At 43.8% G+C, this 57671-nt stretch carries 34 protein-coding genes and 1 riboswitch (2 of these 35 cut by a window edge); of the genes, 4 read left to right on the top strand and 30 right to left on the bottom strand.

Features of this window, described 5'->3' with window-relative positions:
• The 12 genes from HXT58_RS01220 to HXT58_RS01165 form a co-directional block, all read right to left on the bottom strand.
• On the bottom strand, window positions 1-1399 hold the 5' portion of the coding sequence (locus HXT58_RS01220) for a DEAD/DEAH box helicase (protein WP_112928787.1). It extends 530 nt beyond the left edge of the window; only the first 1399 of its 1929 coding nucleotides appear in the window; it begins with the start codon at window positions 1397-1399; the stop codon falls past the left edge of the window.
• Window positions 1400-1692: 293 nt separating this feature from the next.
• The gene (ettA, locus tag HXT58_RS01215; RefSeq protein ID WP_174163703.1) at window positions 1693-3369 is read right to left on the bottom strand and encodes an energy-dependent translational throttle protein EttA; all 1677 of its coding nucleotides are present in this window, start codon (window positions 3367-3369) and stop codon (window positions 1693-1695) included.
• A gap of 153 nt (window positions 3370-3522) precedes the next feature.
• Complete coding sequence (locus HXT58_RS01210) at window positions 3523-4026, bottom strand: DUF3180 domain-containing protein (RefSeq protein ID WP_032835493.1); 504 nt, start codon at window positions 4024-4026, stop codon at window positions 3523-3525.
• Window positions 4026-5261, bottom strand: a complete 1236-nt coding sequence (locus tag HXT58_RS01205; protein WP_032842550.1) for a hypothetical protein — start codon at window positions 5259-5261, stop codon at window positions 4026-4028. Before HXT58_RS01205 ends, HXT58_RS01210 begins: the two co-directional genes overlap by 1 nt.
• Window positions 5262-5535: 274 nt before the next feature.
• Window positions 5536-7845 carry an ATP-dependent zinc metalloprotease FtsH gene (gene ftsH, locus HXT58_RS01200; protein WP_101886118.1) on the bottom strand — a complete coding sequence of 770 codons (2310 nt, stop codon included), beginning with the start codon at window positions 7843-7845 and terminating at the stop codon, window positions 5536-5538.
• A gap of 61 nt (window positions 7846-7906) precedes the next feature.
• Window positions 7907-8461, bottom strand: a complete 555-nt coding sequence (gene hpt, locus HXT58_RS01195) for a hypoxanthine phosphoribosyltransferase (RefSeq protein WP_101886119.1) — start codon at window positions 8459-8461, stop codon at window positions 7907-7909.
• The gene (gene tilS / locus HXT58_RS01190) at window positions 8436-9554 is read right to left on the bottom strand and encodes a tRNA lysidine(34) synthetase TilS (protein ID WP_174163697.1); all 1119 of its coding nucleotides are present in this window, start codon (window positions 9552-9554) and stop codon (window positions 8436-8438) included. The genes hpt and tilS overlap by 26 nt, the downstream gene beginning before the upstream one ends.
• Window positions 9555-9600: 46 nt before the next feature.
• Complete coding sequence (locus HXT58_RS01185) at window positions 9601-11391, bottom strand: D-alanyl-D-alanine carboxypeptidase (RefSeq protein ID WP_174163694.1); 1791 nt, start codon at window positions 11389-11391, stop codon at window positions 9601-9603.
• Window positions 11392-11465: 74 nt separating this feature from the next.
• Window positions 11466-13118 carry a hypothetical protein gene (locus tag HXT58_RS01180; RefSeq protein WP_174163691.1) on the bottom strand — a complete coding sequence of 551 codons (1653 nt, stop codon included), beginning with the start codon at window positions 13116-13118 and terminating at the stop codon, window positions 11466-11468.
• A 14-nt stretch (window positions 13119-13132) separates the two neighbouring features.
• Window positions 13133-14047 carry an ABC transporter ATP-binding protein gene (locus HXT58_RS01175; RefSeq protein WP_004107305.1) on the bottom strand — a complete coding sequence of 305 codons (915 nt, stop codon included), beginning with the start codon at window positions 14045-14047 and terminating at the stop codon, window positions 13133-13135.
• Window positions 14048-14201: 154 nt separating this feature from the next.
• Window positions 14202-15428 carry a glycosyltransferase family 2 protein gene (locus HXT58_RS01170; RefSeq protein WP_032835541.1) on the bottom strand — a complete coding sequence of 409 codons (1227 nt, stop codon included), beginning with the start codon at window positions 15426-15428 and terminating at the stop codon, window positions 14202-14204.
• On the bottom strand, window positions 15425-17014 hold the full coding sequence (locus tag HXT58_RS01165) for an AI-2E family transporter (RefSeq protein ID WP_004107301.1): 1590 nt from the start codon (window positions 17012-17014) through the stop codon (window positions 15425-15427). The genes HXT58_RS01170 and HXT58_RS01165 overlap by 4 nt, the downstream gene beginning before the upstream one ends.
• Window positions 17015-17204: 190 nt before the next feature.
• Here HXT58_RS01165 and glnA point away from each other — a divergent pair, with 190 nt between their 5' ends.
• A complete protein-coding gene (gene glnA / locus HXT58_RS01160) occupies window positions 17205-18641 on the top strand; it encodes a type I glutamate--ammonia ligase (RefSeq protein WP_004107300.1) in 1437 nt (478 codons plus the stop codon).
• 70 nt (window positions 18642-18711) lie between these two features.
• On the opposite strand, the gene HXT58_RS01155 is transcribed toward glnA, so the two are convergent.
• From HXT58_RS01155 to HXT58_RS01090, 14 genes are all read right to left on the bottom strand, one after another.
• The gene (locus HXT58_RS01155; protein WP_004107298.1) at window positions 18712-19353 is read right to left on the bottom strand and encodes an ABC transporter ATP-binding protein; all 642 of its coding nucleotides are present in this window, start codon (window positions 19351-19353) and stop codon (window positions 18712-18714) included.
• 105 nt (window positions 19354-19458) lie between these two features.
• Window positions 19459-20778, bottom strand: coding sequence for an ABC transporter permease (locus tag HXT58_RS01150; RefSeq protein WP_415705985.1), 1320 nt, complete (start codon window positions 20776-20778; stop codon window positions 19459-19461).
• Between the two features lie 74 nt (window positions 20779-20852).
• Window positions 20853-22223, bottom strand: coding sequence for an ABC transporter permease (locus HXT58_RS01145; protein ID WP_415705983.1), 1371 nt, complete (start codon window positions 22221-22223; stop codon window positions 20853-20855).
• A gap of 229 nt (window positions 22224-22452) precedes the next feature.
• A complete protein-coding gene (locus HXT58_RS01140) occupies window positions 22453-23847 on the bottom strand; it encodes a zinc ribbon domain-containing protein (RefSeq protein ID WP_116442812.1) in 1395 nt (464 codons plus the stop codon).
• 75 nt (window positions 23848-23922) lie between these two features.
• Entirely contained in the window at window positions 23923-25134 is a 1212-nt protein-coding gene (locus tag HXT58_RS01135) for a hypothetical protein (RefSeq protein ID WP_415705982.1), read from the bottom strand.
• Between the two features lie 264 nt (window positions 25135-25398).
• Window positions 25399-26052, bottom strand: coding sequence for a peptide deformylase (locus HXT58_RS01130; protein ID WP_004107289.1), 654 nt, complete (start codon window positions 26050-26052; stop codon window positions 25399-25401).
• 176 nt (window positions 26053-26228) lie between these two features.
• Window positions 26229-27656 (bottom strand): phosphoglucosamine mutase, encoded by a 1428-nt coding sequence (glmM, locus tag HXT58_RS01125; protein ID WP_415705980.1) that lies wholly within the window; start codon window positions 27654-27656, stop codon window positions 26229-26231.
• A gap of 586 nt (window positions 27657-28242) precedes the next feature.
• Window positions 28243-30858, bottom strand: coding sequence for an aminopeptidase N (gene pepN, locus HXT58_RS01120; RefSeq protein WP_410299564.1), 2616 nt, complete (start codon window positions 30856-30858; stop codon window positions 28243-28245).
• Window positions 30859-30964: 106 nt separating this feature from the next.
• Window positions 30965-32992: a ribonuclease J gene (locus HXT58_RS01115; RefSeq protein WP_004118687.1), complete on the bottom strand. Its 2028-nt coding sequence runs from the start codon at window positions 32990-32992 to the stop codon at window positions 30965-30967.
• A gap of 154 nt (window positions 32993-33146) precedes the next feature.
• Complete coding sequence (locus tag HXT58_RS01110; RefSeq protein ID WP_004107275.1) at window positions 33147-34541, bottom strand: MFS transporter; 1395 nt, start codon at window positions 34539-34541, stop codon at window positions 33147-33149.
• Between the two features lie 60 nt (window positions 34542-34601).
• Window positions 34602-35288, bottom strand: coding sequence for a GNAT family N-acetyltransferase (locus HXT58_RS01105; RefSeq protein WP_004107272.1), 687 nt, complete (start codon window positions 35286-35288; stop codon window positions 34602-34604).
• A gap of 181 nt (window positions 35289-35469) precedes the next feature.
• Complete coding sequence (locus HXT58_RS01100; protein WP_415705978.1) at window positions 35470-39687, bottom strand: ATP-dependent DNA helicase; 4218 nt, start codon at window positions 39685-39687, stop codon at window positions 35470-35472.
• Window positions 39688-39689: 2 nt separating this feature from the next.
• Window positions 39690-44414, bottom strand: a complete 4725-nt coding sequence (locus tag HXT58_RS01095) for a PD-(D/E)XK nuclease family protein (protein WP_421775641.1) — start codon at window positions 44412-44414, stop codon at window positions 39690-39692.
• Between the two features lie 43 nt (window positions 44415-44457).
• Window positions 44458-45255, bottom strand: coding sequence for a hypothetical protein (locus HXT58_RS01090; RefSeq protein ID WP_415705974.1), 798 nt, complete (start codon window positions 45253-45255; stop codon window positions 44458-44460).
• Window positions 45256-45450: 195 nt separating this feature from the next.
• Window positions 45451-45562, top strand: a riboswitch (TPP riboswitch).
• Here HXT58_RS01090 and thiM point away from each other — a divergent pair.
• Window positions 45552-47129 carry a hydroxyethylthiazole kinase gene (gene thiM / locus HXT58_RS01085; RefSeq protein ID WP_410295792.1) on the top strand — a complete coding sequence of 526 codons (1578 nt, stop codon included), beginning with the start codon at window positions 45552-45554 and terminating at the stop codon, window positions 47127-47129. It overlaps the preceding riboswitch by 11 nt.
• A gap of 109 nt (window positions 47130-47238) precedes the next feature.
• Here the strand turns inward: thiM and thiD are convergent, their stop codons facing one another.
• The 4 genes from thiD to rpoB all read right to left on the bottom strand — a co-directional run bounded on the left by thiD (window position 47239) and on the right by rpoB (window position 56480).
• Window positions 47239-48159, bottom strand: a complete 921-nt coding sequence (gene thiD, locus HXT58_RS01080) for a bifunctional hydroxymethylpyrimidine kinase/phosphomethylpyrimidine kinase (protein WP_415705972.1) — start codon at window positions 48157-48159, stop codon at window positions 47239-47241.
• A gap of 460 nt (window positions 48160-48619) precedes the next feature.
• The gene (locus HXT58_RS01075; protein WP_415706278.1) at window positions 48620-48799 is read right to left on the bottom strand and encodes a hypothetical protein; all 180 of its coding nucleotides are present in this window, start codon (window positions 48797-48799) and stop codon (window positions 48620-48622) included.
• 43 nt (window positions 48800-48842) lie between these two features.
• Complete coding sequence (locus tag HXT58_RS01070; RefSeq protein WP_004118670.1) at window positions 48843-52862, bottom strand: DNA-directed RNA polymerase subunit beta'; 4020 nt, start codon at window positions 52860-52862, stop codon at window positions 48843-48845.
• A gap of 69 nt (window positions 52863-52931) precedes the next feature.
• Window positions 52932-56480, bottom strand: a complete 3549-nt coding sequence (gene rpoB / locus HXT58_RS01065) for a DNA-directed RNA polymerase subunit beta (protein WP_032835542.1) — start codon at window positions 56478-56480, stop codon at window positions 52932-52934.
• Between the two features lie 311 nt (window positions 56481-56791).
• On the opposite strand from rpoB, the gene HXT58_RS01060 reads away from it, so the two are divergent.
• Entirely contained in the window at window positions 56792-57493 is a 702-nt protein-coding gene (locus HXT58_RS01060) for a tRNA (cytidine(34)-2'-O)-methyltransferase (RefSeq protein ID WP_082851860.1), read from the top strand.
• A gap of 33 nt (window positions 57494-57526) precedes the next feature.
• Window positions 57527-57671 carry the 5' portion of an A/G-specific adenine glycosylase gene (locus HXT58_RS01055; protein WP_101886129.1) on the top strand. The gene runs 851 nt beyond the window's last position, so the window shows 145 of its 996 coding nt (coding positions 1-145); its start codon is at window positions 57527-57529; its stop codon lies off the right edge, out of view.

Raw genomic sequence — 57671 nt, 5'->3', positions numbered from 1 at the left:
CCAAATGACGATCTCGCTGATTCTGCGACAAATTACCTTGCAAATCGACTGCAGGAATACCTTGCTGCACAAATTTTTTCGCCATATTCTTCGCTTGATATTTCGTGCGCGTAAAGAATATAGAACGTTTCTTTCCGGAAGCAAGCTTTCGCAAAACTTCGTACTTATCCCCTGCTGACACAGCAAAAATATGATGCGTCATAGTATCAACTTGGCAATCAGCATCATCCACAGCATGGACGACAGCATTTGGAAGGAAACGCTCAACTAATGTAGAAACTTGCCTATCAAGCGTTGCAGAAAACAGCATGCGTTGACCATCTGGCGCAACTTGCTCAAGAAGTCTAGTAACAGCAGGAAGGAATCCCATATCCGCCATTTCGTCTGCTTCGTCGAGCACGCTAACCATTACTTTTTCAAGCGTAAGCGCTCCCTGACGCAACAAATCTTCCAAACGACCAGGGCAAGCAAGCACAATCTGCGCGCCCTGCTTAAGCTGCGATACTTGGCGTTGGTATCTCACGCCTCCATACACTGTCACAGTGCGCATGCCATAAGCTGCAGCAAGCGGCGCTATTACGTCATCAATTTGATGCACAAGTTCACGAGTTGGAGCAAGAATTATTGCTCTAGGAGCAGGAATATCGCTAGACTCGCGTGACTTACGGTTTTTATCAGAATGAATTAAATCAACAAAATTCTCAGCTAAACGTGCAACAAGTGGAATAGAAAATGCTAATGTTTTACCGCTTCCTGTGCGACCTCGCCCTAGGATATTCGCGCCTTGTAAAGAATCGGGAAGCGTTGCTTGTTGAATTGGGAATGCAGTGGTTTTCCCATCCGCACGCAACACCTCTACTAAAGGCTCTGGAACGCCAAGTTGCGCAAAAGTTACATCGTCACGGTAATTTTCACGAGATTCAATGGCAGAGTCTGGAATAATTGTTGCGTTATGAGAATCTTGCTTTTGCTTTTTCGAAGTAGGGTGCAAAGATATTGCAGAATTTTGTTTTGTATTATGAGATTTTGCACTATTATGCTTAGCAACATTATTTTTATCAATATTATGCTTAGCAAAATCTTGTTCAGCATCCGCAATAGCTACTTCTTCATAACGCAAGGCTTTTTCGCGCGTCTTTTGACGAGCTTTTTCTGCTTTGCGATTGCGCTCCCTGCGTGAATTGAACTCGTGATTAGAACCATAATTTTTATGGCTCCCCTGATACTCAAAAGGATTGCGTTTTTCAGCTGATTTCCTAGTATTTTTGGCGCTTTTAGGCTTTTTTGTTTTATAACTATTTTTATTATTCGTATTGTTTATACTATTCGTATTTTTATCATTCTTGGTATTCTTCGCGCCTCGCTTTTGAGCGAACGCAGCATGATGAGTATGCGGCACAATAGCCTTTCGTAAAATATGTGTGTTCAAAACTTAAATTTCAAAACGTGAACTAATCGAGCCTAGCACACGCCTGGCACAATAACGGCAAATGTTGTCAAAAAGCGCCAAGACGCTCGCACCATAAGTGCTCGCTTCTGAGCTTGCATGGAAAGTCCAGTGGACTTTCCATGCAAGCTCACGCTCCGAGTTGCTTTCGCGCACTACGCTCCAAGCGCGAAAGCAGGTCGTCGCGCAAACGCCGTAAAAATCACCGGCAAATGTTTCTGCCAATAAATGAAAACAAAACTCAACTAGCGAGTGAGCTTACGGTGCAAGCGATGCGGACGAGCAGCTTCCTCACCCAAGCGCGCAATCTTATTTTCTTCGTAAGCTTGGAAGTTACCTTCGAACCAGTACCATTTTGCAGGATTCTCGTCGTCGCCTTCCCAAGCAAGAATATGCGTTGCAACTCTGTCGAGGAACCAACGATCGTGTGAAACCACAACAGCGCAGCCTGGGAAATCAAGTAAAGCGTTTTCCAAGCTTTCCAAAGTCTCAACATCCAAATCGTTAGTAGGCTCATCGAGGAGCAGCAAGTTTCCACCCTGCTTAAGAGTCAAAGCCAAGTTCAAACGGTTACGTTCACCGCCAGAAAGCACTCCCGTAAGTTTCTGCTGATCCGAACCTTTAAATCCAAAGCTTGCAACATATGCGCGAGTAGGAATTTCAACGCCTGCAACCTCAATAAAATCGAGTCCGCCTGAAACAGCTTCCCACAAGTTCTTATTAGGATCCAATCCTGCACGATTCTGATCCACGTAAGAAATCTTCACAGTGTCTCCAACAATCAGCTCGCCACCAGAAAGAGGCTCCAAGCCCACAATCGTCTTGAACAGCGTAGATTTACCAACGCCGTTTGGACCAATCACGCCAACAATACCGTTACGAGGCAAAGTAAACGACAAGTCGTCGATTAGCACACGGTCGCCAAAAGCCTTGTGAATATGCTTTGCTTCCAAAACTTGCGAGCCCAAACGTGGACCTGCTGGAATTTGAATTTCAGAGAAATCAAGCTTCTTGGAATTACGTGCCTCTTGCTCCATTTGGTCGTAACGTTCCAAACGAGCCTTGTTCTTAGCCTGACGCGCCTTCGGCGAGCTGCGCACCCAATCAAGCTCATTTTTCAAACGCTTAGCAAGCTTAGCATCCTTGGCACCCTGGATTTCCATACGCTTTGCTTTAGTTTCCAAATACGTTGAGTAATTGCCCTTATATGGATAAAGCTGACCACGGTCAACTTCGCAAATCCACTCTGCAACATTATCCATAAAGTAGCGATCGTGCGTAACCGCAATGACAGCACCCTCGTACTTGTGCAAGAACTGTTCAAGCCACAAAATAGATTCCGCATCCAAATGGTTAGTAGGCTCGTCCAAAAGTAGCAAATCTGGAGCTTCAAGAAGAAGCTTACACAATGCCACTCGACGCCTTTCACCACCAGAGCACACAGAAACAGGAGAATCCGGGTCTGGGCATTGCAAAGCGTCCATAGCTTGCTCAAGCTGCGAATCCAAATCCCAACCGTTTGCAGCGTCAATTTCAGTCTGAAGCTTACCCATTTCTTCCATTAACGCATCAAAATCAGCGTCTGGATTAGCCATTTCTTCGCCGATTTGGTTAAAACGCGCCACTTTTTGCGCAATCTCACCAAAAGCCATCTTAATGTTTTCGCCAACCGTCTTAGTGTCATCAAGAGGTGGTTCCTGCTGCAAAATACCTACCGTATAGCCAGGAGTCAAAGAAGCTTCACCGTTGGTCACATTTTCCAAACCGGCCATAATTTTCAGCAGCGTCGACTTACCCATGCCGTTCGGACCCACAACACCAATTTTTGCGCCCGGAAGGAAGCTTAAAGTAACATCGTCGAGAATTACACGATCTCCATACGATTTACGCGCCTTAATCATCTGATAGACAAATTCAGCCAAAGTAATATACCATCCTTACAAACGTTGAAATTCCAGCGTTTGTTGCAACTTGCGTCAAAAGCGTTTAATACTTTTACCTACTTAATTCAAGCAAGATGCAACTTACATAAAACTACGCAAACTAATAGCTAGTAAATACGAGCCTAGCAAATACTAGCATGTTGCTGGCGTACGATTTGACTTATTGACAGACTCAGAATCATCTTCAGGCGGAATCTGGCAGAGCCACTCGCCTAAAATGCCAACAACCATATCAATAAAGCACACCAAGCCAGCAATAGAGCATTCACGCACAACAGAGTTATACAGAATTATCTCACTGTGTGGCAAACTCATTAACAATTGCCCAACATACCAGCCAGACAAAATAGCACCTGCCATTCCCAATGCCTTCGACAGCATAAGAGCCGCAACAGCAAATTGAGAACTTACATGCTTCTTATTCTTATCTTTGTTGTTGGCAACACTTTGATGAGTTTGCAATGCCATAACAAAAGTTATTAAGCCAGCAATCACCATAATTGCAACAACAACCCACGGAGCTCCTGCTAACGACATAGCACTAGACTCTGTTGACGACACTAGAAATGCGCCCAGCACAAAGCCAAACAGTAACCCTAGTACCAGATACCACCAAGGTGTGCGATACGCTTTCATTAACAACCATCCCCTATAAGCCATTGCTCTGAGTATACCCCAACAGTTTGAGCATCAAAAGCAAACGCTAATGAGTACGAAACTGAGTTATCGTCCAAAGCAGCATCCGACTCTATCTGCATCCACGGCATAAGTTCAGGCGCCTTAGGGTCAACCGTCACCATTTCCGCTAGTTGTTGTGGCAATTTTTCTGCATCAACAGTTCTTGTGTCAGCAGCAGAAGCACCATATGAACGCGTACCCAACACTCGCACAGTCACTTTATCTTTATACAAAGTAGCAACAGCGCGAAGCAAGCGAAGCAGCTCATACTCGTCACCACCCGAAGACAGAATAAATACAGCCGCGTAATAATCAGCATCAAGCATATTGGCAACATATAATGCCGATACACCGTCAACGCGAGATTCTCTATCCTGCTCGAGCATTGCAACTATTCTCAGCATAGCAGAACGCGTGTCTTGTTTCGCGACACCCTTCATAGAAATCACTGCAGTTGTTTGTAACGGAGTTGGACATATGCGGAACAAAGGAGACTTAGTTTCTCTTTTAACAAGCTCATTGCCATAATTGACACTTTTAGATTCATCGCCACAAGAGCACTGTGAATCTCCATTATTTTCATAATCATCTGCGAAAGAATTTGCAATATCAACAGCAGCTTTAGCAGCTGCAACAGCGTCTTCATCTTCTTTGCGTTGCTTTTCTTTTCTATCTTCCTCAATAAGAGAACGGTAGTAATCTGCTATTTCGCCTTCCTCAAGATCGTCAACCGATACGCTTCCACTGCGAACAGCAACATGCGCAAGAGACTCAGGAACTACACGCCGTTCCGAATAATTTAACTCTTCTCTAGAAACGCTATTCAAAGTAACACAAACATCGTCAACAGTGCTTTTCATGCCGTAATATTCGCTTCTTAAAGCAGCATGAACAGTAATATCAGCCTCACTAATTTGCCAAGTGTGCATAGCAGAATTTAAAACAGATTTAGCAATAAGTTCTAAAGCTATAGCAGGATGCTCCTCAATCTCGCTATCTTTTTCGCAACGTTTAAGCATAAAAGCAAGACGCTCAGCAATTTGAGGAATATCTATTGCGTTAGTCTCATCTCCGTCTAATGCATTACTCAAATTAACTTTTAAAACAGCATCTATGTAAATAGAAGAATATAATCCAATGACTATTGAGTCACCGCTTGGGCGAATACCCTTCAAACTTATGGTCGTATTCATAATTTCATCTTCTACTCTCTAATAAAAACAATTTAAAATTTCAATTATTCGTTTATTTATCTTTTATTACTCTTACCTATAATACGCAAAACTAATATTTTGATATATTGTACTCGATATAAATCAACATGCGTAATTTTTTGCATATAGCACTAATTTTTATTATTAAATTCTTAGAAAAATAAAAATAAACGCTGACAGCAATAAATTATATTGTTATCAGCGTTTATTAATAACTTTATTTTATCTGCTTTTTAGCACTGCATTTACACTATTAAGCACCAAATTGAGTACCGTCATTTTGATTAGTAGGCGGATTAACAGGTGGTTTAACAGTTCCAATAACAGTTCGAGGAGCAGGTGCAGGAGTTTGAATAGACGTATCAACAGGCATCTGATCAGACTGCTGGTTTTGTGAAGTTGCATTATTGGAAGATTCAGAAAGTTCAGAAGCTTCAGTCTGCTCATTCTTACCTTCAACGTTGCGCTTCAAACTTTCTGGAATTTCAACAGGGGGAAGATCAGAATCTGGTCTTCTATCGTCCGAAAGCCAAAGAGTACGCTCAGGAGCCTTACGAATCTTACTGAAGATTTCCTTAAGTTCCTTCTCGTTAAGAGTTTCCTTAGCGAGCAACTGACGAACCAGCTCATCCAATACGTCACGATTATTGTTAATAATCTCCCACGCTTCAGTATGAGCAGTTTCGATAAGCTTATGAACTTCTTCATCGATTACTTCAGCAGTACGATTCGAGAACTTGCGAGGTTGCAAAGAATCGAGTGAACCAGAAGAATCTTCGTCAGTATCCATCCACTTAACAGCTCCAAGCTTTGCTGAGAAACCATATTCAACAACCATCTTACGAGCAATGGCAGTAGCTTTCTCAATGTCGTTAGAAGCACCAGTTGTTGGATCGTGGAACACAACTTCCTCGGCTGTGCGTCCACCCATAGCATATGCCATTTGATCCAGCAATTCGTTGCGAGACTGCGAGTAACGGTCGCTTGTTGGCATCACAGCAGTGTATCCAAGTGCGTGACCTCGCGGCAAAATCGTTACTTTAGTAACAGGATCCGTGTGGTGCAGCGCAGCAGCAACAAGAGCATGACCGCCCTCATGGTAAGCAGTGTTACGCAATTCATCCAAAGCCATGCCCTTAGACTTACGTCGAGGTCCTGCTTGAACACGATCAATTGCCTCATCAATAGCGCGATTATCGATATATTGAGCACCAGATCGAGCGCAAAGCAACGCAGCTTCGTTAAGCACGTTAGCTAAGTCTGCACCAGTAAAACCAGGAGTGCGCACAGCAACCATATGAAGATCAACATCCGGCACAAAAGGCTTACCCTTAGCGTGAACCTTCAAAATTGCCTCGCGACCTTCCAAATCAGGAGCCTCAACAGCCACCTGACGGTCAAAACGACCAGGACGAAGAAGTGCGGAATCAAGCACATCTGGACGGTTTGTTGCAGCAATAATAATCAAATTAGTATCGTTGTCGAAACCATCCATCTCAACAAGCAACTGATTAAGTGTCTGCTCGCGCTCATCATGACCGCCAGTCATGCCACTTCCGCGGCGACGACCAACAGCATCAATCTCATCGATAAAGATGATTGCAGGAGCATTCTTCTTAGCTTCGTCAAAAAGTTCACGAACGCGAGACGCGCCCAAGCCTACGAACATTTCCACGAAGTCAGAGCCAGCCATTGCATAGAACGGCACACCAGCTTCGCCTGCAATAGCACGAGCCAACAAAGTCTTACCAGTTCCTGGAGGACCATAAAGCAGCACACCGCGCGGAATACGAGCACCCAAAGCCTTGTAGCGCGAAGGGTCCTTCAAGAAGTCTTTAATTTCTTCAACTTCTTCAACAGCAGCTTGTTCGCCAGCAACGTCAGCAAACTTAGTTTTAGGAGTCTGACCTTCGAGTAGCTTGCCACGGCCACGTCCGCCGCCCATGCCAAGCATACTTCCGCCGGCACCGCCTATTCTGCTAAACATGAACCAAATCATGCCAAGGAAGAACAATATCGGAACAAGCGAAGTAATCAAATACGAAATAATGCTAGATGACTGTAAGCTAGCAGTCCAGCCGTTAGAAGGCTTCGCCTTTTCGACTTCTTGTACAATTGACCTACCTTGTGCATACGCGTAGTAGAATTGCACATCCTTGCCAAAGTCACGATTTTGCTTACTTCGTTTATCGAACTTCTTAAACGGACTATCAAGCGTAAGCTTAACTAACTGTTTATTGTCAATAATTTCCACATAACTTGCTTTATGAGATCGCACTAACTCAATACCATCCTGAGTATCGATAGTTTGCGATCCGTTATGAACAAACATTTGGAATCCGACAACTGAAAGCAACACAAGAAGCACAATCCACGTCCATGGCGACTGCCAGAAGGAACGACGATTGTTATGGTTGTTCTCGTTATTTTTATTATTCTTGCCCTGCTGACCGTTGTTTCGCTGATTCCTAGGGTTGCGTGGATTTAAAAACGGATTATTTCCGTTATTTCCACGCCCAGGACCGCCCATTGGGCCTTGCGGTGTCATAGGAGAAGCGCCCATGTAATAAGGCTCCTTTCAAACTCCTCAATTTATATAAAAATTCTGAATAGAATCTATAAAATCAAGCACCATACACTGATGGCTTTAATACCGCAATACTATTGAGGTTGCGGTAGCGTTCGTCGTAGTCCATTCCGAAACCAACGACAAATGCATCAGGAATTTCAAAGCCCGAGTAGTCGATTTGTACGTCTACTTCGCGACGTGCAGGCTTACTGAGCAATGCAAAAACTTTTACACTTGCAGCACCACGACCTTTTAGCTCATCTACAAGCCAAGCTAGCGTGCGACCGGAATCAACAATGTCTTCTACAATAAGCACATCTCGACCGCGCACATCAGTACTTAAATCTTCGCGGACAGTAATTTGTCCGCTAGTTTGAGTGCCACTGCCGTAACTAGACAAGCTCATAAAGTCCATTGATGCGTTAATGCTTAATTCTTGCGAAAATACAGCAAGAGTATTTACAGCACCTTTTAGAACTGCAACAAGCAAAACATTACGGTTTTTGTAATCTTCACTTACTTGTTTAGCAACTTCACGAATACGCTTCATAAGGTCTTCGTGGCTAATTAATTCATAGTCGATGTCATCTCGTATATCTGCAATTTGCATGTTCACTATCTTTGCATAAGCGAATGACGATATTGCGCGAGAGCCGAGTCGCTTCATAATAATTTGGCAGCGAAAAAGGCTTCTGGCCATGCCATTTTGTACATAGTTCGTCCACTGCAGATATGTGACTTGACGAGAAACGCAGACCAAGCTCACTTAACGCACGCACTATAATTCGTCTACGAATTGATGGATGATATTGCGCTAATTTATCAGCTTTTAACCTAACAGTTTTCGCATTTTTATCAAATTCCATCACTTGTGAACTAACTTCGTCAACTTGAGAATTAATATAGTCAAGATCGTCTCTAGCTATTTCAGCTCCGCGAGAAAGCAAAGTAACCATATTCGCATTAAAAAATCGCGAAATATAAGGCATTAACGTGTGTCTAACTCGAGATCTCAATGGATAATTTTCTGAAAGTTCCTCATTTTGCGAAATATCGTCACCATTTGTAGGATCATCCCACCATGAAATACCTAGATCCTCGCAAATACCAGTAGTATCTTCTCTAGTAAGCTTAATAAGAGGCCTTGCAAAAAGCACGTTTTGACGCAATGTCACTGCTTTCATGCCAGCAACTGCTTCTAAACCTGCAGAATCTTTTAACCCCATCATTACAGTTTCTGCTTGATCATTTGCAGTGTGAGCTAGAAGCACGGCTGCAGCTTGCTGCTTTTTAGCAACCTCAATAATTGCTTGATACCTAGCATTTCTTGCAGCAGACTCTTCGCCTTCTCCAGAATCTTCGACGTTCACAGATTGAATATACACGTACTTTTCGTCTATTCCAGATTGCAAACAATGCTTAGCAGCAATATTAGCAATTTCAGTTGAGTGCGGCTGCAAATGGTGATCTACTATTACAACACCGCAACGAATACCTCTACTTGCGCACACAATCACGCTCAATGCTGTAAGTGCAAGAGAATCTCTACCTCCAGAGCACGCAATAAGAACCAGAGGAGCATCAACATCTGTCGCGTGATTGCCGTGTTCGGAAAAACGCGCGTCTTGAGCACACAACGAAAGTTCGTCAAAACAATGCTTGATTGCGCCAATTCCTGCGCGTATACGAGAAGAATACACCATAGCTTCTAGTGTAACGCGCCAATAACGCTAAATTGCAACTCATAAATCATAGTTTTGGCAATTCTGCCATAAACTTATTAATCGCTACGAATGCTCCCCAAATATCAGCTGGCTGGTTCGCAACAACAGCGAAAGTTAGCACTCCACCACTTTTCCTAGATACATTACCAACCATAGAAGTAACTTCACTTAAAGAACCAGTCTTTACGCGAAGCATGCCGGCAGAAGATTCATCCGCTAAACGCTTTCTTGCTGTTCCAACTAAACCAGGAAGAGACAATCCTTCAGCAGCTGCAGCACCTCCAGAATCGGCTTTAATATTAAGCACTTGTACTTGAGCTAGCGTTGTTGCGCGCAACCTTGATTTTGGAGACAAGCCTGAGCAATCAGACATATGCAAACCACGTATATCGATATTGAGCTTGCGTAATCCTTCTTTTACTGCCTGAACTGCACCCTCCGGAGAATTGGATTTGTGAGTTGCAAGCGCAGTCAAACGACCAAACTCTTCCGCCAATGTATTGTCTGAAATACGAAGCGTATATGCCATTATTTCGTTTAAAGGTGCAGAAGAAACTTGTGCAATTAAACGCGAATTAGATGATATTAACGATTTAGTTTCGCTTACTGGTATTACAAAATTTTCAGATTGTGCAGATTTATTTTCATTTTCAGAATCTTTGTTATTTTCAGAAGAATCATCTGCAGACGAGTCTGAACCGGAATTTTTTTCGTCAGAAGTGGTTTTATTAGAATAATTACTTATAACTATTCCCTGTTTGCTTAATAATTTAGCAAAAACACGACCGACACTTAAAGCAGGATGAGGATCAGAAAGCGGAAAATCTGTCATAGCATCAGCGTCAACACCTTGCACTGAAAGGTCACGCTGACGAGCATCATCTATAGCCAAAGATGACGTTTGAGCATAAAAGCGTCGTTCAACATCTGTTTCATAAATCAAATCAGGAGCACGTTTTGCGCCAAACAATGAGTCATCAACAGCTAAAGAAACTGTGCGAATATTTTCAAGTTTCAAAGCGTTGGCTGTTCTTCTCGCTAATGTCGTTAAGCCTGCTCTGCCATTAACATGGTTCCAATCGTTTTCTCCAACGCCAAGAAGCATGTCACCATTGCCGCGAAGCACAAGCTTTCTAGCATTCGCACTAGAAGCTCGTTCTGGTTCACCGCCTGTTTTAGGCAACAAAAATACTTGAGTATCAAGAGTTGAACCCATGTCAAGAGTGCGAGAAGCCACGCTAGCAGTTAAAGTTTTAAGCGTTGATGCTGGCTCTCTTAAGGCATTTGGCTCATGTGAAGCAACTACTCGCCCATTAGCATCCATAATTACTGCTGAAGTGCTGCTACTCATAGAAGCATCGGAAACCAACTCGTCAATAAGTTTTTGAGCTTGCGAATGATTTATTTCTTTACCATAAGTCACGCCTTTAGCTAGTGAATTAACTCGCAAAAGTGATTTAGGAGAAGAAACAGTTACAGCATAATGTTGTTTTCGTAACGTCAAAGGACCGGGAAGAATATCGTATACGTCAAGCAAAAAATAAGTAAAAATAATTGCTGCACTAACTATAACTGCTATAAATGCAATAAGTAATCGCCAACGAGAAGGATATTGGCTTCTTAAAACCATAGCAGCGTATTTACTTTTCTTCTGTGTGCTACTTGGTTTAGATTCACCACTTGCTTTAGGCTCGATACTTGGTTTAGGTTTAATACTTGGTTTAGGTTTAATACTTTTGTTGGGTTCGCCGCTTTGCGTTGGCGTGCTCGCATTAGGAGTATTTAAGGCATCGTTTGAGCCTTTACTACTTTCCATGCGAGCACACCTTTAAATCGATTGCAAATACCGCGCTTAACTATACATTGCGCTTGCAACAAAGCGTGCATAAGTTACGCAGTAATCGACGCAAATCTGCGCAAGTTTTCTACAATGCGAATCATGCGCTTATCCATCACTTTGCCGCCAAGAATTACGCCAACAACCAACACAACAAATCCGTTTACTACGAACAGAATGCATGCAATCCACAAAAGATTCGTGTTAATAGCCAAAAACGTCATAGCTGCAGCAATAGACGGAATCATGCATACTGCAGAAAGAAGCGAAAAACCTATTGGAGCAAAAGATCTAGCGCCTGCAGAACCTTGCGGCCTAGAAAATGGCTTTTCGATTGACGCTACAGGGTACATTGCTATGCACGAAGAAATTAAGCCAATGCCTATGGTCGCAAAAGCTACTCCGATTGGAGAAAGAGTTTGGAACATAACTGCATTCACATTTTGCTGAACATTTGCTACGAAGAAAAGGAAAACGTAAACCCCTATTCCAAGAATTGCAAAGTACACAGCGCAAATCACGGACCAAACTATTGCGTGCGCTAAGCGATCGCACACTCCTTTTACACCAATAATCGCGTGCATAGTAAAAGCTGTGCCATCGTATGCAATATTGTTTCCAACAACCATTCCCATAAGCATCGCAGCATACATAAGCCAGCTAGAAACGCCTATGTCCTGTGCTATAGAACCAAATCCTTTAGCATTAAAACTAGTTCCTCCTGCAACTACCAGAATAAAAAGCGGCGCAATAAGCAAAAATAGTTGGCGCATATCTCTTCTCATAACGCTAATAATTCGCGCAACAATCGCACCAACTACGTTGTCTGGAACTGCAGCAAACAAGCCAATTCCTTTAGTTTTAACAACTGTTTTTTGCTCACCGCGAAGTAGCTTCGGCTCTAATTTTGCGCAAAATACAGAGATTGCAAAGCAAGCAGCAATTGTTAGTACACAAATAAAGAAGCGAATAACAAGCGCAAGCCAATTGCCATTGATGGCATCAAGAGGCAAAGCCATAGCAGCACTTAATGGAGTAAAAGCGGACGCAGAGCAAAAACCTAAGCCAAACACAATTCCTCTTGGACTTTTGTTACCAATATTCACAGTGGAAACAAAAATCATATACGCTACGAAAATAGCAAAGTAAAAAATGTTTCTTGAACGCTTGTTTATTAAAATAGTGTCCAAAAGCTCAATAAGCATTTTGCTTAAAGACACGATTGTTGCAACGTAAAGCGGAGCTGCAATTACGCTTACTAAAACCGGCACAATTCCAAAGTTTCTGTACGCTAAAGACCACAAAGCAAGCGCGATTGTACAGCTTATAGAAAACGCTCCAAAAAGGGAGCCAAGAAGCATACCAGCTTGCTGCTTTACGTAAGGAATGCCGTAAAGCGCAAAACTACGCGACTTTAGTGTTGTGTCACTGCCGAACATAAACAGGTTTATAAACAGCGTAAAAATTGACACAATCGACGCAACCATTATTGGAGCGAACTGAAATTCCTGCCAATTTTTAGTATCTGCAAGCATTCCTGGATTAAGATACTTTCCTGCTTGCCAGCCCGCAAAACCAAGAGCACATATAATTGCAAGTCCAAAAACAATGACTATACCAAAGCCGATTTTTTGCCAAATCGACTTTCGCATAACAGAAAAAGTAAGCGCCCAGCGAAGGCGAACCATGGTAAAAATCATAGACATTACGGCCATCCTTATTAGGCGTTGAGATTAGCAGACTTGGTAGAAGCAACAGCAGCGTTATCAGACTTGCCGCCGTTAAGCCAATCAATGCGCGCAGCCGCGTGACGTCCGCCAACAAGCTCCATAAAGCGATCTTCAAGATCTTTGCCCTGAGCCACCTCTTCAAGAGTGCCAGAAGCTGCAACATGACCTTCGTTAATAATCGCCACGTGCGAGCACATTTTTTCAACCAATTCCATAACGTGCGAAGAAATAATAACCGTACCGCCAGTAGAAACATACTCGGCGAGAATATCCTTCAAATTTGCGCTAGAAACAGGGTCCACTGCCTCAAAAGGCTCATCGAGCACAAGTACGCGAGGGCTATGGATCATAGCTGTTGCAAGGCAAATCTTCTTAGTCATACCAGTTGAATAGTCAGAAACCATGGTGTTTGCAGCTTCTGTTAAGTCGAAAGCAGAAAGCAAGTCGTTCGCGCGCTTTACGGATTCCGCGCGACTCATATCGCGAAGCATGCCAGCGTAAGTTAAAAGCTGCAAACCAGTAATTGTCTTAAAAATCTCATCTGCTTGAGGCATTAAACCGATTGCGCGCTTAGCACTATTTACATCGCTCCAAACGTCATTGCCAAAGATCGAAGCTGAGCCAGCATCCGGCATAAGCAAGCCCGTAAGCATTTTAATCGTAGTGGTTTTGCCGGCACCGTTCGGACCTACCAATCCGTAGAAAGAGCCTGCTGGAATGCTCAACGAAAGATTATCTACAGCAACTTTCTTGCCAAAAGTCTTAACAAATCCGCGAATAGAAACCGCTGGAACATCTGCATTGCTATCGCTAGCATCACTCGAATAAGTGTTTGCGCCAAAAACCGGAACGCTGCTAGCAAAAGCATTTCCGGACGGATATTCAGACGGAATAGAATCTACCATAAGAACCTCGCAGTATACAGATAAACGCACGCATCGCGCCACAATGCTACGCAAGCAAGCGTTTACATAGAGGTTTCTATTATCTCATACTCGCAATCTTTGCGCAATCGCACCCCTCCCCTTGCTCCGCACACACCACACTAAACACAAGCACTCAGCGACCGGTATGCTGAATCGGCTTCCACTCGCTCTTTGAGAAAATAGCTTGGAACGCAATAGGCACGTACGAAAGCATAAAAATCGGGAAGCTAAGAGCGTACGCAAACAGCTCCTTATTCGTGGCCCCAAGCTTATCGTGTTCAACCAAAATAGTGAGTGACACAAATATCATCATACCTAAAACGCTTGTAACAGTAGTGGTAATGAAATTAATCATTGAAGAGATTTGACTCATCCATGTTACAAATCCAAATGCAGCAAAAATAAAACCAAGTATTATTCTTGCAACAGCTAAAACCATAAACGGGAAAAGCATAAGCGTAAAATCAACCGACGAAAAATCTCTTTCGCGAATACCATGTCGAATAAGAGCTGCTCCATAGTAACGAAATACCTGCAAGAATCCCTTGCTCCAACGAAGGCGCTGCCTCCAGCTCTGCCTAAACGACACAGGCTGTTCGTCATATAATACTGCAGAACCGCAATATCCAACTTTGTCTCCGTGAAGAATAGCGTCCATAGTAAATTCAAGATCCTCAGTAAGAAGATGGAATTTCCATCCGCTATTTCTGTGCATAATCTCACGCGAGAACATGAATCCAGTTCCACCAGCATGGCAACTTGAACCGAATAGCATTCGCGAGTTGTTAGTAAATCGCGATTCTCGAATAAACCAAAGTGCAGAGCCAGAAGAAACCCAATTATCTGAAAGATTCACGGAATTACGGTAGCTAGTTAAAATTTGATATCCTGCGTGGAAACCTTTATTCATTTCCTCAAAATAATGCGGATCAAGTTTATTGTCTGCATCGAAAACAAAGTACGCGTCATAAACTTTATCCGCACCAATTTTCATAATATGATCGAGGAGATAGCTGAGCGCATAACCTTTACCAATATGCTCTTTATCAAAACGTTCAATTACGTTGCATCCGCAATTGCGACCAACTTGCGCAGTAGAATCAGTGCAATTATCTGCAACAAGCCAAATATCAATAAAATCTTGTCTATATGTTTGAGTTTGAATGCAATGAATAAGATTACCTATAACAGCTTCCTCATTGCGCGCAGAAATAAGCACAGCATAATGCTTATCCATTGGCGCTTCAGGAAAAACAATAGGCTTAGCGAATAAAGATGCAACGGCACAAACACCTTGATACACAACACCGCTTATGCCAATAAGTATTACTAGTACATCAAATATTGATAGAAGAATCATCGCTTCCATCCGCTCCGTGGATTATTTTTTACGTTACTTTTACTATTTTTTGTATTTTTTGTATTGTTTACTATTTTAGACTCGCCTACTTGCAATTTTGCTTTAGGAGAATCCTTATTTTCAGAATCTACTTTACGCTTTGCAATATCTTTATTTACGGCATCTAATATTTCGCGCGAAATTGGCATTGTTGCCAATACATCAGTTTGATCAGAATCGTTAGAGGAAACTTTGCTACTATTCGCATCGTCAGAATCTGACACATAAGCTTGCTTATACCAATATAAAATATCCTCGTTCAGAGAAATGCGAGAGCTTGTGCCTTTCATTACACGATGAACACTTTCACTCATTGGATTCATGAACTTACGGCCAATCGCCTCAACGCAACGAACAATAATAGAAGTGTGATCAGGGTGAGGATCGTTCATAAGCGGAGAAGAAACTAAACTATATTGCTTCGTGCATACTCTAAAAATTGCTTGCAAACTTGCAGTCACAGGCAAAGCCAAAAATGCTCCAAGAGCACCAAATACAGCGCCCATTACAAGAACTGAAATAAAAGCTACTGCAGGATTCAGATCCATAGTCTTTTCGGAAATCTTCGGCGAAATAACCATGTTCTCAATTTGCTGATAAATCGTAATAAAAATTAATGTTGCAACAGCCGCACCAAAACCATTGGAACCCCACGCAACCAAGATAGGCAAAGCTCCACCCAAATAGCCACCAATTGTAGGCACAAACTGCGAAACAATTCCGCAGAATAAGGATAGCGGAAGCCAATACGGTATATTCATCACAATAAGGAAAATTGCGGTACCCACTGCGTTAATCGCTGCCAAAATAATTCGCGAAAATAAGAAGCTCGAAATCTGCTCTTGAACAACTGACCAAATAAATAGGAAACGACGCTGAGCTTGCGGATTCATCCAACGGCACATGCTACGACGCATAGCCGGACCTGCTGCAGAAATGTAATACGTAACCATAATAATGGTAAGCAAATCAAGCAGAACAGTCATCAATCCCCATGTTGTGTTAAGTGCTTGGCCAGCAAAATCAACAACCCAAGATGTTTGCACATGCTTCAAAATTTCCATGCCAAGCTGCTCAATATTAGGCATTTTAAAACCGGTATAGTGAAGCACAAAATTTGCAAATTGATTGTATAAATCAGGCAAGCCCATAACCATTGAAACAACCTGCTGAGCAAATAAATTACCAAACAAAGCAAGTAGCAAGCTAATTACAACAAGCAAGCCCGTTAGCGTAAAGCCAGAAGCAACTCCTCGCCTCCAACCATGCTTAATTAACCGAACAACAAGCGGTTCCATTGCGAGCGCAATAAAAATAGAAATCACAACATCGAAAACAATGAATGAAATGCTATTCCAAGCGAACCATAGGAAGATGGACACAAAAGTAACAATTGCAACGTAAATAAGTGCACGACCTAGCCAATCTGGCGGCCTTCTATCATCGCCTTTGGCTGGGAAAAGTGAAGCTAAATCTAGCTTATTTTCACTTTCCTTAATATGCTCATGCATCTTATGTTCATGCATTTCTTGCTCTTGGTAATTCATAGGTACTATTGTAACTGCGCGAACTGATGAATGCGAATTAGCGGCATGTAGTATTAATTATTCGCATCTACGCAACTACACGTAACATTATGTAACACAAACGTAACGAGATATTCGAGTCGCTGAAATCCAAAATGGCATTCATAGTCATAAACTCGTTACTGGGTTTTTTAAGAAAGGAATGGTGGCCATGACCACTTTGCAAACTAAAGAAGATGCCGCAGCCCTTATTGAAAAGGAAGGCATTGAATACGTATCCGTACGATTTACTGATTTAATTGGCGTTCAGCAGCACTTTACTGTTCCTGCTGACGAGTTCTTGCACAGTGCTTTCACTGATGGAATGGCGTTCGATGGTTCTTCAATGCAAGGCTTCCAGGCTATTAACGAATCAGATATGAAGCTTATTCCAGATGTTGACACTGCTTATATTGACCCATTCCGTAAGCATAAGACTCTGAATGTTGCTTTCTCTATTGTTGACCCTGTAACAGATGAGCCATATTCTAGGGATCCTCGTCAGGTCGCTATTAAAGCAGAGTCCTATTTGAAGTCCACTGGCATTGCTGACACTGCAAGCTTTGCTCCTGAAGCTGAGTTCTTCATTTTTGATAAGGTGCGTTTTGCTAACGACATGCAACGCTCCTTCTATGAGGTTGATTCTAACGAAGCTCCTTGGAATTCCGGAATTGACACTGAGGATGACGGCAGCAACAATATTGGTTTTAAGAACCGCGTAAAGCACGGCTACTTCCCTGTGCCACCAGTAGATCACAATCAGGATTTGCGCGATGACATGGTTTGCAATTTACAAAAGGTCGGCTTGATTCTTGAGCGTTCTCACCACGAAGTCGGCGGTGCAGGTCAGCAGGAAATCAACTACCGTTACAATACGCTTGTTCATGCTGGCGACGATTTGATGAAGTACAAGTATGTGGTTCATGAAACTGCTGCTTTAGCTGGTAAGGCTGCAACATTTATGCCAAAGCCAATTGCTGGAGATAACGGCACCGGCATGCACTGCCATCAGTCGCTTTGGAAGGATGGCAAGCCATTGTTCTATGCAGAAACTGGCTACGCTCAACTTTCTGATATTGCACGTTGGTACATTGGCGGCTTGATTAAGCACGCTTCTTCTGTGCTTGCATTTACGAATCCTTCGCTTAACTCTTACCATCGCTTGGTTCCAGGATACGAAGCTCCAGTCAACTTGGTTTACTCTGCTCGTAACCGTTCTGCAGCTATTCGTATTCCTCTTGCTGGTACGGAACCTGCTGCTAAGCGAATTGAGTTCCGTGCACCGGATCCTTCATGCAACCCATTCTTAGCATTCTCCGCTCAGCTTATGGCAGGTTTGGATGGTGTTGTTAACCATATTGAGCCTCCTGCCCCTGTTGATAAAGATTTGTACGAGCTTCCTCCAGAGGAGCATGACGGCATTAAGCAAGTTCCTTCTTCACTTGGTGAGGCTTTGCAAGCTTTGGAAGAGGATCACGACTTCCTTATGCAAGGCGACGTATTTACTAGCGACTTGATTGAAACTTGGCTGAATTTGAAGCATGAGGAAATGGATATGGCGCGCTTGGCTCCAACTCCACTCGAGTATGAGCTTTACTTCCACATCTGATTTGTAGTTAAGTTCTTCTAGCCAATAAGCCGACTCTACGATTTCGCAGAGTCGGCTTATTGTTTGGCGCTCAAGCAGATTGTCGCGTTAGCTGTTTATTTTTTAGCACGTATTTTACATCAGCTTGAGATGCGACCTTCGAATCATGAGTAACAACAATCACACATTTGCCATGCTCTCTAGCAGCTTTTTTTAATATTGCAATAACTTCTTTAGTTGTTGCAGGGTCAAGACTTCCAGTAGGCTCATCAGCTAAAATTACCGGCGCAGAAGATACTAAAGCTCGTCCAATTGCAACACGCTGCTGTTGACCACCAGAAAGTTTAGTGACGTTACGATTTGCTTCTTCTTCAGTTAACCCAAGATCTATTAGCACTTGAACATCAGCATGTGAATTTACTAATCGCAAATTTTCTAATGGCGTCAAATAGTCAATAAGATTAAAATTCTGGAAAACAAGTGAAATATGTTTTTTGCGATGCTCAACATATCCTGTTTTTGCAATATCCTCACCATTGAACAATACTTCACCTTTATAAGGAGTATCTAATCCAGCTAAAAGTGAGAGCATAGTAGACTTTCCTGCTCCAGAAGCTCCCATGATACTGTACATTTTGCCAATTTCGAAATCTGCATTCACGTCATTTAATACCGCAATATTTGCAGGTCCGTAAGTGTACTTCACATTTTTTAATTGCAATAAAGCCGACATAATAAGCTCCTTATTTTTACATAATTTAAATATGATTTATACGATTTGTTCCATTTATGCGATTGCGCTTTTAGTAGAAAATTCGCATACGCAACTACATTTCTGCTAACTCATGGCACTTAGTATTTGCCGAGGCTTCTTTATTAATATTGGCAGCACTGCAACAAGTAATGCGACTATTGAAATAAGCAAACCAATAACAAAAGCAGCAAGAGTTTGCAGCAATGGCAATACTGGCATACCATCCGCAATAAATGACGAATCAGCACTATGCAAAATCACAGAACCAATAACGCCAGAAAAAGCAGCACCGAAGCCTAGCGAAATGACGAATGACACAATGTTGAGTATCACTATTTCAACAAGCAATTGACTAACTATTATTGCTCTAGATAATCCAATAGACATAAGTACGCCAATCTCGTGCATACGTCCTCTAACCCAGAACACTAATACAAGTCCAAGCACTAAAATACCAACAAAACTTAGTGCCACAAAAATCATTCGCACAAGTTGTTGCACAGAGTTAACCGAGCTTATTACATCAGACAATTGCGAAGCATTCTGCTCTACATCTGCCCACTTGCCAGCAATACTTTTAGCCTCCCGTATTGCACTAGCTAATAAATCAGAATGCTCAACAACACAACGCAAAACACTTCGATTAGAAGAACCCGCCAAAGACAACGCAGAACTTAAGTCAGTAAATATGCGGTTTTCTGACGTATCCGAAGGAAGCGCTCCTTTAGTTTGCAATTTGCCGGCAAAAATGCCAACAACGCGAACTTTTACATTAAACCCCTGCTTAAGAATTATAGTAGAACCAATCTTAAGATTATTTTTCTTAGCAAAATCACGATGCACTATTGCGCTACTTACAGAACGATTAGTAATATGCTCACCCTGTTCTAAACGGTACAATCCTTCTTGAAAACCTTGAGATAATCGAGAATCTGTTGTGCCAGTAATTCCAGCAGCATGAGCCAAAACATCATCGTCTAGTCTAGGACCCTGCGCAGGAAGCACAAGTTGCTTTCCAACAGGCACAGCTAAAACATTGCGCTCTTCCACTACAGTTTTTACGCTCGAAATCGCAGCAAATTTACGAATTTGACTAGAGTCAATTCCTTCATTCGCGGCCAAATCTTGTGGAATTGGAGAATTAGACGTAGCAACAGAATTAGAATTTGCATTACTTTGCTCTGGAAGAGTTTCACCTCGAGTTTTTGCTCGTACAGTAAAACCTAAGCCAATACTGGATTGAATACGATCCCTAGCACCCTCAACAGAAGCACTGATACCAGCTTGTGAAACTAGCGCACTTAAAACAAGAGTCATAATCAGCACAATTATTGCGTTACGTCGAGGTTTACGCAATATTGCAAGTTTCGCTCGAGCACATAAAGAAATTACTTCACCATTCATAATGTTACTCACTAACTTTTCAAATAACTTTCATACGACGAATTATGAAAACTATGCCGCCAAACAGCATAGTTCTACTTTTGCAATCCGAGGAGCTCACGAGGAGATTTGCATATAATTGGCAAATAAGACAACACAACTGCAATAACGATTACTGCACCAACAATTGTAGAAACTCCGACAAAACACTGAGCATCTACTTGTACGCTAAGTGTTTCCAAAGTTTTTGTTGCCAAAGTTGATTCAAGATTTCCACCAGCTTGACCCATACTACTCAATTCACGGACGGCTGATGATTGCACAGAGCCAAGAGCAACATTAGCCATCAACGGAGCTATAACTTTTGCAAAAAGGTAACCCACAATCAACGAAGGTATTGCAATAAGCACAATCTCAGCAAGATATTGACCAACTATAGATAATTTGCCAGTGCCAATTGCAACAAACACACCAATTTCATTACGTCGCTCATTCATCCACAGCAAAAGCACTAATGCCAAAGCAATAATAGCGAATGATACAACAGCAATTGTTGTAACAGTCATTATTGAGCGCACTCCCTTTGCTGCTTTCAACAAACCAGAAACGAACTGATCGTCACGAGTTAGTTGATAGTTTTGCAAATCAATAGGCAATTTCGCAGCTTGAGACATAATATTATCCGCATCCTCGCCGCGCTTTATTCTAAAACTTGCATCCTGATATATTTCTTTTCCAGGCTTATATTTGTATAATTCGCGAGTAGTTTGCAAATCCGTATACACGGTATTAGCTGTCAATTCCGCCCTAGTTGCGACTTGACGCTTATTTGCTCCGGCATAAATTCCAACAATACGAGTTTTTACTGTTGCTGTTGATTGTTGAATATTGTCAGCATCGTAAGGATTAGCGCGAAGTGTAAGAGTATCTCCTACATGTAATCCGTTAGCTTTAGCGAGATCTTCATGAATTAGTGATGCATGAACGTTGTTAGCAATAAGATGCTTGCCTTTAGACATAGTTATTGCTTTTGTTTTAAAAGTATTTAAACCAGTAGAGTCATTCGTTCCTTCAATATTAACGGCATTGCCAAACTGCTGTTCACGCTTATTGTCATACTCTTGTACGCCTGGAATTCTTGCCGCTTTAGCATTAACTAAATCCGCTGTTACATTTTGTCGAACAACGTAGGAAGCAATTCCATTTAACTTTGCAATTGCCTGTACATCTTTAGGTTTTACAGTTCCAGCTCCTCTAGGAGTTCCAGGGTTTATTTGAGGGTTATTTGCGAGCACAAAACTAGACTCTGCTTGCGCTTCAACTTTTTCTCCTTCTCTACCTGCAGCATTTGAAACTGCAGAAGTAGAAAATAACAATGTCGAAATAAGAAATACAATAATGAAAACTATTGCTGTTTTTATTCGTTTCCTCAGAATGTAGCGTATTGCACGAGAGATAAACGTCATCGACTACCTTTCTTCATTGAAAATTGCTTGTATATCAACCTTTAAATATACGGACTACCAGTATAACATATCCATACTGAAAAATGCGTTTAGTGTCATACTTTACAATGCGCAAATCTACCAGTGCGCAAATCTACGCTATAAAAAATTCCCCTCTACAAAACAAATTGTAGAGGGAAACTTTTATTCGTATTTAATGCGCCTTTAAATTTTGCACATTTCGTTAGGTTTAGTCTTGGTTAAAATCTATTACTAGCTTATTATCTTTAATACTAAACTTTCCATAAACATAACCACTATTTCTAGTGTGCGAGTCTCTCCAGTCACTATCATCATCATCGTCCTTATAGCGATAAGTAATGTCTACACCAACCTCATCGCTCTGAAAAGTTCCTGACGACATGTTAACTTGATCCAACATAGGAGTGCTATTAACACTACGCTTAATATTGTCATATTTATAGCTGGTATAGTAACTAAAGCTTGCAAATCTACAACTCTCTGGAACATCAGTTTCAGTTGACGCTACACATTTATCGACATGCTTTTGAATAGCCTTAGTAAGCTCATCCTTTAATGTTTCTGTAGCTTCTAACTCTAAACTTGCAGATTCCGAACTATCTTTTTCGCTAATTGACGCGTCAGCAGAATTTGTGGTCCACAGTTGCGAACTTTTTGCAGATTCAATATGGTAAGCACCAGGATACACTGGAAGTCTATATTCTGTAGCTGATGTATATACTGAATAACCGTATTCTGAACTGTAGCTTTCACCGTCATATTTCGGCGATTTTTTGAGAGTAGACAAATTTATTTCAGAATCATTAACTTTTATTTTATCAACTTCATTTGGCACAGTTATGGTAATGTGACCAAATGGTGGATATTGAACTTTATAAGAGTCAAAGAATAGCCACTGTTTGCCCGCTGGCACAAGGCTTATTACCGCCGAAGCATCACTATCGCCAATTTTGTAAGAAAGCTTAAATGAATTGTATGGGCCACTATCAACACTCATGTAAGACATATGATTCTTGGAAGCTCTGCCTATTGCGCTTGTAAGTAAGGCACGATAATTTTCTGGAACTTTAGAAGAAGACCAATCTGTCATATTGTTAGCTTCATCAAAATTGCCTTCTTGCAAAGACTTCACATAACGTTGAATTGTTGCTTGTGGAGAATACACATTCTGTTGAATAACTGTATAACCTATACCAAGAACCACAATAACAATGCCAATTACAATAAGCATAATTTTTGTGCTGTGTTTCATAGGCGTGCTTCTCACAACATTACCTGCTACGAAATTAGGATTAAACGAATCAGGAGCATAATATTCTGTAGGCTGATTTTGCGAATAATCCTGCTGATTATAGTACTGTTGATTTGAATAATCCTGCTGTCCATAAGTATTTTGACTGCTATAAACAGGTTGAGGATAAGCTTGCGTATTCTGCTGAATGAACTGCGTTTGTTGTACATCGTTCATTTGATTTTGCTGATATTGAGCACTTTGCATTGGCTGATAATTTGAATTAGCTTGCTGCGGCACAAGACTAGCTCCACAAGATGAGCATACTATAGCTCCATAAGCATTTTGACTGTTGCAATATGGACAATTCATATATTTCTCTCCGTATATTTTTACAAAATAAGCCTAGCAGACAAGACTGCTAGGCTTATGACTTATTAGATATATTTACCTAAATAAATTAGCTAGGTCTTGTGCTTTATTCATAAGGTTATTCGAAGGAACCAAGGAATTAACCATAGCAGTATTGATTGCAGCAACGATAAATATTGCAACAATTCCAATCAAGATAAAGATAACCCACATCCACTCACGATCAAGCTTACCCTTGTAGTGTGCAGTTGCCATAAACGATACAGGAATGAGCATCAATAATACCAAGTAAAGTGTGTGCAAAGACATAGATGGAACTTGCAAAACAGCACTAGGATTATTCATTAACAATGAGATGTCTGAATTGCTGTAGATTATAGATGCAACTAAAGAATCACTGCCTTCTACTTTTCCTTTAAAGTAATTCATAACAGGAATAGATGGAGCAATGAAAGTCAAAATCACTGAAACAATTTGCAAGCCTAAAAGCGGTACGAGTTTCTGAGCAAAAAGAACGTGAAGCTGAGCTGGCGAAACCTCTTCACCAAACATCTTCATGCCAAGCAAAGCTACACCGTATACAGCGTATACGGTAATCATTCCAATAACAAACTTATAGAAGAATAGTGTAAAAGGCACACCAGGAGTTTGCTGTCCAGCGAACTTAGATACAAGTTCCAAAGCAGTGCTATTAGAAGCATTGTAGAAAGAAAGCGAAGAGAAATATGCTTGGAAACCAAACAGCAAACCAGAAATCACAGAAATTAAAACTGCGTAAATATTAGATACGCGATACCTCTGGGAAGGATTCTTAAGAGCAGTTACTAACCAACGGAAGAAGTTCATCATCTGTTCAGCATTAAGCTGGTTTGAAATTTGGCTATAGTGCGAAACGCCTGGAGTATTTGAGCGATTCTGCATACCCGGCATTCCTGGCTGAGCTGGCATACCCTGCTGAGCATATGGATAGCCTGGACGTTGCATATTCGGCATACCCTGCTGAGGCATTCCTGGCTGAGCTGGCATACCCTGCTGAGGCATACTAGGACGCGCAAACTGAGGAGCATGCTGCGCAATAGGCTGAGCAGGCGCCGGCTGAGCTGGTGTAGGCTGAACATGCACTTGCTGAACAGGCACTGGCTGAGCTGGAGCATGTTGAACAGGTACTGACTGAACAGGTGCCGGCTGAGCAGGCGCCGGCTGAACAGTCTCAAACTTGTTACCACAACCCTTGCAGAATTTTGCAGTATCAATATTCTGGGTACCGCATTGAGCGCAAACTTTCACTCGTCTCTCCTTTGTTAATGGAACAGATCCCATAAATTTGCTAACCGAAAAATGTTTAACAAACCACTTGCGCTCAATTCTATTACTAAAAGCACACAAAACAAACCAGACGTAACAAAAAAGTGCTTGTTTGAAACAAAAAATTCTATAAACACGACATAAATCAGTAAAAAATACGACGCAAAAATAGAAAAACAGAAAAATATAGTCAGTATCTATTAATCAAAAACAAAATCAAATTAATAAATAAATTGACAATAAAACCTAGATAGCAAATCCCAAAGTGCGAGCCGCCGCCACTGGAACTGCTTCATCTGCCCAATAATCCTCAAGGTTCTCATCAGTGGAAAGTGAACGCATTTCTGCACGATCAATATAAAGTTCACCACGAAGATGATCTGTTTCGTGCTGGAAAATACGCGCAGGCCAACCATGCAAACGCTCGGAATGTTGTTTGCCGTCCTCATCCTGCCAAGTAGCCTGAATATCAAGCCAACGTTGACGTACAGCCTGATAGCCGGAAACGCTTAAGCAACCTTCATAAAAACTACGAGTTTGCGTACCAATAGGCTCATAATGAGGGTTAATAATAGCTCTAAACGGAAGCTCTGCGATGTCACGAGGATCGTCTTCATCATCACGAACATGATCTTCAATAACAGCAATAGCAAGACCAAGACCAATTTGAGGAGCAGCTAAACCAACTCCCGGAGCTTCCAACATTGTGCTATGCATTAACGAAATTAGCTTAGTAAGAGTTGCACGTGTAAGCTGACCATCATACGCAACAGTACGCTGGCGAAGAACAGGCTCACCTGCCTGCACAATCGGCAAAATGCCGTCTTCTGTAGCGGAATCAAGCAAGCGCTCAACAGCGCGACTGAGCTTAGTATCAACACTTGCGTGATGCGTAAACATAGGACTCCTTTTCACCGTTTTAAATAACGCGCATAATAACGCGAAAATATACAAAATTTACATGCCGCGAGCAGAATTTGAAAGCAGCACTAAAGATATAAGTGTATCAAAATTATTTGCGCACTGCTAGAGCCGACTGAGATGTAAGCAAACAGAGAACGCAAAAGTAAACAAACTTATAACTTCAGATTATCAACCACAACTTGAGCAAGACGAGCGCAAACCTCATCCGCCTGAGTTTGAGTTGCAGCCTCGCACATAACGCGCACAAGAGGCTCGGTGCCGCTAGGACGCAAAAGCACGCGACCTGTATCTCCAAGAAGTTTCGATTCTTTCTCAACAGCTGCAAGCACAGCTGCGTTAGTTTTCGAAGCCATTTTATCTACATTTGGCACATTTACAAGAGCTTGCGGAAGCTGTGGGAAGTCTGCAGCCATTTGCGAAAGTTTCTTGCCTGAACGCACAACTTCACGGCACAAAGTCAAAGCAGTAAGCGTACCGTCGCCGGTGGTTGCAAATTCGCGATTAATAACGTGACCAGACTGCTCGCCGCCGAGCGAATAATCGTGCTTGAGCATTTCTTCAAGAACGTAGCGATCGCCAACGTTTGTTTGCACTGTTGCAATACCCATATCTTTAAGAGCAAGTTTTAAGCCAAGATTGCTCATAACTGTAACTACAAGAGTGTCATAATTAAGCTTGCCTTCAGCCTTTTTAGCGCGAGCAAGAATACCCATAATTTGATCGCCATTAACCATATTGCCGTTTTCATCGACAGCCAAGCAGCGGTCTGCGTCGCCATCAAACGCAACACCTAAATCAGCCTTAGAAGCTTTAACCATAGCTTGTAACTGCTCAGGATGAGTCGAGCCCGCATGATCGTTAATGTTGTAGCCGTCAGGAGATGCGTTAATAACTACAACTTCTGCACCAGCGCGGCGCAAAGCCTCAGGAGCAACAACAGAAGTAGCACCATTCGCGCAATCTGCTACAACACGCAAACCTGCAAGCGGCTTTGGGCGCGTAGTAGAAGCGTTACTTAAAGGCGCAACAGCAGAAACTAAATGATCAATATACAAGTTAGTAGCTGTAGTAGTATCATGGCTGACTCGACCTACACCAGCACCAGTTGGACGCTCCCAATCTTGACCAAGCACAGCCTCAATCTCATCTTCCTTGCTATCTGGAAGCTTAAAGCCTCCGCGCGCAAAGAATTTAATGCCGTTATCTGGCATAGGATTATGCGACGCAGAAATAACAGCACCCATTTCAACGTTAAGCACGGAAGTGAGGAAAGCAACGCCAGGAGTTGGGATAATTCCAGCATCGATAACATCAAAACCGCCAGCACTCATGCCAGCAGCGAGAGCAGAAGCTAGAAAATCGCCAGAAACGCGAGTATCTCTACCAATAAGCGCGCGGCGACGAGCGTGAGCGGAGCGAGAAGAAGTATCTGATGACGCTTCTTCTTCTGCAGCAGACGCAACCGCGCTTTTATCTCCCAAAACGCGCACTGCAGCGTCACCTAAATCTAACGCAAGTTGCGCTGTTAAATCGCGATTTGCTAATCCACGCACACCGTCTGTACCAAACATTCTTGGCATAATAAAGCCTCTTTCGCAAAAATCACTTCATCCTGCGCGCAAGCAAACAACATCGCATACTAGCGCGTCACACACTATCCGCAATTCTACTCACTGTTTCGCATAACGCGCTAGCGCAGCAAAGAAGCTTTGCAGTAATACTTCTGCGAACATCGATTACTTGTTGATTAGTGAACTTTAACATTCATGCTCTGCAGATATTGAATACTTATCCCCTAGTGGACACTAGCATTCGCGCTGCTGCACAAACTGCACCAGACTCTCCTACCACACCACAAAACACTAGCGTTTTTATCAGTAGTGAGGGGTGGGTGTTGCTTGGTCGAGCAATATAAAAGCGGAGCGATAGTAATAATCGTGATGATGAATAACTATTTCCGCAGAAAAAGTAAGCAAAAAACTAAACTTAACTACCTATCCACTAGTCCAAATGAGGTATAGGAGCGTAGCGCTGCGAGACAAGTAACCCCACCCCTCACAGCCACTCCAGAAAACTGCCAGCCAAGCACCACATTAAACAAAAAAACTCGCGCCACATTAAACAAGAACTTACTTGCTCAATGCAGCGCGAAAGCAGGACATCGCACTAGCGCAAAGAAGCGTTGTAATGCTGCACTTTAAGCGTGCGACGCGAAGAATCAAGGCTACCAAGCACCATGCGTCGCAAAGCCTGATCCGCATCAGCATGAGCCTCAAGCCACTTTTCACCGTGCTTAACCAGCTCCTCAACCGGCGCATACACAGGATACAAGCCCTCAATCAGAGCCTCAGCCATATGGAATGTGCGGTTCTTCCAAATCCACTCAACTTCAGCAAAGTAGCGCTCAACATAAGGCTTAACCAAATCGCCTTTAGCTGTGCTTGCAAATCCGGCAACCACAGCGCCCATTTGCATATTCGTCAAATCGAGATTGCGCAAAGCCTGTTCAAAAGCCCAATCCTTAGCTTCTGCAGTTGAGCGAGCTGCACGAGCCTGGTAAGCGTATTCGCGATTCTCAGTCGTGTCGCGCTTTTGAAGTTCCGCGTCAATTCCAGCTTCGTCCAAAGCATTCACGCCTGCGAGCGCAATCAAAATGCTCCAGCGCAAGTCGTTGTCGATTTCCAAGCCTTCCAAACTCACGGAACCGTCGAGCAATCCGTTAGCTACGCGCAAGAACTCAGCATCTCCAACTTCGCCGTATCCAAGATAAGCCTTAACGAGCTGGAATTGCTCGTCGGAACCTGCAGAAGCTGCCAAAGCTAACTGCCACAATTCGTGAGCAACATGCTTTGCGACTTCTGCTTGACGCTCTGGGACAACGTAGTGGCTTGCAGTTACTTTCACTTGACCAAGAGCATAGCGGAAAGTAGTTGATTCGCGCTCAGTTGCCAAAGCTTTAAGGCTGAGTTCCACGAAGCGTTCTGCTGGGAATTCTGCGTCGCGAGTCATGTCCCACAACGCGAGCCAAATAAGTGAGCGAGTCAAAGAATCCTTGAAACGATACAAGTTTTCGGCAGCAAATTCAAGCGACTTTTCGTCAAAACGTAGCTTCGTGTAAGTCAAGTCGTCGTCGTTTACAAGGATAAGTGCTGGCATTTTTTCGCCGCGCGCCTCAACAACTTCCGTCACTTCGCCGTCTACGTCAAGTTCGATTCGCTTTGTGCGCTTAATTTCGCCAGTTGCTTCGTCTACATTGTAGAATCCAACAGCCAAACGGTGTGCGCGAAGAACAGGATGCTCAGCTGGCGCGCTCTGACGCAAACGCAAGGAAGCAATAGTGCCGTCACCTGCTTCTTCGACTTCGGTAGAAATCGTGTTAATTCCAGCCTTTTCAAGCCATTGAGCACTCCAAGCTTTAAGATCGCGGCCGCTTGTAAGCTCTAACTCGTGCAACAAATCGGCCAAAGTTGCGTTGCTGTATGCATGCTTGCTCAAATAGTTATGGATTCCTTCAAAGAACTTTTCGCGACCAACATACGCTACGAGTTGCTTCAATACGGAAGCACCCTTTGCATAAGTGATGCCGTCGAAGTTGACGGAAGTGTCATTCAAATCGTTGATTGGAGCCACGATTGGGTGCGTTGTTGGAAGCTGATCTTGATTAAGTGCCCAGCTTTTTTCGCCGGAATTGAAAGTGCTCCAAGCGTCATGCCATTCGGTTGCTTCAGCAGTTGCAAGAGTAGAAGTGAATTCTGCGAAGGATTCGTTAAGCCACAAATCATTCCACCACTTCATGGTCACGTAGTCGCCGAACCACATGTGTGCAAGCTCATGCAAAACTGTTACAACGCGGCGCTCAGCATAAGCGTCTGTAACTTTGGATTCAAACACGTACTGGTCGCGAATCGTAACCATACCAATGTTTTCCATAGCTCCAGCGTTATATTCTGGCACGTAAATCTGATCGTACTTTGCGTACGGATATGGCACTCCCCAAGTCTTAGCGTAGAAAGCAAAACCTTTCTTCGTAATATCGAACAAGTAGTCAACGTCTTTTGCAAAAGCGTCTTTAAGTGCCTGACGGCAGTACATTGCCATTGGCACTACGCGACCGTCTTCGTTGTCGTAAGTTGTGTGCCACCCAGCGTAAGGTCCTGCGCAAATAGCAGTTAAATAAGAGCTCATCTTTGGAGTTGACTCGAATACCCAGCGCTTCATGCCTTCTACAGTGCCATTTTCCAAAGTGCCTGCTTCAGTTTCGCGTCCTTCCAGCACTGTTTCGCTTTTAACTGGCATGTTGGAAGTCACAATCCAGCTTTCTGGAGCATCAACCGTAAAATCAAAAACAGCTTTCAAATCTGGCTGATCAAATACAGCATAAACACGGCGAGCATCCGGCACTTCGAACTGAGTATATAAATACACGTTTCCGTCAGAAGGATCGACACTTCTGTGCAAACCCTCGCCCGTGTTGGAATACTGGCAGTTTGCTACAACTTCTACGGTATTATGCTCAAGCAAATTTGCAAGCTCAATTCGGCTGTCTGCAAAAACTTTAGAAACGTCAAGATCGGTACCGTTTAACACCACGGATTCTACGCTGTTTGCAATTAAATCGAGGAAGCTTGCGCTACCAGCCTTAGCATCGAACTCAATCTTTGTGCGCGAAGTAAAATCGCGTCCGCCTTTTCCTAAATCGAGCGCAACATCGTAGTGAATTGGCATTTGGATAGCGTCGAAACGCTCTTGAGCTTCTACGCGAGTAAGATTTGCTCCTGGCATATTTTGTACCTTTCTTATTTTTTCTTATTTTTAATTATATTTACGATTATTTTCAGCTATTTACGAATAATCGCGAATATTTTTCTTTATTTTTGATTATTTTTCATTATTCTTGACTATTTTTTGCAATATCCGCAACTACCGGAACGAGCATAGGCTTCCTGCGTAAAGCGCGAGCCACCCAACTGCCCAATGTGCGTCGCATAATTTGCTGCAATTTATAAGTATCGTGCTCGCCGCGCATCATAGCATCTTGCAACTGTTCAACAATTTGATGACGAACCTTCTCAAAATCAGCCTCGTCTTCAGCAACAGCATTCAAGAAAATCTTTGGACCAGAAACCACGTCAGCGTGCTCTGTATCAACTACAACAAAGCTCGAAACGAAACCTTCCGTGCCCAAAATTCTGCGCTTTTCAAGCTCTTCATCTGTAAGCTCACCAACAGAATCACCATCAACATACACGTAACCGCATGGCACAGAACCAACAACTGCAGCATTGCCATGATACAAATCCACAACATCGCCGTCTTCAGCAAGCACAACGTTATTTGGATCAACGCCAGTTTTTACTGCAATCAATCCGTTTGCAACCAAGTGACGATGTTCACCGTGAATTGGCATAGCGCACTTTGGCTTCACAATGTTGTACAAGTACAGCAACTCGCCTTCATTGCAATGACCAGACACGTGAATAGCAGCATTATCTTTGTTAATTACGCGCGCACCCAACTGCACAAGCTTATTAATAACTTTGTAAACCTCATGCTCATTGCCTGGAATAAGCGAACTTGCAAGAATAACAGTATCGAATTCGTTAACAGTAATATCTCGGTGACTGCCATCTGCAATACGCCCAAGCGCAGCCATAGGCTCACCTTGTGAACCAGTGCACATGTATACGAGCTTGTCATCCTGAATATCCTTCGCCTGTTTTAAGTCAACAACAGTATTTTCAGGAATATGCAAGTAGCCTAAATCCGCAGCAATTGACATATTACGAACCATCGAGCGACCAACGAACACAACTTTGCGCCCAAACTTATGCGCAGCGTCAACTACTTGTTGCACGCGATGAACGTGACTTGAGAAGCTAGCAACAATAATTTTGCGCGTAGCTTCAGCAAAAGCGCGATCCAAAGCCGGACCAATCGAAGTTTCAGGCTTCACAAATCCTGGGACTTCAGCATTAGTGGAATCAGCCATAAGCAAATCTATGCCTTGCTCACCTAAACGCCCGAACTCAACTAAATCAGTAATGCGATGGTCAAGAGGAAGCTGGTCAAGTTTAATATCTCCAGTATCAATAAGCGTTCCGGCTGGAGTTTTTACGCACACAGCGAGCGCATCTGGAATAGAATGCGTAACAGTAATAAATTCAAGGTTAAACGGACCGACTTTCATCTTATCGCGACCTTCTACGCGAATAAGCTCCGGATCAATATGATGCTCTTTGCACTTAGCTTCCACAAAAGCAAGAGTTAGCTTTGAACCAATTAACGGAATGTCGGGACGCATTTTAAGAAGGTAAGGCACACCACCGATATGATCTTCGTGACCATGCGTTAAAACCAATGCCTCAACTTTGTCTAAGCGATCCTGAATGTAGTGAAAATCTGGGAGAATCAAATCAACGCCTGGCTGCTCTTCTTCTGGGAATAACACACCGCAATCGATAAGCAAAATATGACCGTTATATTCAATTACGTTCATATTGCGGCCAATTTCACCCAAACCACCAAGCGGGACGATACGCATTGATCCTTTACGATACTTTGGCGGCGCAATAAGAGCACCTTCTCTTTGATCGTTAACTACAGGAGGAAGAACATTTCCTGTTCTACGAGTTGATGACTTTGCGTTTTCTGTTTTAGTTTCTTTGTTGAATTTAGCTTTTTTGGTTGATTTAGTTTTAGCAGATTTTACATCTTTAGTAGATACTGATTTAGTTGAAGTATCAGAAGACATTTTTTTATTCACTTTTTTCACCGACTGTCGAATTTGCTTAGACGACGCAGAAGATTCTTGGTTATTAAGAGAACGCATATTATCAGCGTCAGATTGCAACGCATCGCGTACTACTTCAGCAAGAATTTCCTCAGTACGTTCATCATATTCTATTTTCATATTCATCTCACTACATCTTGCGATATTGCGCACTTCTTTCTAGTGTACCGTTAGGACTCAACTCAGCTTTTGTTACTGAAACGGCAGAAACTTTACAGCGGCGTAAAGAAACTGCCGTTCTCTAGCCAAAAAGCGGCAGAAACTTTACACGCGTGCGCAGTTAATGTCGCTTTTTAAGCACCATTACAATAAACCAGCCGAACGTTGCGATAGGTATAGCTGCCATTGTTGAAATCCACGGAACCATCATTCCGGCATGCGAATTCCACGAGTCTATTGCAGCTCCAGCAGCCATCGAACCTAAAGAACAGCCGACAGCAGACGCAGTTGGTAGCCATGAAAGACCTTCCGTAAGCGATTCTTCAGGGACAGTTGCTTTAACGATAAGATTTCCAGTAGCAAAAATTGGCGAAACGCATAAGCCGGAAAGCACTTCAAAAACGCTCATAAGCATAAGTCTGTCAATATTAAGACTCATAAGCACAAATCCAACAGTTAAACCAGTCAAAAATACAATCAAATGCGACCAATTAGAACCGCGGAATTTATGCGATCCAAAAATAATCGCTCCCACAAGCGAACCGCATGCAAACAATGCCAGCTGCATACCAATAAAATGATCAAGTCCTTGAGCTTTCATTGCAGCTGTTACAGACACGTCAAATGCACTAAAACTCATATTAAACACAACAAACATGAGCACTAGCGGGATAATACCGCGGTAAAGCAGCACGTTTTTGCCACGCTTTTTTGAGTGATGATTGTGCAATTGCTTAAGACTAAATTTGTCTGCAAATGAGCGTTTCGGTTCTTGCTTTTGAGATTCCGCATAATCTTTAGAAATTTCATCTTCTTTTTGAGAAGCGATTAATACATCAACGTCTTCAGCTGCAGCAGTTGGAACTTCCACTACTTTAAGCACAGCAGGTTGAGTATTTTTTAGAGAAAAGAACCAAGCTCCGCCCAATCCACTTGCAAATACTGGCACGAATAATTGCGAAACAGGATGCACAGAAGTTGCTAACCACGCAGCTAAAATAGGTCCTAATATAAACACAATTTCATCGATACCAGATTCCAACGCATAAGCAACGTTTAATAAAGAATCGTCATCTTCTGCACGCAATGTATAAGCCCAACGAGTACGCACCAACGCGCCAAAAGCAAACTGAGTTACGCCCATCACAATTGCTAGCACAAAAAGCAAAACAAGAGGAACCTTAAATAACGCTGCACATGCAAAAGAAATCATAGCGATTACTTGTGCACTTAGCGCAATAACTCCAACTTTACGCTGACCAAAACGGTCGAAAAGTTTAGCATACACAGGAGTTACCGCAGCCTGTGCAAGCACATACGACGCAGACATTGCTCCAGCAATAGTCCAGTTGTTATACAAATGGTTTAATGCAAGAACAATCCCCAACGCAATCATAGACATCGGCAAACGCGCAATCGCGCCTGCTACACAAAACGCTTTAGCTCCATTAAATGAAAATAATCTAGAATATTGAGAAAATACCGATGCTTTCTTAGTTGCCGTTTGCGACGACATATATTTCTTTGCTCCTTTTGTCAAGCAAGTCACGCACGTTATACATTTGCATATTTTTTATTAGCACGTTTTAGAACGAGCATTCGCTTGCTTTGAACGAACTCTCGGCTCACCTGAGTAAATATACAAGTCATCCACCAAAGATTTCACGTTCTTAGCTTCATAAGGATGATCCGAACGCATAAAAGAAGCATCTCTTCTAAGCCCGTGATAATCATAAAAGCTTACGTCGCACGCTGAATCAGTATGCAAATAGTAACGATTTACGCCATTATTTCTTAGCATATGCATTGTTCGCTTCCACAAGCCTCCACCGACACCATGCCCACGAGCATCCGGAGATACAAGGAAAAGCTCCAATTCCGCTTGAGTTAAATTATTAATATGAGATTTTGCTTCAAGTTTAGTTTCCAACGCGCGCATGCCATACGCTTCTTCTAAAGCGAGAGCATAGTTTTTGTCACAATTTTCTTTCATTGCGGCTTCTTGCTCGCGAAGCATTCTCCCTACTTCTGGAAATAAAACAGGTGCGCCAAAAACTCGCGCCAAAAGCAGACCCATAAACTTACCGTCTACTTCAGCAATAGTACCATGCGTTGAAGGTTCCAAGTAATGCAACACACATCTTCGAGAAAGACTTAACGAAGCATCTTTCCCAACTTCTTGCGCAATACCCCAAGTACGTTCATATTCTTTAACCATTGCATCAATATCGCTGAGTTTTACAGAACGAAATTCAACAGTCATGATTCTTCCTTACTTCATACTCAAATCGATGTTGTGCGTATGCCCGCCCACACACACTGCACGAGGAATCTGCACGTTTTCGAAGTGATGCACGATGCGTTTCAATCGCGGCGCAAAATACGTTACAGCAAACAAAAATTGCAGCAAATAAATTGCGGCAAAATGATTGCAATAGCAACATTCATGCGTCATCATCATCGAGGGAGATTAACGTGTCAGAGTGTAACTCGGCAAGGATCTCATCTTTCGTTTTTTGCTCGGCATGAATTTCCCGTTCACATTCATCCGATATGTTCACATAATAAAGGGTGGCATCGATAGCATCAAGCGGAACCTTAGTCATAAGAGACAGAAGCAGACGATACCAGTCAAGCTGACCAAGTTTAAGCGCAATATCTTGTGGCTTGGTTGGTTTTCTACCGGTTTTCCAATCGACTATCGTGTACAATTTGCTTGGATCTTCTGGATTTAAACCACCTGCGAATATTGCGTCGATTTTGCCATTAATAATTTGATCGCCTAATTCTGGAACATGAGCTACAATCGGCTGCTCTGCTGCTATAGGACGGCGATGCGCCCATTTTGATGTTATTAAACGCTGCTTCCATATCAACAATTTGCGCTCAGAAGATTTTGCATTTTGCGAAATCTTCTCGCAAGTCCCAGCAACGTTCTCATCAACATTCTCGCCAACGTTCTCATCAACGTTCTCATCAACGCCATACTGAATAGAATTTTTATTCACACAACCAGTTTTTATAAACTGTTCAGCCCAGGCATGAAAACGAGTTCCCAAATCAGAAGCAGGCGAAGAAACACTAGGAATAGGGCGAATAATTGCCATCCATTCCTTTCGCAAACGCTTAGCATCCGCATCATCAAAATCTTCATTCGCGCGCGAATAATCATTACGAAACATAGCGCGCCTTTGCACAGCAGTCACATTGACATTTTCAACATTAGAAAGCTGCTCTGCTCTGTTTTTTAACTCTTGAATGTTACGATACCAATCAATTTTCGGCATTAAATCCGCATCTTGCAGCAAAGCTTGAGCTTTGTAAAGCAAAGAATTATCTTTTGAAATACCAGAAACTTGATTACTAATTTTTGAATTTACAACGTCTTGCGCAGATTTTTGCAATACACTACGTATAGCTTCACTAGATGCACTCGGCCAAGATAATTGCTTCTTATTATCTTCAGTTGGAATAGAGCTTTCCTCGCTAAATAATTGCGCAAGTTGCGAAGCTGACTCCCCTACAACATAACCTACTTGATTTGAAGAATCTGAAACCTTAGCTGTGACCTGAACCGGAGATTCTTCAGATCCGCGCATTGAATCATACATTTCCTGCCAAAAAACAGAAGGTTTTTTAACTCTAGAAGTTGAAATATTTGAAGATCCATCTACAGAAGAAGCTGCACTATTGGCAGAATTTTCTTTATTCTCAACAATGCTCATAGCATTAGACTGGCTGCAAGTGAGCAATGCTGCGAATTTAGCACGCGTCAAAGCAACATACATAAGGTGACGCTCGTCAATGTGCAAAGCGCGCCCACGCTCCTCGACTTGCGAAAGAGGCAATGTGCCAGTTTTCATCACAGCGTCATACACTTCGCTAGCTTCTGAAGGAATCGCTTCTACTGGAGCCTGCTCATGCTCATGGAACTTTTCTGCCAAATCAAACATTTCTCTAGCTCTTGAACCATAAACTTCTGCGTCGATATCGTCTACAGTTAACATATTTTTCAAAGATTTTTGAGGTTCCATGCTAGTTTCAAGATCAACATCGTGAGGGAATCTTGGCAATATATTTGCATCCACTCTCATAGAAACAGGCACTTTTGCAGCAACTTCGAGCGTTGCGTATGCCCTTTCCCTGTACACGCCACTTTGTTGCGTTGCTATTACGCGCAAATTATCGCCTTGATTACTTGGGAACGCGCCTTCATTAAGCCCAACTATCGCTACAGCAGGCCATTCCAAACCTTTCGATTGGTGAATAGTCATTAATACGACATCCGCAGGTTCATCCACTGAAGAAGGTTGATCGTTAATTTTGTCTATATTGAAAATCCAAGACATAAACCCATGCAAAGTAGGAGTTGTAAAATCGCTCATTTCTTGCAAATACGCGTCTGCTAGTAGACAAATAGAATCGACAGTAGAGTGCATATCGTCAAGAAGCGTTGCATTAGAGGAAGTATCATTCATAAGCGCACGAGATAGCGCAACGTCAATATCAACGTTAAGCGTTTCTACAGCAACGCGCATAATATCTTGCAAAGAGCCAGATTGAGCACGTTGTATTGCATGAATCATTTGCCCTATTCTTAACACTGCTACATAAGCTTTAGAGCTTAAATTATTTTTTAGCTCAGAAAGCAAATTATTGTCGTTTTTGTCGTTATTTTTTGCTTCTTCGCTTAGTTGAGTTTCGTATGCTTCAAGCAAAACATCCGCCACAAAAACTCCACCATGAATACTATTGGTTTGCGAAGCTTGAGATTGCTGTTCTCGAACAACTTGAGACCACTTAGAGCGAGGAGTTTCAGCGTCTACTAAACCTGCTTGCACTAAAGCACGAAAAACATATTCGATATTCTTTGATGTTGCAATATTAGCTATAGCAGCCAAATCATCAGTATTAAGCGCAAAACGAGGAGTTGCAAGCAATCTCATCAAAGCTTGAGTATTTGTGTGATCTGCAACAACAGAAAGAAGAGCTAAAACATCTCGAATTTCTGGTTTTTCAAGCAATGCAGAATACCCAACAGTAAGAGTGCGCAAACCTGCTTTTTGTAATGCTTCTTCATATAACGGAATATTATTTTTGCTACGGAAAAGAACTGCAACTCTAGCAGATGCAGAATTAGTATCGTCGTTTTCAGATAGCGCATTATGTTTTACATATTTTACAAAACGCACAACGGCTTCTACTTCTTGATATTGCGTAGGCATATTTAACACACTAAAAGTACCTTTTGGAGCATTATCTAAGTATTGCAAGTTTTTCACTTCTACTTCTGTAGCAAGTGAACTGCTATGACGAAGCGGAGGCACTCGCAAAGGTTTCGTAATAGAATTTGCAGCTTTTAATATAAGCTGCGAATTGCGTCGCGTTCTTGTAAGAGAAAACTCACTTGACTGGTCGATATTTAGTGCTTGCTCAAGCTTTCTGAAAGCTCCGGAACTAGCTCCTCTAAACGAGTAAATAGCTTGGAAGGGATCACCTACTGCAGCAATATGCGTTTGTTGAGTAGTCAAAAAGTCTTGATTTTCACTAGTTTTCGCAACAACGCTAGCTTCTTCAACACCGCTAGTTTTTTTATGAAACAGCGTTGCAATCAGCATTGCTTGAGTGGTAGAAGTATCTTGATATTCGTCAAGCAAAACTTGGCTGTATTGGCGGCGATACTGCTCTGCAATAGAAGGAAAATGCGTCACCAAACGGTATGCAGCAATAGTAAAGTCGCTAAATTGCGCCATATTTGCGCGCTGCTTTGCTGCGTCAAAAGCCAAAACTAATTCAAGTAATGCATTGCGCTTCTTAGCAGCTTCAAGCAAGTTATTACAAGATTCATAACACTTATTTTTTAATGTAATATTCAGGTATTCTACGTATTCTTTTCCGTAATTTTCGCACTTTTCGAAATATTTTTCATCCGAATCGTTTTTTCCGCGACGCAATTTAATAGAGCTAGGCTTTTTTGCAATTATTTCAGTAGTTTCAGCACAATCAATTGCTTTTTGCAAATGTTCAATCCAAGCGTTATTCCACTTTTGAATTTCTAGAACAGCTTTAGACGTGCTATCTATAGACTCTCCCCTGCTATTTATGCCAATCATCGAGCATGAAATATCTGCTGCGAGCGCAAGCACGTCGTCAATAAGCGCATCAAAACTATACCAAGACAGTATTTCCGCATGATTAGTAACATAATCGTTTACTAGCGGTTTTATTAATTCGCGCGCACCTGCATCGCTTAAAGGTTGCGTATTTTGATCAAATCCAACGAGCAAACCATATTGGCGCACAATTGACTGGAAAAAAGCATCGTATGTCATTACTTCTGGCTTCAAAAAGCCACTTGAAGATGCAGAATTTCCGTTATTAATGAGCTTATTTATTTCGCTACTATGCTGACTTACAGCTTGAGCAACTCTTGCAAGCAGCTCAGAAGCTGCTTTATTAGTAAAAGTCAACCCCAAAATACTTTCAGGAGCAACTCCGCGCTCAATAAGGTCGATAACGCGACGAGTCATCGTATACGTTTTGCCACTTCCAGCTCCTGCAACAATAATCATGTTCTTATTTGTTGGCGCTTGAATTGCTGCAGCTTGTTCCACGCTATCGGTGTTCTTGCGAGTAAATTGCTTATTTGTTTTATCAATCATAACTACAGCACCTCATATACAGTATCTATGCAACCTGCGCATGCTGGGCATACTTGTTTTCCATTGCAATACTTCAAGTGTTCAGAAGTTGGGTGCGCAATAATCTTATGCGAACGAACTGCCGCAGCAGCATAGCAAACGCGCGAAATCATAGTAAGAGACCATTTTGCGCTTTGATTTAATGATGTAAACGACTGCCAAGCGTTTTCGCTTACATTTTCTGGACAATTCTTCGCAATATCGTCAAGCTGCGAATAATCTAACAATCTTGCCATATTTTTGAATCCAACTCGTAACTCAAGCGGATTATTATTTAAAGTATTTTTTACGCAAAGCGGCGGCTGATACACGTTTTCAGCAACGTTATGATCTTGAGCAGGATAATCATTCTTAGCAACGTGAAATAGAACACTTCGTGAAATAATCGGCGCATTCGAAGCATCAATAAGCGGATTCTCATCAGAAAAAAGTAAAGCAAGCTGATAGCAAACTAGCTGCAAATCGTTAAAAACTCCGCTTGCTGTTAAAGGTTTTCCTGTTTTGTAGTCCAGTAAACGAATATGCTCAGAACCATCTGAATTGATGCGCTTTTCCATGCGATCAATTCGACCGTGAATATGTACTTGCATATCTTCACTTGCGCCATCCGGCCACCCTCCAACTAAAGCACCCATCAATTCGTAGCAGTCATGCGTAGTAACGGTTTGCAAATTTGCATTCTTAAAAGTATTGTTCAATACGCGAGTAATATCATTAAATCCAAAATGCGCGCTTGTTTGCAATTCGCAATACGCTTGTTGCAATCTGCCTATGCTGCTTTCTAAAGATTTTTCGCTTTTTGTAAGAGATTCTAATATGCCGTTTTCTGACTTTTTTGAGTTAAGCGCATATGTTGATTGATCGTAAGAAGTAACAAAATATTGCGCAATTGCATGTAACGCACGTTTAATATTCTTCTCACGCGCAAGAGCCGAATAATGCTCCTTACTATCTCGAATATCTGCAAGTTCAGGCGCAATACTTAAGTAATAGTTTTCCATAAGATTTGCGATTGCGTTACTGCGGCGCACAAGCGGAGAGTAAGGCGAATAGTCGGCTGAATTATTCGTCGCTTCAGCCGCATTATTCGTCGCTTCAGTTTCATCAACTTCAGTTTCCGGCATATCGTAATGCTGATTTTCGCTTGCCCACCTTGCAGTTTCGTGAATTAGCGTGCCAAAATACGTTGCTGCGCTGCCGGGTTGAGGGCCTAAAAGCTGACGATTGACCAATCCACACACAGGACATGCCCACAAACTGTCTACAGCTGAAGGAGACAAGCTTACAACAGAGTTAGTTTTTTTAGCAGAGCTAGCTTTTTCATTGTATTTTTCATTATTTTTTTCATTATCTTTTCCAACAGAAGATTTCTCATCAACATAGTCATCGACATCGCTCATAAAATCCCACTCAAAAGGATCAGCGCAAAATACTCCATTTTCTTTAAGTAATTGCAACGTTTGAGCAGCGTCAATAATCGCATTTCTAGACTTACTATTCTCACTATCGGAACTACTTGCACTATCTGCACTACCTGCATTACCTACACTATTTCCAAACTCTTCTTTCATAGAAGAAGCACGCAAAATTTGCGAACGAGCAGCACACACTAGTCCACGAACATCCATATCTAAACCGGCAAAAGGTGTAGTAAATTCCGTAAAAGGCGTGCGCGAATTTTCATTATTGTAGTATCTTTCAGGCAAATAATAATAAAGAAAGTCGCTTGGCACAGCACTATCGCTATATTGCGCGCTTATATACAAACGCTCTGTTGCGCGCGTAATAGCTAACAAAAAACTGCGCTGTTCCGAGGCAAAAACTGCAGATTTATCATTATTTGAAAGAAGTGACGCATTCACAGTCAATTTAGAAGCAGAAATCTTAGAATGCAAAATAATATTCGCTAAACTTTCTGCGCCAAACATAGTGCTACGAGAAGCAAGATTTGGCCACACACGTTGTTGCAAAGTAGGCATCCACACAAGATTCCAATGTTTTCCAACAGAACCAGCAGGAGTAGTAAGCGTTACAGCATCTGGAACAGGCGCTACTTTAGCAAGAGAATCAGCTTCAATTTCCATGCCACGAACTTGAGCTATAAAATCTGCAATACTTACAATATTTTCTTGTTTAAAAGTATCGTCAAACGTATTCATTGACGAGATATCAGAAGAAGCATATGAAGAAACATAATCAAAAAGACGCATTGCAGCATCCAAGCGATCGTTAGCTCGATAACCTTCCGAATTATGCTGTAAAGACATACGCTGCCAACGCTCAGCAACATGACAAATATTCCAAGCCTCACCAAGAGCGTATTGAGCACTACTCAAATCAGGATTATTGTGCATACGAGAAGCGAGAATTTGCACGTTTTTCCACAGTTTTACAAAAGATGCAACGTGCGGATTCCGAGGTGCCATATTCTGCAATATTTGCAACACTGTAGAATCATTAAAGTATGAATCTTCAGAAAGTGCATCCTTAGAAAGTTTTTCCTTAGAAAGTGCAGCACTATTCGAAGAATAATCAGAACGGACTAAAGAATCTTTACGAACATTAGAATCATCATCTATAAAACGTGCAACATCTGCTACACAAAGCAAATAGCACGCATCAAGAGACAATGGCATAAGATCATTTGAACTGCCATCAATACGACTATTATCAACCAAAATTTGAGATTCAAAATACGCTTTGCTTTGCGCATTATGAAGCGAATTTTGCAACAAATCCCAGTTATGAACAAGATTTCGCAAAGGCGCATTAGATTCAAAGCTCTTGTTATTTTCACAATTTTTCTCAATTAAAACAGCCGAAAGAGAAGAAAGAGAACGCATAAGCGAATCTACAGAATATAACTTCGCAGGTATTTCAACGTCTAAATCACCGTAAAATCCAGAATCGCTCTTAGTAATCGAGGAAAGTGGACTATCCATAATATTCTGAACTCGCAAACGCACCCACGAAGCCAAATTTTGCAAACTTCTACCATGTTTTACTTGCTCAACAATTCCAGAAAAACCGTGCTGCGCAAATTGAGCAAGTTCAATAAGCGCAAATAAACCTTGCACAAACGGCTCATCTTTTAATGGGCGAGTTACTAACGAGTATCGCACAGGAACTCCAGAAGCGCGAAGCTGCTCGCCAAAAAGACGAACAGTGGAATTGTCGTGCGCAATTAACGCCATATCGCTCCACTTGCGCTTATTATTTACGTGAGATTGCTTCATTTGCCAAATAACAGCATCTAATTCCTCGCGCTGTGAACGATATAACGCTGTAAAAACAGTGTCGTCTGAGTTGAGATGAGAATTTTGTGGGGTTTCTATAGGCTCAATCGGTAAGGACCCTACAAATTTTGGCATTTTCCAAGGGCGATTTGGGAGCGCAACATCTGTTTTATATTGCGAAGTAAGCGAAAGAGAAACGCGCGAAGCGAGTAATTCACGCATCGAAGGTGCTTGGGTATAATTTGCAAAAGTTGGATCTGCAGAATAATTTTTAGAAGAATCAGCAGAATCGTCGGAAGAATTTTCGCAAGAATCAGCAAAACCCGTATATTCTAAAGTTTGTTCAGCAGCATTCAACTCATCCAAAGCTGCAGAAATTGCATAATCCGGGTACGCTCCTCTAAACGATTGCACAGATTCATCCGGATTCGCAAGCAAAACTAAACGCGTGCCAATCTTCGACAAAGTCTCAATAAAACTCAAACCAGCCAAAGTAATATCTTGATAATCATCGACTACAAGAAGAGCCGGAATTTCAGAAGAGTTTACTAAACCATGCTCGCCTAATTCGCGCGCAGATTTTGCGCCCTCAACCAACAGTTGCGAAGCGTCAAGTCGGAAAGAAGATTTATAAGTGTCGGCAATTATTTTTCGATATTCAGCTCGCAAAGCAAACGCCAAACGCCATTGAGTTAATCTACGTTTAATAAGCACAGACGTTTGTAAAATATCACTATTATTGGCGTAAGATTGCTCGTCACTAAGAGCGCAAAGAACTGAATTTTCGCTTTCAAAATCGCTAATACCAAGCTCATCTAAACGAGCGAGCATATCGCGCAATTGATGCATAAAAGCGTTGTTAATATCGAAACTATCTGCCAAAAATTCTGGAGACGAAGAAGCTGCTTGAGCAGCCTGAGTTGTTGAAGGCGCGGAAGCGTTAGAAGTGGCGGAAGTATTAGAAACTGCGCAAGTTAATGGAATAACCCATTGAGACGTTTCAAAATAATCCTTAAAAAGCGCGCATATATTGCAATCACCATTATCTCCACGCATAACATGCTCAATGTGTGCGCGCAAAACTTTACGAAGCAAAGAATCCTGCTCAGCACCATTTAGCAGCTTAGGCGAAGGCTCATTCTTTAACTTACAGCAAGCAGAAATGATATTAAAAGCTAAAGAAGCCAAAGTGCCAACTGGACGAGACTGCTTACTCACACCAATTTGACGAATAATAATATTGTCAATTTTTGAAGCAAGAACACGATTTTGCACAGCCATCGCAGTAACATTATGCGACCAACGCTTATAGCCGGAAATTGCTGCGCGCACAGCAAACTGCGTTTTACCAGTATTCGGCGCACCATACACAAGCAACGCATTAGTCACATTGCCAGAAGAATTGCGTAACGTACCGTCAAATAATGCTTGTAATGCAGTATCCTCACTCATACGCTTAATTCTAGCAATTAGGCAATAGTGGCGCGCAACAATACTATTCTTTTAATATTGCACGAGCGCGAGCATCCTTAAGCGCAAGAAATACACTGCCGACACCAATAAAAATAAGAGTAAACACAATTAACAAATACGCAACACCAACGCCCAAAGTAGTGGCATTAAAAGTTTGCGGTGCAAAGCCGAACCAGCCGGCAGGAGCGCCATAATTGAGGAAATTATAAGGCGCGCGCATTGCATGAACACCCCAACGAACACCAGCAAACTCGCTAAGCATAGCCGCATAAGCAACATAAGCAAGAGGCGGAACAGTAGAAACATACAAATGTGCGCGAGTAGAGCGGAAACGATAATCAAAAAGCACAAAATCAGCGATTGCAAGAAGCGGCGCAACTGCGTGAACGCAAAGGCTGCTGCATCCGTTATTCATGTAAGCGCCGACAAAACCAAGCTTATTGGTAGGTGCTAAGAAACACAGGTACAAAGTGAATGTGACAGCAATTGAGATGGTCATCATGAATTTGAAAATGTACCAAGCGTTGGATTTTGAGTCGAACCATGCGCAAGATGCTGCAGAATCTTGCTGTGCGGCGGAACATGCAGAATTACGAGCACGCATAAACGCAGCTGTATCAAGCAAAAGCGATCCAGCAAGAGCTACGCAAATCATAAGGTTAGAAAGATTCGTAAAATAAGTGAAGGTCATCAAGCCTTCCCACGAAGCAGTCATACCATAAACAGATGCGATGATTGCAATCGCGCGTATTGCTGTGCGTGTCGCGTATTCGCGCGCTGTGAGCGGAGTCTTTTGTTCTAGCATGGAATCGTTTGCCATGTTATCTCGCTTTCGTAACTTCTATAATCTACTTTTTATTTACTATATTTATGTTTACACAGTTGAAAGCAAAAATATGTAGAAGAAGTTGCAAAAATGCGGCGCGATTTTTGTAGATTCCTGCAAGTGCTGCGAAACAAGCAAAATGAGACAATAGCGCAAAAGTAAGTAAGTCATGAACAAAAGATATAGTCGAAGGATGGTTCGGAGTGCGCAATTGCAACAAATTGTGAAGTCAAGCGCTGAGATTACATCCGTAAAACCTGATCTAGATAGTGCTAGCGAAGGGAAACATTATGACAACATGCAACACTGAAAAAACAAATACCTGCAACGAAGCAAACGAATACTGCACAAGCTCAACAACGCAAGTCGACACATGCTTCTCTGTACGCGCACGCCGACGCATGTTCCTTAACGACGTGCGTCAATGCATCGAACGTGTGCGCACACAGCAGCCACTCACCCATTGCATCACGAACGTAATCGTGCAAGACATTACAGCCAACGCACTGCTCGCTGCAGGAGCATCGCCAATTATGGTAACCGATCCAGAAGAAGCGCATGCACTTGCGCAAATTGCCACAGGCGTGCTCATAAACGTTGGCACATTCCATCAGCCAGAAACTTCCGAATACATGCGCGCAGCTGTTGAAGGATGCGAAAAAGCTGATACTCCGTGGGTGCTTGACCCGGTTGGAATCGGCGTTCCAGCACTTGCACCTCGCGCGCGCTTTGTACACGAAATTATTAAGCACCACCCTACTGTAATTCGTGCAAACGCTTCCGAAATAATGGCACTTGCAGGCAAAGAAAGCAACGGAAAAGGCGTAGATTCTCACGATAACGTAAACGACGCGCTTCAAGCTGCTCGCGAATTAGCTAAAAAATACGGATCCGTAGTGGCAATTTCCGGAGAAAAAGACGCGATTTACGCTCACGGATGTTTAGCTCGCGTAACAGGTGGTCACAAAGCTATGACTAAGGTAGTTGGAACAGGTTGCGCTTTGGGAGCGTTAGTTGCAGCATACGTTGGCGCAAACCCGGAACGTCCGCTCGCAGCAACTGTTGCAGCGCACGTGCACGCAGCAGCGGCTGGAACTTGGGCAGCTCGCCAAACCACAGCTCCAGGCACTTTCCGCACACTGTGGATGGATGCGCTTTCAACTCTTAGCGTAAATGATATGTTTAGTTTGACAAATATTGAGTTTACGGTGGAGCCTGTTGATTGGACACTGTATTTGGTAACGGATCCGCGCATGGGAAATCGCCCGGAAGAAGAAGTTGCAGTAGAGTCAGTTGAAGGCGGAGTTACAGTTGTGCAATTGCGCGATAAGTATTCCAATGACGCTGAAATTTCGGCCAAGGCGAAGAAGTTGCGTCACGCGCTTATTGATTCCGGACACGGCGATGTACCTGTGTTTATTGACGATCATGTTGATTGCGCGGCTCATCTTGGTTTCAACTTGCACGTTGGGCAAAAGGATACGCCGTTTGTTGAGGCGCGAAAGGCGATGCCGGCCGAGTGGATGGTTGGGCTTTCTTGCGCTCGACCGGATTTGATGGAGAAAGCTTACCGCGAGTGCAAAGAAAACGACGTTCCACTGCCGGATGTGATTGGCATTGGTGCAGCTTTTGAAACGCATACGAAAGCGCACGACGTGCCTCCACTGGGAGTTGAAGGCGTAAACGAAGTTGCGAAAGTTGCGCACTCTATGGGCGTAAAAACGTTGGCAATTGGCGGAATTCACGAGAACACGGTGTTCCCTATTCGCGGTCTTGAGCTTGACGGAGTTTGCACAGTGTCGGCGCTTATGTGCGCTGAGGATGTTGGGAAAGTAGCGCGCGAGCTTAAAAGCGTGATTACTGAGTAAAACTGACACGCGTGCGCTCCGAGTTGCTTTCGCGCTTAGAGCGTTGGCTGGTTTTGGGAACAAATGCCGGAAAATTCCCGGCATTTGTTTACGAACAGAGCTTCGATGTTCACACAGTTTGCTGAAGGATGCGCACGGAATGGTTTACCGGTCCATGCCCGCGCTCGCCGCCGCGCCCAACATGCAATTCACTTCCAGCAGCAATCGCCTCTCGAAGCCACGCCGTTGACCATTCAAGTGCGCGAAGTACAGTATCGTGATCACTCAAATTCTTTCCCTCGCGCAAAGCAAGCCCAATTTTCGTAGCAAGCGCAGAAGAAAGCGAGCAACCAGTTCCGTGAGTTGTGCTTGTTTCAACTCGTTCGCTTGGTACGTGACTTGCGTAGTCATCCGGGAAAACCGCAGTATTCCCAACGTCTTCGCCAGTTAAGTGCCCACCTTTTACGATTACAACAACGCTGTTTTTTGCAGCCAACTTGCGCGCCTGGTTGCAAGCTTCCTCAAAATTTTCCGCAACACTTGACTCGCACAAAGCCGCCAATTCCGGCACGTTTGGCGTCACTACATCAACGCAGCTTATAAAGTTTCGCATCGCATTTTCAGCACTTGCCTCAAGCAAGCGCTTCCCGGAAGTTGATATCATAACTGGGTCTAGAACGCTTACAGGAACCGGATTATCGCGCATCCAGTCTCGCATTGCTTCAATGTATTCTGTGCATCCGAGCATGCCGATTTTTAGTGCATCAACTGTAACGTCGTCGTACACGCATGAAAGTTGTGTGCGGAAAAAGCTTACTGGTGGCGTGAATACTTCGCGCACCTCGCATGTGTTTTGCGCAACAAGATTAGTTGGTATACACATGCCGTAACCGCCTGCCGCCATGATTGATTTAAGATCTGCCTGTATTCCGGCTCCACCTGTCGGATCTGTGCCAGCTACGCTTAGCACGCGTGGAATGATTGGATTTGATTGCTGCGAAAGCGATTGCGTATGTTGCAAGTCGTTCTGCTTACTTGATACTAGCGTCATATTTTTTATTATATTGCGTCGCGCTCGTTTGTGTTCAAGTAGGTCGTTACTAGAGCAGTGATATGTACCCCCTTTTCTGCACCAGTGTCCGAAGGTAGGCAAAATCACACTCACGCAGCGCGACGACCTGCCTGAGCGCTGCGATTTAGCGCGCGAAAGCAACTCGGAGCGCCGAGCTTGCTCAGAGTTGAAAGCACAGTGTGCTTTCAACGCAAGCGAGGTCTACCTTCGTCTCGATTGACGAAGGCAGGGCAGAGTTGCGTGGTTGCGCTTTAGAAACTAAGTTGTGACTGGCGTGCGCTGACGACCTGCTTGAGCGCTGCAATTTAGCGCGCGAAAGCAACTCGGAGCGCCGAGCTTGCTCAGAGTTGAAAGCACAGTGTGCTTTCAACGCAAGCGAGGTCTACCTTCGTCTCGATTGACGAAGGCAGGGCAGAGTTGCGTGGCTGTGCTTTAGAAACTAAGTTGTGACTGGCGTGCGCTGACGACCTGCTTGAGCGCTGCGATTTAGCGCGCAAAAGCAACTCGGAGCGGAAACTCGCTTAAGTTGGAAGTCCAGTGAACTTCCAACGCGAGTTTCGTAAGCGAGCGCGTAATCCGCGCAAGCGCCAACTGTGCCAGCAACAAAAAAGAGCTTCAAGCCCGAAAGCTTGAAGCCCCATTTTTATATTAGATTAGCGCAATCACTCAGCTTCGTCGCCATAATCGCTCTGACCACCCTGATCGTCAAGGAAGTCATCTGGATTAAAGTCGTCGCCGAGCTTCATATCACCAAAATCAATGTTGGAGAAGTCAACATCGCCCATATCGCTCTCACCGAAGTTCGAAGGCGTGCTATCTGCACCGCCCAAACCAAAGTTCGGATAAATAGAGTCGCGAACCTGAGGATCCGGCTCCACACTAGCATTGCGGTAACGTGCCAAACCGGTACCAGCTGGGATGAGCTTACCGATAATCACATTCTCCTTCAAGCCCTTAAGGTCATCTTCCTTCTGGCTCAAGGCGGCCTCAGTAAGCACACGCGTAGTCTCCTGGAACGATGCTGCAGAAAGCCAAGAATCCGTAGCCAAAGAAGCCTTGGTAATACCCATAAGCTCTGGTCGACCAGCAGCAGGCTTTCCGCCGTTCTTTACAGCAGCCAAGTTTGCCTCGCGGAACTTTGCTTGATCCACAAGCTCACCTGGAAGAAGATCCGTATCGCCAGAATCAATCACCGTAATACGGCGAAGCATCTGGTGCACAATAACTTCAATGTGCTTATCGTGAATATCAACACCCTGAGAACGGTACACGTTGTGCACTTCTTCCACGATGTTCACCTGAGCCGCACGCGGACCAAGAATACGCAGAATCTTCTTAGGATCCACAGAACCTTCAATCAGCTGCGTACCAACCTCAACATGGTCGCCATCTTTTACAAGCATTGGCGCACGACGAGTCACTGGGTAAACGATTGGATCAATCGTAGTGTCGTCTGGAGTCAAAGTCACCTGACGGCCGTGATCAGTATCCTCGACCTTCACAACGCCTGGGAACTCAGCGATTGGAGCCTCACCCTTAGGAGTACGAGCCTCGAAAAGCTCCGTAACACGAGGAAGACCCTGAGTAATATCAGAAGCCGAAGCGACGCCACCAGAGTGGAAGGAACGAAGCGTAAGCTGCGTACCAGGTTCACCAATGGACTGTGCTGCAACAATACCAACAGCCTCACCAACATCCACGAGTCGGCTTGTAGCCAAGGACCAGCCGTAGCACTTTGCGCAAACGCCGCGCTTGGATTCGCAAGTAAGCACAGAACGCGCCTTAACTTCCTCAACGCCGTGAGCAACCAAATCACGCAAAACGTCCATAGAAAGTGCGTCGCCACACTTTGCCAAAACTGTCGTACCGTCAGCAGGATCAATTACGTCTGCAGCAAGCAAGCGCGAGTATGGACCACCGTCAGCAGCCTTAACAAGCGTCAAATTGCCGTTTTCGTCGCGATCAGCAATCTTCATCATAAGACCGCGCTTAGTGCCGCAATCTTCTTCACGCACGATTACTTCCTGCGAAACATCCACAAGACGACGAGTCAAGTAGCCAGATTCTGCCGTACGAAGTGCGGTATCTGCCAAGCCCTTACGAGCGCCGTGCTGCGAGATGAAGTACTCCAACACGGAAAGACCATCGCGGTAATTTGACTTAACAGGTCGAGGAATAATCTCGCCCTTAGGGTTTGCCACGAGACCTCGCATACCAGCAATCTGGCGAATCTGCATCCAGTTACCACGTGCGCCTGACTGAACCATGATGTTCACGTTGTTGTCATCGTGGAAGTTTTCGCGCATTGCGTCTGCAACCTTGTCGGTGCATTCAGTCCACAAGTTGATCAACTCTTGACGACGCTCTTCGTCTGTAAGAAGACCCATATCGTATTGAGAGTTGATTTTTGCAGCCTGATCCTCGTAATCTTGCGCAATTTGCTCGCGATTTGGAGGAAGCACAATGTCAGAGAATGCCATCGTTACGCCAGACCAAGGAGCGCGAGTAAAGCCGAGATCCTTCAAAGCGTCGAGTGTTGCTGCAACTTGAGCTGTAGAATAGCGAGTTGCAATATCGTCGACGATCTTAGAAAGTACGCCCTTTGGCACCTGCTCGTTTACGAACGGATAGTCGACTGGCAAAGTTCCGTTGAACAAAATGCGTCCGCAAGAAGTTGCAAACAGTACAGTCCCGTCCTTAAAACGCTCTTCGCGCACAACGTCTGGGCTGCCTGGCTCAGGGTCAACAACCTTAAGCTCAGCAGGCTCCCAATTCTTTGGCAATACGAAGTCTGCAGGAACTCGAATCAGCACCTTAGCTTGCATATCAATCTCATGCTTGTCGAGAGCCATTTCAGCTTCAGCAAGCGAGGAGAAGATTCGGCCTTGACCTTTTGCTCCGTCAATTACGGTAGACAAGTAGTAAAGACCCAGAATCATATCCTGAGAAGGCATAGTCACGGTGTGACCGTCTGCTGGCTTCAAGATATTGTCGGAAGCCATCATCAAAGTGCGCGCTTCTGCTTGAGCTTCTGCAGAAAGCGGAAGATGCACTGCCATCTGGTCACCATCGAAGTCTGCGTTGAATGCTGCACAAGCAAGTGGTGGCAGGTGGATTGCTTTACCTTCAACCAAAATCGGCTCGAATGCCTGAATACCCAAGCGGTGAAGTGTAGGTGCGCGGTTAAGAAGCACAGGATGTTCGGAAATAACTTCTTCCAAAACGCCCCAAACTTCGGAGTCGCCACGGTCAACCAAACGCTTTGCGCTCTTCATATTCTGAGCGAAGCCCTGATCAACCAAACGCTTAATAACGAACGGCTTGAAAAGCTCCAATGCCATTGGTTTTGGCAAACCGCACTGATGCATGCGAAGGCTTGGACCAACGACGATTACGGAACGACCAGAGTAATCAACACGCTTACCGAGCAAGTTCTGGCGGAATCGGCCTTGCTTACCTTTAAGCATGTCGGAGAGCGACTTTAATGGTCGGTTGGATGCGCCGGTTACTGGGCGTCCGCGGCGACCGTTGTCGAAGAGTGAGTCGACTGCTTCCTGAAGCATGCGCTTTTCGTTATTAAGCATAATCTCAGGAGCACCAAGCTCAATAAGTCGCTTCAAACGGTTGTTACGGTTGATTACACGACGGTACAAATCGTTCAAATCGGAAGTTGCAAAACGACCACCATCAAGCTGAACCATTGGTCGCAAGTCTGGTGGGATTACTGGAATTACGTCCAAAACCATAGCTTCTGGCTTGTTTCCAGTAGTCAAGAACGCGTTTACAACCTTCAGTCGTTTCAAAGCGCGAGCCTTGCGCTGACCGGTTCCGTTGTCAATTTCTGCGCGAAGTTCTTCGGCAGCAGACTTCAAATCGAAATCTTGCAAACGCTTCTTAATAGCTTCAGCACCCATGCAGCCTTCGAAGTAATCGCCATAGCGATCTTCCATCTCGCGCCACAAGTCAACGTCGCCTTCCATATCGCCGGCACGCAAGCCCTTGAAACGATCAAATACGGCGTTCAAACGCTGAATTTGCTCGTCATAGCGAGTACGAATAGCAGACATTTCGCGTTCTGCACTAGCACGCAACTTAGATCTTGCAGCACCTTTGCCTTCGCCAGATTCTTCCAGCTCATGCAAGTCTTCTTCAACTTTCTTAGCGCGCGCTTCAATTTCGTTATCACGACGCTTGCGAAGGTTGCCGATTTCTGTATCGAATTCGTCTTGCAAATCTGGAAGATCTTGGTGACGCTGCTCTTCGTCGACTTTCGTAACCATGTAGGCTGCGAAGTAGATTACTTTTTCAAGATCCTTAGGTGCAATGTCGAGCAAGTAGCCCAAACGGCTTGGCACACCCTTGAAGAACCAAATGTGCGTTACCGGAGCTGCAAGCTCAATATGACCCATGCGTTCGCGGCGAACGCGACTGCGGGTAACTTCTACGCCGCATCGTTCGCACACGATTCCCTTAAAGCGCACGCGTTTATACTTGCCGCATGCGCACTCCCAATCGCGAGTTGGACCGAAGATCTGCTCACCGAACAGACCGTCCTTCTCTGGCTTTAGGGTACGGTAATTAATGGTTTCTGGCTTCTTTACTTCGCCGTGGCTCCAGCTACGGATATCTTCGGCGGTTGCCAGTCCAATCCTCAGTTTGTCAAATGCGTTGACGTCCAGCACTCTTATCGTCCTGTCTCATGAAATTGTTTTTAACGTTTCTTAATTTCTTAAAGTGTGTTCGTTACCGAATCACTGGTATTCAGGTTCAACAGCAATCTGATCTTCCTTGGCGGACGAATCTGGTCGAGCGCCAATATTGAAGCCAAGATCGTCGGAAGATGAAACTGGGTCGTCCTCTTCATCCTTCATGTCGATTGCGACGCCTTCAGCGTTCAACACCTCAACATTAAGCGAAAGCGACTGCATTTCCTTAAGCAACACCTTGAATGATTCAGGAATGCCAGCTGGTGGCAGGTTATCGCCCTTGACGATAGCACCGTACACGCGCACACGACCGTCGACGTCATCAGACTTCGTAGTCATCATTTCGTGCAATGTGTAAGCAGCACCGTAAGCCTCGAGCGCCCACACTTCCATTTCGCCGAAGCGCTGACCGCCGAACTGAGCCTTACCACCCAACGGCTGCTGGGTAATCATGGAGTAAGGACCAGTGGAACGTGCGTGAATCTTATCATCAACCAAGTGATGCAGCTTCAAAATGTACATGTAGCCCACAGAAATTGGCTTCGGGAATGGCTCACCAGTACGACCGTCGAATAAGGTTGCCTTACCGTCAGAGCCAACAAGCTTGTCACCATCGCGATTTGCGAGTGTTGTAGAAAGCAAGCCCTTCAAAGTTTCTGGTCGCACGCCGTCGAATACTGGCGTTGCAACTGGAGTGCATGGATCGCCATGCTCAGCACCTTGCGGCACGTACTTCTTCCAAGCTGCTTCCAAGTCTGGATCCAAGTTAATATCCCAGCCAGCGTGAGCAATCCAACCCAAGTGAAGCTCGAGCACCTGACCCAAGTTCATTCGAGAAGGCACACCCAACGGGTTAAGCATGATGTCAACTGGAGTACCATCAGCCAAGAATGGCATATCTTCTTCTGGCAAAATGCGGGAAATAACACCCTTGTTGCCGTGACGACCGGAAAGCTTATCGCCTTGCGTAATCTTACGATGCTGAGCAATGTAAACGCGAATCATTTGGTTCACGCCGTTTGGAAGCTCGTCACCGTCGTCTTCAGCGTCTTCACGAGTGATTTCCTTAACTGCAATCACAGTACCAGTCTCGCCGTGTGGCACGCGCAAAGAAGTATCGCGCACTTCGCGGCTCTTTTCGCCGAAGATTGCGCGGAGCAAACGCTCTTCTGGAGTAAGCTCGGTTTCGCCCTTAGGAGTTACCTTACCAACCAAAATATCGCCAGCTTCGACTTCAGCGCCAATACGAATAATGCCGCGCTCGTCGAGATTTGCAATCGCATCTTCGCCAACGTTTGGCAAGTCACGAGTAATCTCTTCGGAACCAAGCTTGGTTTCGCGAGCGTCGATTTCGTATTCTTCAATGTGAATAGAAGAAAGCGTATCGTCTTGCACAAGACGCTGGGAAATAATCACAGCATCCTCGTAGTTGTAACCGTTCCAAGGCATGAATGCAACGAGCAAATTCTTACCCAATGCAAGTTCGCCCTTTTCGGTTGCAGGACCGTCTGCCAAAACTGTACCAGTTTCAACGCGCTCGCCGTCTTTAATAAGCGGCACTTGGTTGTAGCAAGTAGTCTGGTTAGAACGCTGGAACTTTGAAAGCTTGTAGCTGGACTGAGTTCCATCGTCGTTCATAACGCGAATAATATCTGCAGAAACGTAAGTTACTACGCCCGGCTTTTCAGCCAAGATTACGTCGCCAGAATCAACTGCTGCACGCCATTCAGAACCGGTACCAACAAGTGGTCGCTCCGACTTAATAAGCGGCACAGCCTGACGCTGCATGTTCGTACCCATCAATGCGCGGTGGCCTTCATCGTGCTCCAAGAATGGAATCAAGGAAGCGCCGAGAGAAACCATCTGACGTGGGGAAACGTCCATGTAATCTACAGTGCTTACAGGCACATCGACTGCTTCTTCTTCGTCCACGCGAGCAAGTGCTTGAGTGCCAACGAAGTTGCCGTTTTCGTCGAGTTCCTGGTTTGCTTGAGCAATAACGTGCTCGGCTTCGCGGTCTGCAGTCATGTATTCGACTTCATTAGTTACGTGACCATTCACAACCTTGCGGTATGGGGTTTCGATGAAGCCGAATGGATTGATGCGTCCGAAGGTTGCCAAAGAACCGATAAGACCGATGTTTGGACCTTCTGGGGATTCGATTGGGCACATACGTCCGAAGTGGGATGGGTGCACGTCTCGAACTTCCATAGAAGCGCGATCGCGAGAAAGACCACCAGGACCAAGTGCGGAAAGACGACGCTTGTTCGTAACGCCTGCCAAAGGATTGTTTTGATCCATAAACTGGCTGAGCTGGGAAGTTCCGAAGAATTCCTTAATAGTTGCGTTTACTGGACGAATGTTAATCAAGGACTGAGGAGTAATTGCCTCTGCATCCTGAGTTGTCATACGTTCGCGCACAACACGCTCCATGCGGCTTAAGCCGGTACGAAGCTGATTCTGCACAAGCTCGCCAACCTGACGAATACGACGGTTGCCGAAATGATCGATATCGTCAACGTCAACGCGCAACTGTACGTCTTGACCGTCGCGCTTACCTGGGAAGGTTTTTTCGCCAGAATGCAACGTTACCAAGTACTTAATAGTTGCGATAATATCTTCGCGATTCAAGCTGCGATCGCTGTAATCTGCTTCAATACCGAGCTTGCGGTTGATCTTATAGCGACCAACGCGAGCCAAATCGTAACGCTTTGTGTTGAAGTAGAAGGAATCGAGAAGATTGCGACCAGCTTCTGGAGTTGCAGTATCTGCAGGGCGAATCTTACGATACAAATCGGTAAGTGCATCGTCTTGCGTTTCAATAGGCTCTTTTGCGAGCGCATCCAAAACAAGTGGATAGCCTTGGAAAGCATCTGCAATTTCGTCTTTCGTCATGCCGATTGCCATAAGGAATACGATTGCGGACTGCTTACGCTTACGGTCTACGCGAACGCCTAAAACATCACGCTTGTCAATCTCAAATTCCAACCATGCACCGCGGCTTGGGATAATCTTCGCACCGAAAACATCCTTGTCGGAAGTGCGATCTTGTGTACGATCAAAGTACACGCCTGGAGAGCGCACAAGCTGCGAAACGATTACTCGCTCGGTGCCACCAATAATGAATGTGCCGTGAGGAGTTTGCAATGGGAAATCACCCATGAAAACAGTCTGGCTCTTAATTTCGCCAGTTTCGCCGTTTTCAAACTCAGCATTCACATAAAGTGGAGCAGAATAGGTGTAATCCTTTTCCTTGCACTCGAGCACAGTGTGACGTGGCTCTTCAAAGTATGGATCAGAGAATGTGAGGCTCATCGTCTCAGCAAAGTTCTCAATTGGGGAAATCTCCTGGAAGACTTCGTCGAGACCAGAAACATGAGGCACGGTGTGAGTTCCGTTTGCTTCATCTTCTGCAACGCGCTTCTTCCAGCGTTCAGAGCCGATCAACCAATCGAAGCTGTCGGTTTGCACGCCGAGGAGGTATGGCACATCAATAGGCTCACAAATGGAGCCAAAATTCACACGATCTGACGCTTTATGCAACTTAATATCATGTTCGTCAGCACGTGCGATGACTTTCGTGGTGCTCGTCATAGCTTGTTCAGCAGCCAATGGACGTTCCTTTATCACTCGCTAGTTAACTATTTAATCTTTGAAAAACTAAAGAAAATCGCGGCAAACGAAACTGCCAAATAAGCAAGTTGCGATGCGCGGGCGCCTTCTTCGGTTCCATGAGCATGCCCGCTATATGACACACCTTACACAGTCTGTCTACTCTACCAAAAACTCCGGACTTTTCCCCACTAATAACGAACGCTCGCAATAGTAATGTGCAAGTTGCGAGTAAACTAAATACGTTACGATTACGAAGTTACGTAAAGATACTTAAAAAGCTAAGGAATAGCATGAATAACAGCGAGAATACGCAAGAAGCAGCAGCCAAAACCAAAAAGCAAACCGAAGAGCAAACCGAAGCACACAAAGCAGCAGCAAGCCGCGTAGAGCAAATGTACGAGTACGGCTACCGCAAATCAAATTATGGCCCAGACGAGCTTGTAACCGACGCTCACGGAAATCCGATTAGCGTTATGGACGCAATGCTCAGTGCCGACGATGCCGCGCGCGCAGAAACGCACACCCCTCACCTTTGCTTTTACTCCCCTCGTATTCCAGGAAATACAGGTTCCGCAATTCGACTTTGCGCTGTAACTGGCACTATCTTGCACTTGGTTGAGCCGCTTGGTTTTAATTTGCACGATACTAAATTACGTCGCGCAGGCTTGGATTATCACGATATGGCTCACGTTGTTTTGCACCCGAATTTTGAGAATTTAGTTGAGTCAATGCCAAATTCGCGAATTATTGCGTTTACTGCAAATGCTACGAAACTTTACACTGAAATTGAATATAAGTCGAACGATATTCTGCTTTTTGGACCAGAGCCAGGAGATATTCCTGATCCAATGGATGTTATGGCTGGTCCACATGTGGCAGAGCAGGTGCGTCTTCCTATGCGCCCGTCACTTCGTAGTTTGAATCTTACAAATTGTGCTTCTATTGCAGTGTATGAAGCGTGGAGGCAACTCGGTTTTACAGGCGGAAAGTAATCACGAAAGTATACGACGTTTACATAATCAAGCATGCAGCAAGATTCACAATCTCTCACCGAAGAACATCTCACCGAAGAAACTTCTCAGCCATTGCGCGAATTGGCAACACTTACGCGCGATAATGTTGCACTTTTTTGGCATAGTTGTGCACGCGATTTGCCTTGGAGGTTTGGGC

Origin of the sequence: Gardnerella sp. KA01000 (genome assembly GCF_049244035.1) — a bacterium.
GTDB classification, from domain to species: Bacteria; Actinomycetota; Actinomycetes; order Actinomycetales; family Bifidobacteriaceae; genus Bifidobacterium; species Bifidobacterium leopoldii.
Note: the sequence above shows the minus strand (reverse complement) of the source record. Positions and strands in the feature narration are given on the sequence as shown.

What these genes read in the sequence shown, in the direction of transcription:
- hpt (WP_101886119.1), bottom strand. Translation starts at nt 8,461, where the DNA reads ATGCAAATTGCAGATATACGAGATGACATCGACTATGAATTAATTAGC.
- HXT58_RS01100 (WP_415705978.1), bottom strand. Translation starts at nt 39,687, where the DNA reads ATGATTGATAAAACAAATAAGCAATTTACTCGCAAGAACACCGATAGC.
- HXT58_RS01175 (WP_004107305.1), bottom strand. Translation starts at nt 14,047, where the DNA reads ATGGTAGATTCTATTCCGTCTGAATATCCGTCCGGAAATGCTTTTGCT.
- HXT58_RS01060 (WP_082851860.1), top strand. Translation starts at nt 56,792, where the DNA reads ATGAATAACAGCGAGAATACGCAAGAAGCAGCAGCCAAAACCAAAAAG.
- glmM (WP_415705980.1), bottom strand. Translation starts at nt 27,656, where the DNA reads ATGCCAAGAATGTTTGGTACAGACGGTGTGCGTGGATTAGCAAATCGC.
- HXT58_RS01130 (WP_004107289.1), bottom strand. Translation starts at nt 26,052, where the DNA reads ATGTTTACGCATCACGCAAGTGTTGATACTAAGCTCAGTCGCGCTGTT.
- thiM (WP_410295792.1), top strand. Translation starts at nt 45,552, where the DNA reads ATGACAACATGCAACACTGAAAAAACAAATACCTGCAACGAAGCAAAC.
- thiD (WP_415705972.1), bottom strand. Translation starts at nt 48,159, where the DNA reads ATGACGCTAGTATCAAGTAAGCAGAACGACTTGCAACATACGCAATCG.
- HXT58_RS01105 (WP_004107272.1), bottom strand. Translation starts at nt 35,288, where the DNA reads ATGACTGTTGAATTTCGTTCTGTAAAACTCAGCGATATTGATGCAATG.
- ftsH (WP_101886118.1), bottom strand. Translation starts at nt 7,845, where the DNA reads ATGGGCGCTTCTCCTATGACACCGCAAGGCCCAATGGGCGGTCCTGGG.
- HXT58_RS01185 (WP_174163694.1), bottom strand. Translation starts at nt 11,391, where the DNA reads ATGGAAAGTAGTAAAGGCTCAAACGATGCCTTAAATACTCCTAATGCG.
- rpoB (WP_032835542.1), bottom strand. Translation starts at nt 56,480, where the DNA reads ATGACGAGCACCACGAAAGTCATCGCACGTGCTGACGAACATGATATT.
- HXT58_RS01205 (WP_032842550.1), bottom strand. Translation starts at nt 5,261, where the DNA reads ATGAATACGACCATAAGTTTGAAGGGTATTCGCCCAAGCGGTGACTCA.
- glnA (WP_004107300.1), top strand. Translation starts at nt 17,205, where the DNA reads ATGACCACTTTGCAAACTAAAGAAGATGCCGCAGCCCTTATTGAAAAG.
- HXT58_RS01210 (WP_032835493.1), bottom strand. Translation starts at nt 4,026, where the DNA reads ATGAAAGCGTATCGCACACCTTGGTGGTATCTGGTACTAGGGTTACTG.
- HXT58_RS01180 (WP_174163691.1), bottom strand. Translation starts at nt 13,118, where the DNA reads ATGTCTATGATTTTTACCATGGTTCGCCTTCGCTGGGCGCTTACTTTT.
- HXT58_RS01155 (WP_004107298.1), bottom strand. Translation starts at nt 19,353, where the DNA reads ATGTCGGCTTTATTGCAATTAAAAAATGTGAAGTACACTTACGGACCT.
- tilS (WP_174163697.1), bottom strand. Translation starts at nt 9,554, where the DNA reads ATGGTGTATTCTTCTCGTATACGCGCAGGAATTGGCGCAATCAAGCAT.
- HXT58_RS01150 (WP_415705985.1), bottom strand. Translation starts at nt 20,778, where the DNA reads ATGAATGGTGAAGTAATTTCTTTATGTGCTCGAGCGAAACTTGCAATA.
- pepN (WP_410299564.1), bottom strand. Translation starts at nt 30,858, where the DNA reads ATGCCAGGAGCAAATCTTACTCGCGTAGAAGCTCAAGAGCGTTTCGAC.
- HXT58_RS01115 (WP_004118687.1), bottom strand. Translation starts at nt 32,992, where the DNA reads ATGAATATGAAAATAGAATATGATGAACGTACTGAGGAAATTCTTGCT.
- HXT58_RS01110 (WP_004107275.1), bottom strand. Translation starts at nt 34,541, where the DNA reads ATGTCGTCGCAAACGGCAACTAAGAAAGCATCGGTATTTTCTCAATAT.
- HXT58_RS01145 (WP_415705983.1), bottom strand. Translation starts at nt 22,223, where the DNA reads ATGACGTTTATCTCTCGTGCAATACGCTACATTCTGAGGAAACGAATA.
- HXT58_RS01165 (WP_004107301.1), bottom strand. Translation starts at nt 17,014, where the DNA reads ATGAATTACCAAGAGCAAGAAATGCATGAACATAAGATGCATGAGCAT.
- HXT58_RS01140 (WP_116442812.1), bottom strand. Translation starts at nt 23,847, where the DNA reads ATGAATTGTCCATATTGCAACAGTCAAAATGCTTATGGAGCTATAGTA.
- HXT58_RS01170 (WP_032835541.1), bottom strand. Translation starts at nt 15,428, where the DNA reads ATGATTCTTCTATCAATATTTGATGTACTAGTAATACTTATTGGCATA.
- HXT58_RS01090 (WP_415705974.1), bottom strand. Translation starts at nt 45,255, where the DNA reads ATGGCAAACGATTCCATGCTAGAACAAAAGACTCCGCTCACAGCGCGC.
- HXT58_RS01095 (WP_421775641.1), bottom strand. Translation starts at nt 44,414, where the DNA reads ATGAGTGAGGATACTGCATTACAAGCATTATTTGACGGTACGTTACGC.